The sequence below is a fragment of the Ruegeria sp. CH8 genome (assembly GCF_056536985.1).
On the sequence record NZ_JBQFQR010000004.1, the window covers coordinates 168,127 to 225,217 of the forward strand.

Consider the following 57,091-nt stretch of genomic DNA (forward strand, 5'->3'; position numbering starts at 1 on the left):
ACAGCACGATCCCGGCCATGCGCCCATAGGGCGGCACTCCGGCGGCCTGCCGCCCAGCAGCCTCGGCCTTCCAGAACCCTTCTTCGTCACCCGACAGGATGGCCCGGATCACCGGGTGTTCCGGCTGAAAGGTCTGTAACAGCGCTTGCCCCGGCTTGTCCGCCCGGCCCGCTCGGCCCGCGACCTGACGCATCAATTGAAACGTCCGCTCAGCAGCCCGCAGGTCGGCCCCGTGCAGGCTGAGATCGGCATCGATCACACCCACCAACGTCAGTTTGGGAAAGTTATGCCCTTTGGCCACCAGTTGCGTGCCGATGACAATATCCGCGTCACCCTCAGCTATCTCTTCGATCTTGGCCTTCAGTGCCCGCGCCGAGCCAAACAGATCGGAACTGAGCATCGCAATCTTCGCCTCGGGGAATGCCGCCTCGGCCTCCTCCGCCAGACGTTCGATCCCCGGCCCGACAGGCGCCAACTTGCCCTCGACCCCGCAAGACGGGCAGGCCTCGGGCATTGGCTTGGTCTCACCGCATTGGTGGCACATCAGGCGTTTCAGGAACCGGTGTTCAACCATCCGCGCATCGCAATGGTCACACGCGATCTGTTCACCACAGGCCCGGCACAAAGTCACCGGCGCATAGCCGCGGCGGTTGATGAACAAAAGCGATTGCTCGCTCCGTTCGATCCGCTGCCGCACAGCCTGCCGCAGTGACGGAGAAATCCACGTCCCCGGCTGCATCTGCTCGGCCCGCATGTCGATGGGCTTCATCTCGGGCAGAACCGCAGCGCCGAAGCGCGAGGTCAGGTCGAGGCGTTCATACTTGCCCGCCTCGGCATTAGCCCAGCTTTCCAGAGATGGCGTCGCGCTGGCCAGAACCACCCGCGCGCCGCAGATGGCCGAGCGCAGAACCGCCATGTCGCGGGCGCTGTAGTGCACGCCGTCTTCCTGTTTGTAGGAGGTATCGTGTTCCTCATCGACCACGACCAATCCCAGATCACGAAACGGCAAGAACAGCGCGGACCGCGCGCCCACGACCAACTGCGCATCCCCTTGCCCGACCATCCGCCAAACCCGACGGCGTTCGGTCATGGTCGCACCGGAATGCCACTCGGCGGGCCGCGCGCCGAACCGCGCCTCGACCCGGGTCAGGAATTCGGCGGTCAGGGCAATCTCGGGCAATAACACCAACGCCTGCCGCCCCATCCGCAGCGCCTCGGCTACAGCTTCCAGATAAACCTCGGTTTTGCCCGACCCGGTGACACCTTTCAACAACGTCGTTCCGTAATCACCCGTCCGCTGCCCGGCCTGCAACTTGGCAACTGCAGCCGCCTGATCCTCGGTCAGTTCTTTTCCCGGCAGGTCGGGGTCCAAATTCGGATAGGGCAGATCGCGAGGGCTGTCCTCTTCGCACACAGCGCCCTGTTTCACCAGCCCCTTCACAACCGACGAGGTCACGCCCGCCTGCTCGGCCAGTTCCTTCAACGTAAAGGCCAGCCCGCCATAGTCCCGCAATACCTCCAGCACACGGGTCCGCGCATCGGTCATCCGATCCGGCTCACCATCGCCAAGGCGGTAGATCTTACGCATCGACGGCGGATCGCCCAGCCCCGGCGCGCGCGTCGCCAGCCGCAGCATCGCGGGCATCGAGGTCAGCGTGTAATCGGCGACACGACCCAAAAACACCCGCATCTCCTCGCGCATCGGTGCGACCTCAAGCACGCGGATCACCGACCGCGCCTTGGCCAAGTCAAAGCCGCCCTGCCCCGGCCCCCACACCACACCCAAAACCTTGCGCGGCCCCAAAGGCACCTCGACAAACGCGCCCAGAAAACACCCGCCCTCGGGCGCCTTGTAATCCAGCGTCCGGTCCAGCGGCTGCGTGGTCAGCACCGCCACCAACTCACCGTGGTCGAAAAACTCCTGAGTGCTCACCGCATATCCTTGTCAGGGGGTTTCAGCATGGGTCTCTTTGAGGTAAAGGCATCCGCGACCAAGGCCAACCCATCAAAGGACTGCCCTCATGAAATTCTTCGTAGACACCGCCGAGATCGACGCCATCGCCGAACTGAACGATCTGGGCATGGTGGATGGCGTGACCACCAACCCGTCGCTGATCCTGAAATCGGGCCGCGACATTCTGGAAGTGACAAAAGAGATCTGTGATCTGGTCGACGGCCCCGTGTCCGCCGAGGTCGTCGCCACCGAGGCTGACGACATGATCGCCGAAGGCCGCAAGCTAGCCAAGATCGCACCGAACATCGCGGTCAAAGTGCCGCTGACGTGGGCCGGCCTGAAAACCTGCAAAACACTCAGTGACGAAGGTCAGATGGTCAACGTGACCCTGTGCTTCTCGGCCAATCAGGCGCTTTTGGCTGCCAAAGCGGGCGCGACCTTCATCTCACCCTTTATTGGCCGTCTGGACGACATCAACCTCGACGGCATGGACCTGATCGCGGATATCCGTCAGATCTACGACAACTACGGGTTCGAAACCGAAATCCTCGCCGCCTCAATCCGTACCGTGAACCACGTAACTGACAGCGCCCGCATCGGTGCCGATGTGATCACCGCGCCTCCGGGCGTGATCAAGAAACTGGCCGACCACCCGCTGACCGACAAAGGCCTTGAGACCTTCCTGGCCGACTGGGCCAAGACCGGTCAGAAAATCCTCTGATCTTATACGCGACCGCGCGGCGCCGTCAGGCGCCGCGCCCGGCCCAACTGCAAAACCTGATCTTGGATCAGGATGTTGCAGGCGGGAGCCTTTCCGACACATCCCCATAGGAAATCCACTTTTACCTGCATTTTTCCCAAGGCAATTGTCGCATTCCGTGTTATAAGCCCGCCAACAAAAAAAGACCGGACGGGACATGAGCAGCAACACCAAACTCAAGGATAATCTCCGCGCCGCGATTCTGGCCGAACCAGACGCAGTGCTGGATGACAAGGATCTGATGCAGGCGCTGGTGGCCGCCAACGAACACGCACGCGGTGACAATGTCATAGACTTGCGCGGCATCGCCATGCAACGGCTTGAGGCCCGGCTGGACCGGCTCGAGGATACGCACCGCTCTGTCATTGCAGCGGCGTATGAAAACCTCGCAGGCACCAATCAGGTGCACCGCGCGATACTTCGCCTGCTGGAACCCGTAGAATTCGAGGATTTCCTGCGCACACTGGGCGATGAAATTGCCGATATCCTGCGGGTGGACCACATCACCCTGGTTCTGGAAACCACTGTCCGTCAGGAAGACCCGGCCATCGAAAATCTGGGCGGTGTTCTCACCGTGGTCGAGCCTGGGGCCGTCGATGCCTATCTCAGTCAGGACCGTGGCGGTCCGGCCCGGCAAGTTGTCCTGCGCCCGATCGCACAGGCCAACCCTCGGATTTTCGGCGCCAAGGCCAACCAGTTCCGCTCTGAGGCCTGCCTGAGGCTGAATCTGGGTGAAGGCCGTCTGCCCGGCATGATCGTCATGGGCGCCAAGGACGCAAACCACTTCACCCCGCAACTGGGCACCGATCTGCTGTCCTTTTTCGCTGGCGTGTTCGAACGCTCGATGCGCCACTGGCTGTCTTGAGCCTGATCTCCCCAGCCTGCCGCGATGCCTTGCAGCATTGGTTGGACAGTTTAGGGGCGCTGGCCGGACGGTCCGAGAACACGAAAACCGCTTATCGCGGGGATGTGACAGACTTCCTGTCGTTTATGACCCTGCACCACAGCGAACGTCAGGGGCTGGCGGCGCTGGCCCGGATCACCGTGTCCGACATGCGTGCGTGGATGGCGGATCAGCGCGCCTCGGGCGTCGGCGCGCGATCGCTGGCGCGCAAACTCTCAGCCGTCAAAAGCTTCTACCGCTGGCTGGCCGAGCGTGAGGGGTTTGAACCCACCGCCGTCCTGTCGACCCGAGCGCCAAAATTCACCAAGAAGCTGCCCCGCCCACTGGCCGAAGACGCCGCCCGCGCCATGATCGAAACGGTCGAACTGCAATCGACCAACGATTGGGTCTCGGCCCGCGATGTGGCCGTGGTCACACTGCTCTACGGTTGCGGGTTGCGTATTTCCGAGGCGCTCTCTCTGACCGGCGCTGATGCCCCCCTGCCCGAGACCCTGCGAATCGTCGGCAAAGGCAACAAAGAACGGATCGTGCCAGTCCTGCCCGCCGCCCGCGCAGCTGTGGATTACTACCTTCAGCTATGCCCGCACCTGCAAGACAAGGACAAGGCGCTGTTCCGCGGCGTACGTGGCGGACCGCTGAACCCGCGAGCCATTCAGGGGGTGATGGCCAAGGCTCGGATGCAACTCGGCCTGCCCGCGACGGCCACGCCGCACGCCCTTAGGCACAGCTTTGCAACCCATCTATTGTCCGCCGGGGGCGACCTGCGCGCCATTCAGGAACTGCTGGGCCACGCGTCGCTCTCAACCACCCAAACCTACACGGCCGTCGATACGGCAAGGTTGATGGAAGTCTACAACCGCTCGCACCCCAAAGCGTGATGTCTTGGCATCGTGGCGTCAGCCATTCATCTTAACCCGGCTTTTGGTTTGCATCTGGCGAACGCATCGGTCATGACACCTGCATGACCCTTAGATTCAAAGCGCTTTTCGTCCATCTGTTCACCGCCACCGGCGCCGTTTTCGCAATGCTGGCCATGCTGGCTGCTGTCGAAGAGAAATGGAGCCTGATGTATCTGTGGCTGGTGGTCTCGTTCATCGTGGACGGTATCGACGGCCCTCTGGCCCGACACTACCACGTCAAGAAGAACGCGCCCGAATTTGATGGTGTGCTGCTGGATCTGATCATCGACTATCTGACTTATGTCTTCATCCCGGCCTATGCGTTGTTCAAATCCGGGTTGATGGACGGGTGGACCGGCTGGTTCGCGATCATCGTCATCACCTTTGCCAGCGCGATGTATTTCGCAGATACGCGCATGAAAACAAAGGACAACTCCTTTTCCGGCTTTCCCGGCTGCTGGAACATGTTCGTCATCGTGATCTTCGCGCTGGAGCCCAATTTTTGGGTCATCCTGCTGCTGGTGTCGCTGCTGTCACTGGCGATGTTCTTGCCGCTGAAGTTCATCCACCCGGTCCGAACCGAGCGCTGGCGTACCGTATCATTGCCCATGGCCTTTGCCTGGACCTTTTTTGCTGGCTGGGCCGCTTGGGTCGATTTCCATCCCGAAAGCTGGGCGCATTGGGGTCTGGTGATCACCAGCCTTTATCTGGTTTCGGCGGGGATTGCGCAGCAGATCATACCGCAGCGCAAAAGCGTCGATTACAGGACTTCCTGAACCTCGAACTCGGTGCCGTTATGGGTAAAGACGTCACCCTCTTGCAGGCCGACCATCGACAGGTAGATCGGGCTTTGGGTTGAGATCCCCATATAGGTCTTGCCGTCCACATCAAACCGCGTGGTCGAGACACAGACCACAAAGCGGCGATTGTTGAACTTGACCACCGCGCCGGGCTGCACCGTGTCGGTCACACTGAAATCAGTATTTTCGATCACGTCGATCTTGGCGTGATGGGCGTGCACGGGGGCATCAAAGGCAGCCGCCAAATCCGCGTTCTCGCGTGAGGCCGCGATGTCGTCCTTGTCGTGCCCTTCCCGGTCATCCAGCTGGGAATCCTTCAGAAAGGCATCATAATGCGCCTGGGCGGTTGCCAACTCCTGCTCCTCCAGTGACATCAATCTGTCAATAATAGCCTTTTTGCGGGTGGCCGTATCTGTTTGGGCGGTCATGCAATGCGGTCCTTTGAATTCTCTGTCTGATACAAGTTGGGCCTCAAACCGCCGGATTGCAACAGAATTCCGACCGTCAAATCAGCAGGCCTGCCGCTCGTTCGTGGCGCAACAGGGCCACCTTGGTCTCAACCCCTCCATCCCCGGAAAAACCGCCAAGACCGTTGGCCGCAAGCACCCGGTGACAGGGGATGATGACCGGGATCGGGTTTGCTCCGCAGGCTTGCCCCACGGGTTGTGGCGGCTGCCCAAGCTCTTTGGCGATATCACCATAGGTGCGGGTTTCGCCCAAAGGGATTGCGTACATCAGATCACAGACCTGCTGCTGAAACGTCGATCCTTGCACGCGGTAGGGCAGATCAAACCGCTCCAGCCGCCCCTGATCATAGGCCGTCAACTGCGCGGCAGCTTCCCGCAACAACGGCGTCTCAGGCCCTTCATTTTGGCCATTCCACACAAGGCGCGTGATAGTCCCATCAGTCTCTTCGACCCCGAGGCAACCAAACTGAGTTTCTACGGCAATCATAGGCATGGGCGCAGGGTTTCAGATCACTTCACCCGGCGCAACGAAAAACCCCCGGCGGTTGGGCCGGGGGTTTGATCTTAGCTCAGCGCCTCGTCGCAGCGTCCGCAGACACCTGCGTGGGCGTGACGGCCCACATCGGGCAGGATTTTCCAGCACCGCTGGCATTTCTCGCCCTCGGCCTTTTCGAACACCACTGCGACGCCTTCGATTTCTGGCACGCGGAACGCCTCGGCCGGGGCTGGGTCGCCCGTAACCGTCAAACCGGACGTGATGCACATGTCATCCACGTCGAAGGTTGCCAGCAGATCGCGTGTTTCCTGATCCTCGACGTGCACGATCGGCGCGGCCTCAAGGCTGGAACCGATCACCTTGTCCTGACGCTGGACCTCCAGCGCGGCAGTCACGGCGCGGCGCACGCGGCGCACCTTGGCCATGTAGGTTTCCATCACCTCGTTGCGCCAATCGGCGGGCGTGTCCGGAAAGTCCACCAGATGGACCGAGCTGTCATCGCCCGGGAACCGCTCCAGCCAGACCTCTTCCATGGTGAAAACCAGAACCGGAGCCAGCCATGTGGTCAGGCGGTGGAACAGGATGTCCAGAACGGTGCGGGCCGCGCGGCGGCGCAGGCTGTCGCCGTCGCAATACAGCGCATCTTTGCGGACGTCGAAATAGAAGGACGACAGATCGACCGTGGCAAAGGTGAACACAGCACTGAACACACCTTGGAAATCGAACGCGGCGTAACCTTTGCGCACCTGCTCATCCAGATCGGCCAGACGGCTCAGGACCCATCGTTCCAGGCGCGGCATCTCTTCGGGCGCGACACGGTCGGCTTCGGTGAAATCGGCCAGCGAGCCCAGCATGAACCGCATGGTGTTGCGCAAGCGGCGATAGCTGTCGGCGGTGCCTTTCAGAATCTCCGGCCCGATCCGCTGGTCAGCGGTATAGTCGGTCTGAGCCACCCACAGGCGCAGGATATCGGCGCCGTATTGTTTGACGACCTCTTCCGGCACGATGGTGTTGCCCAACGACTTGGACATCTTGTTGCCCTTGGCATCCAGCGTAAAGCCGTGGGTCACCACATTGCGATACGGTGCACGACCCTTGGTGCCACAGGCCTGCAGCATGGACGAATGGAACCAACCGCGATGCTGGTCGGTGCCTTCCATATAGACGTCGGCGATGCCGTCTTCGGTACCGTCCTCACGGTCACGCAGAACAAAGGCGTGGGTCGAGCCCGAGTCGAACCACACGTCCAGCACGTCGAACACCTGATCGTATTCGTCCGGGTTGGCGATGCCGTCCAGCACCTGCTCCTTGAACCCTTCAGTGTACCAGATATCCGCGCCGTCCTTCTCGAACGCCGCCTTGATGCGGGCGTTCAGGTCTTCGTTGCGCAGCAGGTAATCGGCGTCGGTCGGCAGAGCCCCCTTCTTGGTGAAGCAGGTCAGCGGCACGCCCCATGCACGCTGGCGCGACAGAACCCAGTCCGGGCGCGCTTCGATCATCGAATACAGGCGGTTGCGGCCGGTCTGCGGTGTCCACTTCACCAGTTCGTCGATCGAGCGCAGGGCGCGTTCACGGATGGTATCCCCCATCTCGCCCATGCCATCGTTCAGCTTGCGGTCAACGGATGCAAACCATTGCGGCGTGTTGCGATAGATGATCGGAGCTTTCGAACGCCACGAATGCGGATAGCTGTGTTTGATCTTGCCACGCGCCAGCAGACCGCCAACCTCGACCAGCTTGTCGATCACGGCCTTGTTCGCATCACCCTCGCCGCCCTTGCGGGACAGGATGTACTTGCCGCCAAAGAACGGCAGGTCGGCGCGGAAGCTGCCATCATCCATCACGTTATAGGTGATGACCTGTTCCAGCATACCCAGATCGCGGTACAGCTCGAATTCTTCCATACCGTGCGAGGGCGCACAGTGGACGAAACCGGTACCTTCGGTATCGGTAACGAAATCGGCAGCGCGGAAGTCGCGGATATCGTCCCATTCGCCATTGCCGCCCTCGGCCCCGGCCAGCGGGTGGGTCAGTTGCACACCTGCCAGTTCATCGGTGGTCACGTCACGGACGCGGGTCCACTGATCGTCGTTCAGACGGGCACGGCCAAGCACATCGGCGGCCAGATTGTCGGCCAGCAGGAACTTGTCGCCCACCGCAGCCCAGCATTCTTCCGGAGCGCCGGTGACTTCGTACAGACCGTAGGAGATGTCCTTGCCAAAAACGACCGCCTTGTTGGACGGCATGGTCCACGGGGTGGTCGTCCAGATCACAACAAATGCGTCATCCAAATCGCCCGCGTTCACGACCTTGAACTTCACCCAGATGGTGAAGCTTTCCTTGTCGTGATACTCGACTTCGGCCTCAGCCAAAGCGGTCTTTTCGATGGGCGACCACATCACGGGCTTCGAGCCCTGATAGAGCGTGCCGTTCATCAGGAACTTCATGAACTCGTCGGCGATCACGGCTTCGGCGTGATAGTCCATGGTGATATAGGGATCGGCCCAGTTACCAGTGATGCCAAGACGCTTGAACTCTTCACGCTGAATGTCGATCCAGCCCTCGGCGAACTTCCGGCATTCCTGACGGAAATCGACGACGTTCACTTCGTCCTTATTCTTACCCTTCTTGCGGTACTGCTCTTCGATCTTCCATTCGATTGGCAGACCGTGGCAGTCCCAGCCGGGCACATAGCGCGCATCGAAGCCCATCATCTGATGGCTGCGCACGATCATGTCCTTGATGGTCTTGTTTAACGCGTGACCAATATGCAGGTGGCCGTTCGCGTAGGGGGGGCCATCATGCAGCGTAAAGGGCGCGCGGCCCTCTTTTTCGCGCAGGCGGTCGTAGACGCCGATGGTTTCCCACCGTTCCAGCCATGCGGGTTCGCGCTTGGGCAGACCAGCGCGCATGGGGAATTCGGTTTTGGGCAGGTTCAGCGTGTCTTTGTAATCAGGTGTCTGGATCGTGTCGGCGCACATTGGGGGCGTCCTTTGGATGATCTGGTCGTACTAGGATCGAAGCGGTCGGTGCGAAGTCTCAAACACCTTTGCCCGGCGTCTCAGAGGGTCAGAGCGCCGGGGATATAATTCGGATAATGATGGCCAAACGGTCATACATGGCCGCGCTTATAAGACGCCCGCGCCTAATGGTCCAGAGGGTCCGCCCCCTGCGGCAAATGGCGCAGCTTGGCCCAGCGGTTGAGCCACGCGAGACCGGCCAGCGCAAGGCCCAGTGCCAGCAGCGAGAACACCCGGATCAACCCGCCAAGCCCGGCGATATCGATCAAGAATACCTTTGCTACGGCCAGTCCGATCACCGCCAGCCCCGCCTTGCGCATCAGGTCGGATCGGCGCGCCAGCGATTGGTAGAACAGCGCCGCCCCGATCGCCAGCAGGGCCATGGTATAGGTGTAAAGCTCGGGCTGGGTCACACCGTTGCCTTCATACATGCCACCAGCCCCTTGCCAAACGTGACGGATTATCAGGCCCAGCCAAACCGCCGCCAAAAGGCCGCTGAGCCCCCAACTGGCGCGCTTGAGCCAAAGCGGCGTCGCGTGGATGCGCCAAACCGAGAAACCAATGGCCAGAGCAGGCAGCAAATAGGCGACGGCCAACGTGTTCAACACCGGCGGCCCCAGAACCGGTGGCGCAACCGTACTGAGCAACGGGTTCGCTTCAGCCAACGCCTGAGCCATCCGAAAGAGGCCATGACCGGCAAAGAACGCAGCCAGCAGATAACGGGCATAGTTCAGCTTGCCGCCCAGTTCGAACCGCTGCACCTGTGCAAACGCCAACAGTAGCCAGATGATCGCGAGCAGGCCCAGCCCCCAATGGCTGTTGGTGGCGTTTCCTTCACCAAAGCTCTGCAACCAGCGCTCCAGAAGAAGCGACAACAGAATGCCCCCGGTCGCCCAAGCCGCGCTCTCCAAAAGCAGCGTTGCCACGGGGCGGTCCAATGGACGGATCAACAGCCACCCAATCAGGAACCCAAAGGTGGCCGCGGTGTAGACCAATGCCATCTCGGTCACTGGCGCCGTGCTGGCCCAGTCCAACCCCGGGTTCAGGACCAGCCGCACCGTGACGGTGAACACGCCGACCCAGATGAACCAACTCATCGGCGGCAGGGTGAATTTGCGATCCAGCGCGGCGGCCACGACAACCATTACGACCAGAGCTATGGTCAGCGCTGCCGAACTGAGGACGATGACACAGGCAAAGGTCAAACAGGACAGCGCCGAAAGCGTCGCCAAAGAGGCGCGCATCCGTTGGTCGCCGTCAACGCGCGCAAAGCGCTCGGCAAAGACAACCATCAGAACGCCCAAGGCGATGCCATGCAGTGCCCACGGATAGGCTCCGATGACGTTTGCAGGGTGCCAGCCGACCTCAAGCGCAATAGCCAAGGCAGGCGCGAAAACGTCAGCCGCGCCGGCCCAAACGGCGGCAAATCTGCGGGCCTGCATCGAACGCCACGCTGCGATGACGGAAATCACCGCGCCCAGAATGATCAGGATCGTGACCACCCAAGGGTAATCCGCCTCGGCAGTTTCGGCATAAGTTTCAGCAAATTGGCGCAGGACAACGCTATTGTCCCAGCCATGCACCAGAACAAACCAAATGAGGCCAATCGCGGGCAACGCAGTCGCGTCTTGCAAGGCCTCTGCCCTTCTGCCCCACAGCATCAATCCAAGCGTCAGCCCCGCCAGCAATGCAACCCCCAGCCAAAACTCTGCCGGGCTATCGGCCCAGTGCACCGACAATATCGCTGAACTCACGGCAACTGCGGCAAAGCCAATCCGGGTTGGAAATTCGGGCCACGCATCCCCCTTTTTGCGCCCTATGCTCTGGCTGATCATCGCGCCGCCATGATCGGGCCACAGGCGCCGAACCGGGATGGCAATCGCAATCACCGCCAGCGCCGCGACGCAGATCAGATAGGCTGGCTCGGTCATCGGTGAGGACAACACCAACAGCAGGCAAGCGGTGTACGCGCCGAACAACGTGAGGGCCGATATCCACGCCCAGCGCCGCACCGTATCGATCCCCAAACCCAACACGGCGATCACGAAGAAATAGGCATACAGCCAGCTTGGGTCCTCGGAGGTTCCGCCAACGACGAAGGGGGTTGAAAAGGCTCCGATCAAACCGACGGCGGCCAGCAAGGGGCCGTGGAACCAGCCCAAGACCAATCCCAGCACCGCGATCACAACCATCGCGGCCAACGCAGCCTCGGGGCCAATCAGGTCATAAAGCTGCCTTGCAGCCAAAATGCCTCCGAACAAGGTGACCAGACCAGCGCCGGAAAAGACCGAGGGCAAATACGCGGTGGCTGAGGTTTCGTCATCGCCATACCTGCGCCTGATCACCTCCCCCGCAACGATCATTGCCGCACCAAAAAGCAACGCGGCAATTACGCGGGCGGACGGAGGTAACAACCCGTTTTCGACGCCGTATTGCACCAGAAAAATTCCAGCCAGTGCCAGCGACAAGGCAGACACCGCATAAAACCAGTTCTCCCGCAACCAGACTGTAAGCGCAGACAGGCGGTCTTCGCGAAACACAACAGCGGCCGGTGGGGACTGCTCTGAGACAGGTTCGGACGTTTGAGGCTTGGACCATGGGGCGGGCTTCGGTGGCTTGTCCGGTTTTTCGGTCGGTTTACGCGGCTCTGACTGGGCGGAAACCGGGCGTGCCTCAGTTACATCTCCGCCCAGCGCGCGCAGTTGCTGTTCCAACCGCTCGACCCGACGGCGCAGGCGGGTGTGGCCGACAAGCAGAACAATGATGGCCACCGGTATGGCCAGCACGATCAATCCGACAAGAACAAGCAGGGATTCCAATGGGCTCTCCGGTTGGTTTCAAGGCCAAGCTACCCGAGGCGCGCTGCGGGCAACAGTCAGAAATCCCGCTGACTTGCCCGCAAGCCCACGGGCTAAACCCACCCAATCGTTGGGCGTGCGATCATCAGCCAGAGGATGATCAGCACCGCTGCAAAAGCCGGAAACCCGCAGGCGAACCAGATGCGGAACAGGCGGTGATAAGCTTGTGGCAGCGGCACTGCGCGATCAGCCGCCACCTGTGCCAGCCCTCGCATCCGCACCTGTATCCACACGACCGGCAACCAGAAAACCCCGGCCACGGCGTATAACACCAGCGAAGCCAGTATCCACCCCTCGGTCAGGGGCCAGCCCAGCCGCCAGGCCAGCAACCCTCCGGTTATGGGCTGGGCGATAACGGCTGTTGTTGTGAACAACAGATCGGCCAGAACCACGATCCCGGCGGTCTGCGCGATAAACCGGGCATCGCCCGATCGGTGCGCGATCAGCATGAAAAACGCGATCCCAGCGCCGGTGCCCAGCAGGACGCAAGCTCCGATGATGTGCAACCAGCGCAGGATCAGGTCCGGGTCCATCAGCGACTCTGCAACAGTGGCCAGGCGATCAGCGACAACGTCATCGCCGGCAATATCTTGATCAGCGGACCGAGTGGGTCGAGCCACAGGCCGGGGACGGTGAAACTGGCGACCAGCAGGTAAACCATGGCAACGGCAACCTGCACCAGACAGGCGCGCGCCGCCCACGGGCGCCACAGAACGGCAAGGCCCAGCGCGATATCGACAAAGGACCAGAACAGGACACTTGCAACAGCCATGGCCATGCTCCACCCGGCATCGGTCACAATGGCCGCGGCCTTTGGCAGGCTGATCAAGCCAAACAGACCGGACAGCAGCCAGAACAGGCTCAACACGGCAACAACCAGAGGCATCAGCATCGACATCCGCGCGGCCAACCGATGCTCGCGCGAACAAGTCAGGCCGGCGTAAATCTGCGGCAAGCTGGTCAGCGATTGGCCGGTGGCCGCACGGTAGGGCTCTGGGTCACCCACCACTCCGTCGGCCATCACCGTCATCGCATTGCTGCGCAAGGGCGAGCGCCACCCCAAATACCCCAGCCCGTCCGCACAGGCCGAGATCAGGTCGGTCAGCACCCCCGGCACTGCCGCCCTGAGCCGCGCAGCCGGGAACCCCATCCATTTGCGGGTTTCGTCAAGCACGTCGGACAAGCTCGAGGGTGAATCTTCGACCAGATCATAGGCCCCCTGCGGCAAGTCCTGCGCTACGGCCTGCACAACAACGCGGCACAGGTCCGGCATCCCGACGCATTGAACGGGGGTATCGGGAAATGCGATGGGCTGAACCAAAGGCACTGCCGCCAGCATCCGCAACAGCGCGGTGCCACCATAATCCGACTGCCCGATAACCAGCCCAGGCTTGACGATCCACAACGGAACACCGCAGGCTCGCAGCGCAGCGTCACCTGCCGCCTTGGTGCGCATGAAATCAGTGTCGGCATCGGGTTCGGCCCCGATGGCTGATATTTGGACAACGGCGATGGCTTTGTCGGCACATGCCCGGCCCAAAGCGGCAATGGCGGTATGGTGCACGGCCTCAAGATCATCGACCGGCCCATCCTGCAAAGCGCCCGCACAGTTCACGACGCAATCAATGCGATGCAGGTGACGGTCCCAATCCTCGGGCTGCAAACAGGCCCGCAAATCGCCCTGTATCTGCGGAACGTCGCCGAGAACCTGCGCGGCCGATTTCCCGCTGCGCACAAAGGCCGAAACACGCGCGCCCTCAGCCCGCAACGACCGCGTAACAGCAGCGCCGATAAAGCCATAAGCCCCTAAAACGAGCACGTTTTTATTCGCAAGCTGCACTGGGCCTCAAACACCTGAACTTGTTTGCAGCAGCCTAATCGCTGACCCGGGATCGACCAGCCATATGCGCCACCCTGCGACAATCTTGGCCGTCACGGGTGGAACAGCGATCCAACAAGATAGGCGATCAACGCGGCGGCCCCGCCGATCACAAAAGTCTCGAGCCCCGATCGCCACCACGGGGCAAGAGACCAGCGGCTCTTGAACGCGCCGATGGCGAAGAAAACCCCCATGGTCATGCAGGCCGAGATGACAAAAGCCTGATCAAGCCCCAGAAGGAACGGCAACAACGGCACCATACCGGCAACGAGGAACGCTATGAAGGTCGCCATCGCAGCCTTGAACGGATGGGGATCGACACTGCCCAGCCCGTATTCGCCCTCGACCATCAGGTCGATCCAGTTTTCGTGGTTGGCGGTGATTGCATCTGTCGCCTCGTTCAACACGCGACCGGACAGGCCCTTCTGCGCCAGAATCTCGCGCACTTCGCGGCGCTCACCATCGGGGTAGAGGTCGATGTGGCGTTCTTCAATGGCACGGATACGGCGGATGTTGTCCAACTCGGCCTTAGTGCCCGAGTAATTCCCGGCAGCCATGGAAAACCCATCCGCCAGCACATTCGCCAACCCCAATGCAACAATGATGAAGGGTGACAGCCCCGCCCCAGCTACCCCGGCCACGATGGCAAAGGTGGTCACCGAGCCATCAATGCCGCCATAGACAACATCGCGCAGAACACCTCGCCCCGGAGGCGCATTGATCCGTGCGACGATTTCTTGCTGGCTGTGTCCGTGATCGGTCATGGCTGGCTCCGGCTTTATTTTGCGCACCAGCAGACCGGATGACTTTGCGTCAGGTCAAGTTTTCGTAAACAACCCGCTGAGCGCCCGTTTGATCATCCCGCGCGTCGAAGGTTGGTGCCGGTCGGAGAACGGCAGCGGACGGCAGACCTCCATCGCAGCCACGCCGACCCGCGCGCTGAGGGCACCGTTCACCAGCCCCTCACCAAACCTGCGAGAGAGTTTGCTGAGAACCGATCCGCCCAGAACCGGCTCCAGCAGGTCGTCGCCCACGGCGACGGCCCCGGTCGCGACAAGATGCACAAAGACTGCCCGGGTCAGGCGCCAACTGCCCAGAAACCCTGCGCGACCGCCATAGATCTCGGCCACCCGACGGATCATCCGCAGCGACGCTGCTAGGGCCGTCACCACATCCGCCAGCGCCAGAGGCACCAGCGCGGTCACGGTCGCAACTTGTCGAGCCGCCGCTTCGACTTCGCGGCTGGCGGCAGCATCCAAGGGGGCCAGAAGTTCATCTTCGGCCAGAGTCAGCAGGGTTGAGGCGTCGAACTGCTCACCCATCCGCTCGGCCAGACGGTCGCGGCCCCACTGGGTTTCGTCACGCCCCTTGTAGAACGCAATCAGGCGGTCGGTGACTGCACGGGCTTGCACCAGATCACCCTCGGCCAATGCGACATCTGCGGCGTGGCGCATCCCGTCCACGCGGGACAATCGCCCGATGGCCGCCAATTCCCGAACCGCGATAATCAGGGCGACCAGTACAAACGCGACCATCAAGCCGGTCACGATCCAGCCCAAAATCGGTGCGCGCAGCAACAGCGAGTTAACGAAATCCCATGCAGCGACCGAGACCACCGTACCAATCACCGCTAGCGCCAAGCCCCAGAACCACCGCGACAGGGCCGAAGGTTTTCGCGCTGCCAGCCGAGCCGCCGTCTGCATCGCCTGCCCCTGCGGCGGCGCAATATCAGGCACCGGCGGGGCCTGCGCCACATCTGCTGCGGGTTCTTCCGCATCCAGATCGATCAGTACCGGACCTTTAGCCATCCGCCACTCCTTCCCTGCGCCAGACATATTTGATGTCCGGCAGGTTCTCATCATTGCCGGCGCCGTCGCTGCGGGCAACCTCGGCAAACCCATTGCGCTCATAGAACCGCTGCGCACCCAAATTGGCCTGAAACGCAAAAAGAGACAGCTGCGCCCGACGGGATTTGGCATGTTGCAACAGACGCCGCCCGATCCCCTGCCCGCGCGCCGCAGGTCTCAGGTACAGCGAGTGGATTTCATCCCTGTTCAACGCCAGGAACCCTATGACACCATCATCCGCCTCGGCCACCGTGACCCAGCCCTGATCGATCATCCAGCCACAAAACGCGATGGTTTCGGCGCGGGAATGCAGTTCGGGCATCCAGTCGTTTTCGCGGGCGAACCCGTGCAGGATCTCTCCGGTCGCACCGGCATCCGTGCTGCGAGCTGGACGGAGAGTGACAGTCACAGGCGGTCTCCGATCAGGAACTGTGCGGCGCGGTCCAGCCGGATATGCGGCGGACCATCGCCAGGGCGCAGGGTTAGATGCGCGGGTGCAAAGGCCATGAAGCCGTATTCCTCACCCAACCAGCTTTCGGCCCCGTTGCGAGCCGGACCCAACAGATGCGCCGGGTCTTCAGGCAGATCACCGGGGTAGAAGGCCGCCTGTTTTCCGTCCAGCAAAGTGCCGCGCACGCAGGGCAGTTCGACCCCATTATGAGTGCGAATTTCCTCGGTCGTCGCCCGCAGCGAAGCTAGCGACAGCGCCGCCGTTGCCGCCCCGGCAAAACTGGCCCGATCGCGGGCGTCGCGGGTCAGGGCCTCCATGATATGGGTCAGGCGGGGATGTTGCGTGTGATGCAAGTGATCGGCCTTGGTAGCTGCGAACAGGATGCGCTCAACCCGTTTACCCAACAGCAACTGACTGAGCCAAGCGTTACGCCCCGGTCGGAAGGCCGCAAGGATATCGGCCATCGCGCGGCGCATATCCTCGACCGCTTGAGGGCCTTTGTGGATCGCGCCCAGCGCGTCGACCAGAACCACCTGTCGGTCGATGCGAGAGAAGTGATCGCGGAAGAACGGCTTTACGACTTGTGCCTTATAGGCCTCGTAGCGCCGCGTCATCTCGCGGTGCAGGCTACGGCGCGGGGCGTGTCCTTCCACCGGCAGGGGCGCAAAGGTCAGCACCGGCGAACCCTCAAGATCGCCCGGCAACAGGAAACGACCCGGCGTGCAATCGTAGAACCCGGCCTCGCGCGCGGCGACCAAGTAAGCTGCAAATGCTTTCGACAGTGCCTGCGCCGTCGGTTCATCATGCGCTGCGGCCGGGTCGGCTGCTTTGGCCTGCGTAAGAAATGCCTCGGCCTCGGATCGACGCGCGATGCGCGCCAGTGTCTCTGCCGACCAGACCTCATAGGATTTGTCCAACAGGGCCAGATCCAGCAACCATTCGCCGGGATAGTCCACGATATCCAGATGGATGGTGCGCGGCCCTTGTAGGCCGGACAGCAAACCCGAAGGGCGAGCCTTGAACGACAGGCGCAGCTCGGACACGGCACGGGTGCTGTCGGGCCAGTGTGGTTGCGGGCCGGTCAGCGCGGTCAAGTGGTTTTCGTAGTCGAACCGGGGCACGGTATCGTCGGGCTGTGGTTGCAGATAGGCGGTATTAATCCGCCCCTCCTGCTGTGCGACCAATCCGGGCATCCGCCCCCGGTCCAGCAGGTTTGCAACCAGTGAAGTGATGAACACCGTCTTGCCCGACCGCGCCAAACCGGTGACGCCCAGACGTATGACTGGCTCGAACAATGTCTCGGACACACGGTCGCCCACGGTTTCGACACCGCGCACAAGACTGTCTGCCAGGGATGAGATGACCAAACTGTCGCCCCGCTTTTATCGTTTCGCTCAAGATAGGTAGAGGTTGTCGTACTTGCCAGAGCTTTCCCGCCCTTGCCCCTTTTCGCGCGGCACGTTACCAGCGGCCCATGCCCAGATACGCGCTGAAAATTGAATACCAAGGGGAACCGTTTGCCGGGTGGCAGCGGCAAAAGGAATTGCCGTCCGTTCAGGGGGCAATCGAACAGGCGCTGTCGCGCATTCAACCCGGAGAGCACACCATCGCCGCCGCCGGTCGCACCGATGCGGGTGTGCACGCGCTGGGTCAGGTGGCCCATTGCGATCTGATCAAGGACTGGGACCCGTTCCGCCTGTCCGAGGCGCTAAACTATCACCTCAAGCCGCAACCGGTGGCCATCGTCAAGGCCGCGAGGGTGGACGATGATTGGCACGCGAGGTTCTCGGCGCTGGAGCGGCAATACCTGTTCCGCATTCTGATGCGCCGTGCGCCTGCAACCCATGACGCTGGGCAGGTCTGGCGGATCAACCACCAACTGGACGTCGATGCGATGCAGGCCGGGGCGGATATGCTGATTGGGCGGCATGACTTCACCACCTTCCGGTCCTCGATCTGTCAGGCCGCCAGCCCGGTAAAAACGCTGGACGAGTTACGGGTCGAACAGGTACAGGGGTTCTCCGGCCCCGAGGTCCATTTCCATGTCCGTGCGCGCTCGTTCCTGCATAATCAGGTCCGCAGTTTCGTCGGAACGCTGGAGCGTGTCGGCGCGGGTGCATGGTCACCCGAGGATGTGCGCGAAGCATTGGAAGCTGCAGATCGTGCTGCCTGCGGGCCGGTCTGCCCGCCACAGGGCCTGTATCTGGCGCGGGTTGGCTATCCGGAACCTGTGTTCGACTAGATCGCGCGCATCAGCAAGCCGCTGGCGATCACCACGATTATCAGCCCCGCCACCAACTCGATCGTCGGCGCAAGTACCGAGGCAAACCGCGTGGCCGAGGCAGAGGCCAGCAAACCTCCGCGCAATCCGAACGAGGTCCACCCGACCAAAGTCGTCACCAACGCGGTGCCCAAAGCCATCGCAAAGGCACCCGCGATGCCGACCATTGCGATACCCATCTGCCATGTCAGGATCAGAACGAACAGAGCACCGGTACAGGGACGCGCCGCAATGCCCGCGATCAGCAGCAGGGCCTCGCGCAGACTGCCAACCTGAGCCACTTCTTCGGCCGTCGGGCCGTGACGATGACCACAATCAGAACAGACGCCATCATCGTGATCATGATGGTGGTGGTCGTGGTCATGATGGTGGTGATCATGGTCGTGATGATCATGCTGGTGATGCGCGGTTTGGGTGCGATGCCGCCGCGCAAAACTGCGAACAGACCGGACCACCAGCCAAAGACCAATCGCCGCAATGGCTGCATAGCTGATCGGGGCCATGACCTGCTCGGTCGTGCCCACAAGGCTTTCACGCGACATCTGAAAGACTAGGACCCCCGCGTAAACCAGCACAACCGCCGTCACCGCCTGCCCTAGGCTGGACAGCACACTGATCGCGGACAGGCGCCAGAAGGCGACGCGACGACCTAGCCCGTAGCCTCCGATCAGGACCTTGCCGTGACCCGGGCCAATCGCATGGAAGAAGCCATAGGCAAAACAGACCGTTAGCAGGGTTGCGACCGCCTCGGGCTGTTCGGCGCGGGCGGCGCGCAGGGCACGGGCAATCTGGTTCTGAAACTCGCGCTGCTCACCCGCGGCCCAGGCGGCCAAACTGTCAAAGCCGCCGCTGCCCCAGAACCAAAGCAGCAAGGCAATGGCGATGGCAACCGGAACAATCAGGTATTTGGACATGAAACGAAAATCTCGGTCGCAAAGCTTTCCCCGACCAGCGGGATATCGTTTTCCTCAAGATCGTAGTCGGCATCCAGCGTCAACAGAAAGGCCTGCATCTGCGCCAACTGGCCGTCAATGTCGGGATCAATTCGACTGATCTGGCACGACGCGGGACCTGTCACCGTCACCGGGCGAGTCACCTCGTAGGCAGTGTAGTAGGTTTCGTCATAGGCTTTTGCCGTCAGCGAAGAGGCTGGCACCGCACCACCTTCGACGGCGCGCAGATGGGAAGAAACGATGCGCCCGTCCTCGGTGGTGGCCTGCGGCTCCAGCGGGCCGGACAAGGTTACCGGAGCACCGTCCGCAAACACGACCAGATCGCCGTTATACCCCTCCACCCACTGCGCATCGAAACCAGCCAGAACGCCTTGCTCGTCGTCCGTAAGAATGCCGTCCGCATCCTGATCCAGTTTCATGTCTTCCAGAATCAGCAACGAGTAGAACTCATCATAGGCCCAGGTCACCCGCACATGCGTTAGTTGGCCGGCCTCGTCCACGATGAATTCCAACCCGGTGTCGATGAAGACATGCGGGTGCGCCATGGCCGAAATCGGCAGGCAACAGGTCAAAAGGGTCACAATCCAGCGCATAGGCGAAAGATAGGGGTTCGCCTCACGTCCGGCAATGCGAATCACGGGTGACGTGCAGAATCCGGCCAAAGGATCAGGATGGTGGGAACAGAATAATGGTTTGCAGGGCCGTGCCCACCGGCCCTTCGGTGTCATACAGCACCGATTGGGACATCCCGATCCCCGAGGGCTGCCAATGGCTGACCGATTCTGAGGCCAGCCAATCCGACACTGGCTCACGATGGATCTGGACGGTTAGGTCGGTGTTCATAAACCCCATTTCGCTTGTTGGCGCATTCCACGAGATGCCGTTACCGCAATCGGCCAGTGGGCACAGGGCCTGGATCGGCGACGGAACCTCTCCCTCTAACAGGGCTGGGACACGAATCCAGACCGTCTTGGGACCCGCCCCCTGATTGCCGCCTTTCGGATACAGCACGTCGGAATGATTGGCGAAGCCGGGCAGATCATGGCGCACCTCGCCGATCGGAAACGGGCCGGACACCGCGTTCTCCAACCGGGGCGCAGCAATCGACACATTCGGAACGGGCCCCAGATCGCGTCGTGCCAAGTGCATGGTCGTGGCGGTGGCGCAGAGTCTGTCGTCCAGATCATGCACCGTGACCCGTGTGGTCGCCAGCGTCTTGGTGTGGCGCGTGGTTTCCGCCGCCACCCGCAGACCTGCCAACGGTTGCGGCCGCAGCAGGTCAACCGTCAGGCGGGTCAGCATCTTCTCGGGACCGACCTCGGTTTCTGCCGCGCGCACGATCAGGCCGCTGACCGGCCCTGCGTGGCAGTGATCGGCAGACCACGGCCCGCGCGCCGGATCATTGCCGACAAACGCGCCGTCATGCCGCAAATGGAAATAGGCCGGACGGCTCTGCTCTGTTGTCCCGCTCATGAACTGCCTCAAACGTTTTCTGCGTACCCGGTGCCAATACTGGGCTTTACCTTCGGCCCGAGAATGACTTAGCTGCGGGGAAAATGTCCAGTTCGGTAACGGGGCATAGCGCAAATTGCAGCAGTGGGAGGTGCGACATGGCGTTGTTGATCGAAACCGGGTTGTCTGATTGGATTAGCGATAGCGATATCGCCCGCGATATCCGGCGGCAATACCCCGACGCGGATGTGCGGACGCCGGACAATTTGGGTGACCCCTCGGAAATCACGATGGTTGCCGTGGTCGGCTTGAAAAACGACCACCCCGAGCGCCTGCCCAACCTGCAACTGGTGCAAAAACTGGGCGCCGGGGTCGAAACCATCGTCAGCAACCCCAACCTGCCGGATCATGTACGCGTGGCACGGTTGAAACCGGATGCGCCCGCTCAGGAAATCGCCGAGTGGTTCGTGGCCTATGTCCTGCGCCATCAACGTCACATGACCTTTCACGAAGCTGCCCAGCGCCGCGCGGAATGGCTGCCCAAAGCCCCTCTTTATGCCCCCGAAACTGTGGTCGGAGTTCTCGGGTTGGGCCATATCGGCGCTCGCAGTGCCCGAATGCTGCGGGCTGTCGGGTTTCAGGTGATGGGCTGGAGCCGCTCCCCCAAACAGATCGACGGCGTGACCTGTCTGCACGGCGATGCCGCCCTGCCCGAACTACTGGGCCAGTGCGACCACGTTTGCGCAATCCTGCCTTCGACCCCTCAGACCGTCGGGCTGTTCGACGCCCGGATGCTGGCCGCCATGAAACCCGGCAGTCAGCTATTGAACGCGGGCCGAGGTGATTTGATTGATGAAACCGCGCTGATCGCTGCCCTGGACAGCGGCACGCCGGGCCATGCGGTGCTGGATGTGACCTCGAAAGAACCTCTGCCCTCTGACAACCCACTCTGGGCGCATCCGGGCGTCACCATCACGCCGCATGTCTCCGGCTGGCATCTGGGCGAGGCTCTGGCAGATGTGGGTGAAAATTTTCAAAGGCTGACCGCCGGGCAAGCCCTGCTGCACGAGGTCGACAGAGCGCGCGGCTACTGATCCCGGATCAGGGCGTCAGGATCCAGTTGCCGCCCGCATCGCGGCAGCGGCGGGTTCTGACCTCTCGGGCCTGATCCGATCCTTCGGGCTGGATAAAGTGTTGCAGATGAACGCAATTGTCACGGACATCCCGGACACGGATCGTCCCTTTTGATCCGGTCGCGTCGTTCGCCCAGTTGCGCTCCTCACCAACACGGGGGGTCGCACCCGCCAACATTGCATCGGCTGTCGCATTCACGACCTCAAAATCCGCAGGGGTCAGGCCCATTTCCGAGATGATTCGCGACAATGGCTTTGCCTGCGCGACGGTAACCGCGCCAAGAACAATAACCGCTGCCAGTGTAGAAGAAATCCAGGCTTTCATGATCGCCTCGCCTTGCTGAAAAAGATTTGCATTCAAGACTATACCGCCCGCGAACCGGGGCCAAGCCCTGTTGGGCGACCTTCAAATTATCCCGAACAAACCTATCGCAACTCTGCCGCTAGGACCGGTGAGGCAATCCCCGCATAGTTCCTAAACCACCAAGCAGAGGCACATGATGGCACATCCCACCTACTACGCGCCCACAGGCGGCCACCCCGGTCAGGACCAGCTTTTGACCGACCGCGCCATGTTCACCGAGGCCTATGCGGTCATCCCCAAAGGCACCATGCGCGACATCGTCACCAGTGCACTGCCGTTCTGGGACAAGACCCGGCTTTGGGTGCTGTCCCGTCCCCTCAGCGGATTTGCCGAGACCTTTTCGCAATACATCATGGAGGTTCAACCTGGCGGCGGCAGCGACCGCCCCGAGACCGACCCGCAGGCGCAGGGCGTGCTGTTCGTTGTCGAAGGCGCGGTGACGCTGACACTGGGCGGCGCGGTGCACCAATTGGACACAGGCGGATACGCGTATATTCCAGCCGGTTCCGAGTGGACCCTGCACAACAACACCGAAGAAACCGCCCGTTTCCACTGGGTCCGCAAGGCGTATGAAGCCGTCCCCGGCCTGCCCGCCCCCGATCCGATCATCACCAATGAACGCGACGTGACCCCTGTCGAGATGCCAGGCACCGAAGGTCGCTGGTCCACCACCCGTTTCGCCGATCCGCAGGACCTGCGCCACGATATGCATGTGAACATCGTCAATTTCGAACCCGGCGGCGTGATCCCCTTTGCCGAAACGCATGTGATGGAGCACGGCCTCTATGTGCTTGAAGGCAAGGCCGTCTACCGGCTCAATCAGGATTGGGTCGAGGTCGAGGCCGGCGATTACATGTGGCTGCGCGCCTTCTGCCCGCAGGCGTGTTACGCAGGCGGTCCGAGGCGATTTCGCTATCTGCTCTACAAGGACGTGAACCGGCACATGCCGCTGTCGTTGCCCAAACGCTGACGCCAAATCGGCTTTTTCCGGCACGGGGGTTCACAGAAGCGCTTTAATCTGGTGAAATAACACAGGTTTTTAGCACTGGAGATTGTTCAATGGTACTGCGCGGATCGATGCTGGCACTGGCAACTGTAGTTGGCCTGACGGCCCTAGAGGCGACCCCCGTTGCCGCCAAAGAGGAAACCAAATCGGTATTCGTCATGAGCCGCACATGGGCTGTAACGCAGGTTTCGGACGCTCCGGTCGTCTATCGCGCCACCCGCGACAACAACAATCTGAACCCGTTTGGCCCACCGCCGCGCTTGCGCACCATTCAAGCGATGGCGGCCATTCAGGCGGCAACCGGGTGCAAGGCGATTAGGACCAGCATGTATCAGAACATCTCAGGCCAGTTCTTCTCGCAGGTCAGCTGCAACTAACCTCAGGTCGAAACGGGCATTGAGGTCAACGCAACCCGCTGCCATAGCTTGCGCATGAAACTTGCGATCAACGGATTCGGCCGGATCGGCCGCACGATTCTTCGGCAGCTGCTGGCTTTGCCGCAGGACAGTGATGTGGAACTGGTGCTGGTCAACGATATCGCACCGCTCGAAACCTGTGCCTATCTGTTCAAATACGACAGCACTTTCGGCCCATATCCTGGCGCGGTCGAGGCCGGTGACGAGGCCCTCGTGGTGGACGGCCACACCATCCCGGTCACCCACAGCCCAGACCTGTCGCGCGTTGATCTGACCAGGGTCGATGTTCTGATGGATTGCACCGGAGTCGCACGCACTTCGGACGTGGCCGGTCAGGGGCTGACCGCAGGGGCAGGCAAAGTGCTGATCTCCGGCCCCTCGCCCGCCACCGAGGTGACCATCGTTCTGGGCGCGAATGAAGGGCAGTTGGGCAACGCCCGGATCGTGTCGAACGCATCCTGCACCACCAACGGGCTGGCTCCGCTGGTCAAAGTAGTGGACGGAATCGCAGGCATCGCCTCGGCCCATATGACAACGATCCACTGCTATACCAACAGCCAGCCAATGGTGGACGCGCCGCGCGGCGGTCTCGCCCGGTCCCGCGCAGGAGCGCTGTCCATGGTCCCCACGACGACCAGCGCCACGCATCTGATCGACGAGGTCATGCCCCACCTCGCAGGCCGCATCTCAGGCGCAGCTGTCCGCGTTCCAACCGCCAGCGTCTCCGCCGTTGATCTGGTCACGACCCTTGATCGCGGCATGTCCGCCGCCGAGTTTGAAACCGAACTGCGCAAAGCCGTCGCCCACTCTTCCGTTCTGGGCTGGACCGACCACCCGCTGGTGTCCTCAGATTTGCGGACCCGGCCGGAATCGCTGGTCATCGCGGGCCCCGAAACCCGAATGGTCGGAGATCGTCAGGTGCGTATCTTCGGCTGGTATGACAACGAATGGGGCTTTTCGGCACGAATGCTCGACGTCGCCCGCCTGATGGCACAACCCTGACCCCTGCGAGACCGCAGCGGGCGGGCTTGCCCGCGCGCTGCCCGGCCCAACGGGTCTCAAGCATCTTTGATGCGCCCGGGACCGGGCGGGAGAGCGCCTCTACGCAGACACCACCTCATAGTGTTCATCAAACCAGACCTCTTCCAAGTTTGCGCCCTCTCCAATCCGGTCGACAACGGCAAACAGACCCGGAGCGTGCAGCGGTGCCAGAACCCCATGCCAGGTGCCCCGATGATAATTCACCGCCTGTCCGGGCGCGGAGACGAAAGCCAAAGGCGCACCCGGATGCCCGTCCACATCCGGCGCGACGACGACCAGAAACGGATGCGGCGTCATCGGGATGAAGGCCTGACTGCCCTCGGGGTGCCGCTCGACCATGTCCAGTCGATAGGGCAAGCTGCGCGGATTGGCCTTGAACAGGCTGATCCCGGCACGCCCGTCGGAAAAATCCAACCGCGCGCGGTCATGGTACCGGCCACACTGCCCCTGATTGATGATCTTGTCCGGCTCGCCTGCAACGTCCAGCACATCCCCAAAGGGCGCAAAGGCTTCTGCGGTCAGCGGCGCGGAAACGATCCGGCGGCTCATGCGGGCAAAACGTCCTGCAAACGGAACTCTGCGATCCGTTCGACCTGACGACAGGCCTCGGCAAATTCCATATCCCGATCCTGTTCGATCCGCCGCTGAAACGCCTGCAGGATCGAGGCCTTATCGTGATCACGCACCGCAATGATAAACGGAAAACCGAACTTCTCGGTGTAACGCTGGTTCAAATTGGTGAAGGTCTCGCGTTCGTCATCCGTCAAAGCATCCAACCCCGCCGAGGCCTGCTCGGACGTGCTTTCCTGCGTCAGCCGCTTGGCCTGCACCAGCTTGCCCGCCAGATCCGGATGCGCTGTCAACACGCCCAGACGTTCCTCATCCGAGGCTGAGCGGAACATGCGCGACAGTGCGTTGTGCAATCCCCCCGCTGTGTCATGAGCCGGCCCAAGTTCCAGATCAAAGGCGCGCTCCGCGATCCAAGCGGAATGCTCGAAAATGCCCCCATAAGCCGCGACAAACGCATCCCGATTCATCTGCGATGGCTTCGGGTGCTGCACGGCAGGATGTTGCGCTGCCCAGTGTTCAGCAATCTGCAACCGCGTCGCAAACCATACATCCGAAAACCCGCGCGCATAGTCCAGAAACCGCTTCAACGCCATCAACCGCCCGGGTCGCCCGATCAGGCGACAATGCAAACCGATCGACAGCATTTTCGGCGCGCCCGTCTCACCCTCGGCGTAAAGCGCATCGAAACTGTCCTTCAAATAGGTGTAGAACTGATCGCCCGAGTTGAACCCCTGCGGCGTGGCAAAGCGCATATCGTTGCAGTCCAGTGTATACGGCACGATCAACTGATCCCGACCGCCGGTCTGCATCCAATAGGGAAGATCATCGGCATAGGTATCGGCGACATAGTCAAAGCCGCCCTCTTCAGCCACCAGCCGAACAGTGTTTTCGGAACAGCGCCCGGTATACCATCCGCGCGGGCGTTCACCTACGACTTCTGTATGCAGCCGGATGGCCTCGTCTATCTGCGCACGTTCCTCATCCTCGGGCATGTCCTTATGCTCGATCCATTTCAGACCATGGCTGGCGATCTCCCACTCCGCCGACTTCATCGCCGCCACCTGATCCGGCGACCGGGCCAAGGCCGTCGCCACGCCATAAACCGTGATTGGAACGTTCTGCATCAAACGATGTAGGCGCCAGAACCCCGCACGAGAACCGTATTCATAGATCGTTTCCATATTCCAGTGGCGCTGCCCGGGCCATGCCGCAGCACCCACGGTCTCTGACAGAAAGGCCTCGGACGCGGCATCACCGTGCAGAATGTTGTTCTCGCCGCCCTCTTCGTAATTCAGCACGATCTGTACAGCCAGCTTGGCACCACCCGGCCATTTGGCATCGGGTGGGTTGGCTCCGTATCCGATCATGTCACGAGGGTATCGAGGCGGCTGCATGGCATCTTCCGTTCTTGTGCTTTTCGTCAGCCTTAGCCCAGAAACGCGCGATTGATTATCAAGCTAATCCGAACGCAGTTTCCGGTTCTTTCGGCATTTCCACTGTTTCTAACTTTGCGCCACACTGCGACAAACCTAAAGGCAAATCAAAGGAGATCCCCGTGGCTGGCTATCTGACAACCCACGTTTTGGACACGGCACGCGGCTGCCCAGCCGAGGGGCTGCGGATTGCCCTGTTTGAGATCACCGGGGAAATCCGCCGCAAACTGGCGGAGTCTGAGACCAATTCCGACGGCCGCACCAACGGCCCGATCCTGCCGCAAGAAGCCTTCAAAACAGGCTCTTATGAGCTGGTTTTCTTTGCCGGAGACTATCTGCGTGCCACGGGCCAAACCGCCGAGGAACCACTGTTTCTGGATCAAGTGCCGATCCGCTTCGGCATGTCTGACGCAGATGCGCACTACCACGTACCCTTGTTGCTATCGCCTTACGGTTACTCGACTTATCGGGGTAGCTGAACACTCCGCATAAGGCTCCCGCCCGTCGGCTGCCCCTGACGGGCGCCTCCCGTTGGGCAAAGCGCCACGCCTTTCAGGCGCGTCGCGGTCCCAGTTTCACTATCCCGTATCGCATACTCAAGCGCGACCGCGCCGAAGTCACTGCGGGCGAAATTCGCAAATCACGGCCAGCAGCGGACATGCTGCCCAGATCGTAGACGCGAACAAAAGTGCGGATATTGTCGAGGCAGGGCATCTTATCGTTTTTTTTGATACGTTTTGACAATATACGGGAATACCGGAAAAGCCCGTTTGCCTAGTGTGGCGATAACTTACCGGAGAGACCTCTCATGTTCGATTTCGCCGCGTCCTGGGATTGAATGGCATTTGTCGTGCGCTGGCTGCACGTCATCACTGCGATCGCCTGGATCGGATCGTCCTTCTACTTCATCGCGCTGAACCTTGGCCTGAACCGCAACATCTCCGGCCCGGCGGATGGCGAGGAATGGCAGGTTCATGGCGGCGGTTTCTATCACATCCAAAAAAAAACCTGGTCCCGCCCGAGCGGATGCCGGACCACCTGACCTGCTTCGAATGGGAAAACTATGCGACGCGGCTCAGCGGTGCCGGGCTGCTGATGATCATCTATTGGGTCGGCGGAGAGTTGTATCTGATCGACACGGAAAAAGCCGACCTTGCGCTGTGGCAGGGGATTCTGATCTCGGCCGCTTCACTGACCGTGGGCTGGCTGATCTATGACTTCCTGTGCAAGTCCGGGCTGGGAGAGCGCCCCACCCTTCTTATGGTGCTGCTTTTCGTCCTGCTGGTGGCAATGGGCTGGGGTTATAATCAGATCTTCACTGGCCGCGGATGATGCTGCAACTGGGGGCGTTCACCGCAACGATCATGACGGCATACGTGTTCTTCATCATAATGCCGAACCAGCGCATCGTCGTGGATGACCTAAAAAACGGCCGCACGCCGGACCCGAAATGCGGCAAGATCGCCAAGCTGCGGTCGACCCATAACAACTATCTGACGTTGCCGGTCGTGTTCCTGGTGCTGTCGAACTACTACCCGCTGGCCTTTGCGACCGAATTCAATTGGATCATCGCCGCACTGGTCTTTCTGATGGGTGTCACCATTCGGCACTATTTCAACACCCGCCACGCCCGCGCAGGGAACCCGACCTGGGCCGTAACCGCGCTGCTGTTCATTGCCATCATGTGGCTGTCCACTGCGCCCATGTACAAACCGCTGGAAGAGGCCGAGGCGCAACCACTCACGCCTTATGAACAGAAATTCGCCGCTGCAGACGGATTTGAAGAAGCGCATGATGTCGTACTGGGTCGCGGCTCCATGTGTCATGCACGCGAACCGGTGTGGGAGGGTATTCAATGGGCCCCAAGGGGCGTTCTGCTGGAAACCGAAGGGGATATTGCCCGCAACGCCAAAAAAAATCTATCTGCAGGCGGGCGTCAGCCACGCCATGCCCCCCGCCAACGTGACATATATGGAACCCGAAGACCGCGAAGCGATCATTCGCTGGTTCCGTAATGCCGGGTCCTGACCACAACATATCCCGTTAAATCGGCAGACTCTTCGAAATATCTTTCCCTGTGTGGAAACTGATGCTCTAACATGAATGTAATCAACCGTTGCTTTGCATAAGACGGTGAAATTGATTTCGACTTGGGGCAGTTGGAGCCATTCGATGCGGGGAAAAAAGCCAAAGGGCTTTGTGAAATATTGCCTTATTGGTGCGATTGCCGCCCTGCCCTCTTCTTTGGCCGCGCTTGAAACCACGGTTTCCGCACCCGGCGCCCCGAAAGCTTTGATCGAACGCATCGAGGAGACGTCCTCGGTCGCCACCGCCGAAGACAGGGGACTGGACACGCCGCTCGAAATCCTGTCCGCCGCCTTGTCCGATTACCGCACCATTGTTCAGATTCTGTATGACGAAGGCTATTTCAGCCCGGTCGTCAGTATCAAGCTGGACGGGCAGGAAGCTGCTGACATGAGCTCGCTTACTGTGCCCAACGCAATCAACCGTGCCGTCATCACAGTGAACCCCGGCCCCACCTTCACCTTTGGCACCGCCATTGTTGACCCCGTCGCGCAGGGCACCGTTCTGCCCGAAGAGTTTGCCACCGGCAAGCTGGCCACGACCGGGGCTATTCAACAGGCGGCCTCGGCCGGGGTGCAGGGCTGGCGCGATACCGGCCACGCCAAGGCCGAGGTTGAAGGTCAAAAGGTTATCGCCCGCCACGCGCAGAGGCGTCTGGACGCCGAGATCGACCTTGCACCGGGTCCGCGTCTGACCTTTGGCAAGATGATCATCAAAGGCGACACGGATGTACGTCACCGGTCGATTGAAAAGATTGCCGGATTCCCCTCGGGCGAGGTTTTTTCACCGGCAAAGATTCAGAAGGTCGGCACGCGTTTGCGCCGCACCGGAACGTTTAGCGTCGTTTCGATCGAGGAACATGAGACGCCCAATCCGGACGGCACGCTGGATTTCGATGCCACGTTTGAAGACATGCCCAAACGCCGCCTGACCTTTGGGATCGAAGCAGCATCCAACGCCGGGCTGGACGTAACCGCGACGTGGACGCACCGCAACGTATTCCGCCGCGCCGAACGACTGAGGTTCGAAGCCGCGCTGCGAAACATCGGCGGAACCGAAGATCTGGATGGTCGTATAGGCCTGCGCTTGGATCAACCCGACCGTTTGGGTCCGGATGACAACACGTTTTGGAGCGCTTTGCTCGAGCGGCGCAACACCGAGAACTACAATGTGACCGTCGCTTCGCTGGCTTATGGTGCGCGGCGCACCTTTTCAGACCGCCTCTACGCCGAAGCCGCAGCCGGGTTCCAATGGTCTGACGCGGATGATGCATATGGCGATGGCCGCAAGTTCCGCTATTTCATCATCCCGTTCCGGTCGGAATGGGATGAACGTGACAGCAAAGTCAGCGCGACACGCGGGTTTTATCTGGATTCTCAAGCCATGCCATTTGCCGGACTGTCCGGCACACAGAATGGCATTCGGCTGTTCTTTGACGGGCGCGGCTATACCAGCCTGAATACAGGTGGGCGGCTGGTTCTAGCGGGTCGCGTCCAGCTGGGGTCTGTGATCGGCCCTTCTGCAAGCGGTGTGACGCCGGATTTCCTGTTCTTCTCGGGCGGTGCGGGAACCGTGCGCGGGCAACCTTACGAAAGCCTTGGCATCCCGGTCAACGGCGGTGTCGCGGGGGGTAAGTCCTTTCTGGGACTGTCCGGCGAAGTTCGCGGAAAAGTCACCGAGGCAATATCCCTTGTCGGGTTCTACGATTTCGGTACCGTGGATACATCGTCCTTTATCGGCAGCGATGCCGAGTATCATTCAGGTGCCGGGCTTGGCGTCAGGTATGATCTGGGCGGGTTCGGCCCGCTGCGTCTGGACCTGGCCTTGCCTGTTCAGGGCGATACTGGCGATGGGTTGCAATTCTATATCGGGATCGGACAGGCATTTTGATACGGCGTTATTCATATCCTGTTGTGACTACGGTGCTGATCCTGACGGCACCGCCTGTCATCGCGCGGGAGGATGATGGCGGCGGCAGCATGCTAGAGCGGTTCCTTCAGGATACGCTCTCGGGCGATGACCAGAACGTCACCGTCAAGGGCCTACAGGGGGCGCTGAGCGCACGGGCCACAATTCAGGAGATCACCGTCTCGGACGATGAAGGCGTCTGGCTGACCATCAAGGATGCCGAACTGGACTGGAACCGGCTGGCCCTGATCCGGGGACGGTTCTCGGTAAACGCCTTGACCGCGCAGGAAATAGACATTGCCCGCACTCCTGGCACGACTACGAAAGAAGAACTGCCCGCCTCGGCCGAAACGCAACCCTTTCAACTGCCTGAACTGCCTGTTTCCATTGAAATTGGTGAAATCCGGGTGGATGAGCTTTTGCTGGGTGAGCCTCTGATCGGAGTCTCAGCTGCCCTGTCCGTGACCGGGAACCTATCGCTGGCCGATGGAGCGCTGGACACCAATCTGGACATCACTCGACTGGACCGGGCAGGTGACAGGATAAAGCTTGCCGCCGGGTTCCAGAACTCATCGCGAGAAATCAATCTGGATTTAGATATGAATGAGGCCGAAGGCGGCCTGATTTCCACCGCATTAAAAATCCCTGACAGCCCACCGATTGGCTTTACGGCCAAAGGCGCCGGGCCGCTAACGGATTTCACCGCCGACATTGTGCTGAGCAGTGACAAGCAGCCGCGCGTAACCGGTCAGGTCCAACTGCGCGCGGCAGAAAGCGGCGCAGCAGACGGCATCGCCTTTACCGCCGATCTGGGTGGTGACCTGACGCCGTTCATGGCCGAGGATCTGGACCCATTCTTTGGCCCGAAAACGCGGCTTTTCGTGGACGGTCAGACCAAACCCGAAGGCGCGTTGGACATCCCTGATCTAGAGTTGACCACGCAGGCACTGGACCTGAAGGGTGAACTGCAACTGGCCGAAGGCGGCACCCTGCAGCTTGCGGCTTTGCAGGGCCGGATTACCCCGCCGGACGGGGATACCGTGGTGTTGCCGGTCGCGGGTGGAGATACCTCGATCGAGGCCGCACAGATTTCTGCCCTGTTCGATCAGAAAAACGGAAACCTGTGGGATCTGAGCCTGACGGCAGACGCGTTTCAGTCTCCGCAGGGGAAACTGGACAACGCCCGGATCACCGCTCAGGGCACATTGGAACAGGGTGAGGCGTTTTCAATCGCCGGTGATCTTCAGGCCATCGTTGACGGTATCGACCTGAACGATCAGGCATTGAACACCGCTTTGGGAGACCGCATCACGCTGGACGGTCAGTTCGACTATGGCAGCGATCAAGCCGTAAACCTCTCGGGATTCGAGTTGGTCGGGACCGACTATACATTGGCACTGGACGCGCTGATTGACGGGTTGGACAGCGGGTTGACGGTTGATGGATCAGCCACGCTCAGGGCGTCGGACCTGTCACGGTTTTCAGAGCTGGCGCAGATGGATCTGGGTGGTACAGCTACGGCGCGGGTCGAGGGCAAAGGCTCTCCTTTGGAGCGCAGCTTTGACGGCAAGGTAGTGGTCGAAGGCCGCGATCTGGTCACCGGGCGCGACGACATCGACCCTGTCATCAAGGGCGAGACGACGATCACGCTGGATGCCAGCCGCGGCAGCGACGGCATCGCCATCCGCGAGTTCGACCTGAACAGCGAAGCCGCGCAGGCGCAGGCCAGCGGTGAGGTTACGACACCCGACGGAAACGTGACCATTGACGGGCAAGCCAGCGTAAACGCACCTGACCTGTCGGTCTTCTCCGGTCTGGCCAAACGCAACCTCAGCGGTGCCCTGCAGGCTGAACTGGACGGCAAAGGCACGGTGCAGACGCTGGAATTCGACGGCACGGCCAACGTGACCGGGCAGGATATCAAGACCGGGATGGCCGATATTGATCCCCTGCTGACCGGCAAAACCGCTATCACTTGGGACGGTGCGCGCACGACCGAACGGATCGAAATTCGCGAGGCGACAGTAAATGGTACCGCCCTGACCGCCCAAGTCGCCGCGACAGTTGATGACCCAACTGGTGATTTGGCAGTGGATGGCAACGCACGCGTAAATGCCCCTGACCTTTCGTTGTTTTCAGGTCTGGCCAAACGCGATCTGGCTGGTTCGATTTCGGCAAACCTGCAAGGTAATGCTGCCCTTGCCAGCAAAGCCTTTGACATTCAGGGCGATGTGGATGCGGACGACATTCAAACCGGCATCGAAATGGTCGACAAACTGATCCGGGGTCGCACGACCCTGGATATCGATGCTGAAAAGGGCGAGGAAGGGGTGGATATTCGCACTTTCCGCCTGAAAGGCACAGCCCTTTCCGCCAGCGCGTCTGGCAAACTGGACCGTGAAGCCGGAGGGTTGGATTTCACTGCTCAGCTTGATGATCTGTCCCGTGTCCTGACCACAATGTCTGGCCCGCTGACATTGGATGGAAATGTCGCCCCAACCAGATCGGGGCTTGAGGGCACCATGCGGCTGAACGGGCCGGACAGCTCTTACGCCTCGCTGACCGGAACCGTCGATACCGATGGTTCGGCGGATGTGGATTTCGACGCCAAACTGAACAAGATCGAGCGTTTTGCACCCGAATTCCCGGGCACCATCGCGGCAACCGGAAACGCCAAGCGCAACAGCGGTGTTTGGACTATTGACGGCTCGGCCAATGGCCCCGCCGAAATCAGTAGTATTGTCAAAGGCACCTTTGATGAAAACAGCGGCGAAGCCGATCTGCAGGCGCAGGGCAGTGTAAACCTGGGTATTGCCAACCTGTTTATCTCGCCCAACAAGATCGACGGAACAGCCCGGCATAACTTGCGACTGAAAGGCAAGCCCGCACTGGAATCGCTCAGCGGCTCTATCACCACATCCGGCACGTCGTTTGCGATCCCCGATATCGGGCAAACAGTCACCGGTATCAGCGGATCGGTCGAGTTGGCACAAAGTCGGGCTACGATCTCGCTGAATGGTGGTATGCGCGCGGGCGGCAATTTTACTGTCTCGGGTCCCGTGGATTTGACGCCACCACTTAACGCGAACATCGTCACACGCCTCAACCAGCTCGTGCTCACCGACAAGCTGCTTTATGAAACCACGCTAGACGGTGAGATCGCCATGACCGGGGCGTTGGCGGGTAACAGCACCATTTCCGGGCAGATTACGTTCGAAGAGACCAACATAAACCTCGCAGCCGCGACCGGTGCAGTCGGAGCTGCTCCGATCCCCGAAATCCAGCATATCAACGAGAGTCAGGCAGGTTTTATCACCCGTGAAAGAGCACGGCTGGTTGTCGACGAGAATGCAACCCAAAGCGACTCACGCATCGCTTTGGACATCAGCTTGCTGGCCCCCAAAGCGGTTTTCGTGCGTGGACGCGGCGTGAATGCCGAACTGGGCGGGAGCTTGTTCATCCGTGGCACGACAACTTCGGTCGTACCATCCGGGCAGATTCAGCTGATCCGGGGTAATTTCGACATTCTGGGTCGCAGGCTGGGCCTGACCAAAGGAATCGTCACGCTGCAGGGCGATTTGAAACCGTATATCGAGTTCGCCTCGTCAACCAGCACCTCTGAAGGCACCGCCACAATCGAAATCGCTGGCCCGCTGGATGCGCCCGAAGTCGATGTCTATTCAGACCCCGAGCGCCCTGCCGAAGAGGCGCTGGCAATGCTGTTGTTCGGCAACCGTTTCTCGGAACTGTCGCCGTTCGTCGTCGCGCAAATGGCGGCTTCGCTTGCCCAGCTCAGCGGTGCCGGGGGAGATGCTACAAAAGGCGTCCGTGAAGCAACCGGCCTGGATACCATCGACGTCGGAACAGCAGAAGGAGGAGGCGGTGTATTAGGAGGTGGCGCTTACCTCAGCGACAACCTTTACACAGATTTCAGCGTCAACACTGAGGGCGACACCGAAGTGAACCTGAATCTGGACGTTACCGAAAGCTTCACCGTGCGCGGCACTGTGGACGGACGCGGTGAAACCGGGCTTGGTGTGTTTTTCCAGCGAGACTACTAACCACTCCGCCGGATACCTATTGGTTGCCCAACTTGCAGGGCGGCAGGCAGCCCGGTGTGATCCCCGACCATACGGTCCAGCCGGGCGACTGCCCATTCCGGGTAGGGCTCTGATCGTCCGGTAGTGTGGCTGACATTCATGAACAGCGCTTCCTGCGTGGCGCAGACCGCGTTGTCTTTTCCTGACAGCATCTGCGCAAAATAGTGGCCGCGCTTTTGGTCTGAATCCAGCATCCGAAAGTGAAAATAGAACGGCTCGTCCGGCTGAAGTTCACGCAGGAAATTCATGTGGGATTGCAGGACATACGGCCCCTGCCCCAGCGCTTTGACCTGCACCTCACCCAGCCCAAGGTGATCGACCATCAGCTTTTCCAGCGCCATATCGAAGGCCACGCCGTAAAAACCCACGTTCATGTGGCCGTTATAGTCGACCCAGTCTGGCAGAACCGAGAACCCCCGAATTTCAACCGGCGCGTCATAAGGGCCGTCATGCCCGCTGAGAGGTTTATTCATCGGTGTCCTCCTCAAAGATCGCGACAGCACGTACGAAGCCTGCAGACGCGCCTTTGATCTTGAAAGGGAAGCACGAGATTTCAAACCCGGTAGGCGGCAGGTCTTCGAGGTTGGTCAGCTTTTCGATATGGCAATAGCCGATCTCCATCGAGGCGCGATGGCCCTCCCAGATGATCGAGGCGTCCTTGGTCTCTGCATATTCCTGTGCGGTCAGGGGAAAAGGTGCGTCCCAGCTCCAAGCGTCCGTTCCGGTCACGCGCACGCCGCGTTCGGTCAGGTACAAGGTCGCCTCGCGCCCTATTCCGCAGCCCTTCATCAGATAGTCGGGTTGTCCATACCGGGTGCCGGCAGCGGTGTTCACGATCACGATATCCAGCGGCTGCAGGTCATGACCGATCCGTTTCAGCTCGGCCTCGACATCGGCCGCAGTCGCGACATAGCCATCGTCAAAATGGCGGAAATCCAGTTTCACGCCGGGGTTCATGCACCATTCCAGCGGCACCTCGTCGATGGTGATCGCCCGTTCGCCGTTATTCATGGTCGAATGATGGTGATACGGCGCATCCAGATGAGTGCCGTTATGGGTGGCAAGCTGCAGCCGCTCGATGGCCCAACCCTCGCCGCCCGGCAGGTCGTCTTTCTGCAGTCCCGGGAAAAACGCCATGACCTGTTCAGCGGTCTGATCGTGGGTCAGATACTCGATCTCGGGCAGCATGATCGGCGGGTCGGAGACAATTCCGGTTTCCAGCGGCACGGACAGATCGACAAAACGGCGAGCCATATGCTCCTCCATCACCAAGGTGATGACAGGTTTGGCCGCAAGCAACACTCTGTCAAGGAAAGAAAAAAGGCGACCCAAGGGGCCGCCTTTTCACATTTATAAATGGTGGTCTTATTCCGCCGCGATGGCGTCTTCGATCTTTTCGACCCGGATCGCCGAGAACTTGAACTCGGGGATTTTGCCATAAGGGTCGATGGCCGAGTTGGTCAGGATGTTCGCCGCCGCCTCGACATAAGCAAACGGGATGAACACCATATCCTCGGCAATCGCCCGATCGGCCCGCGCCATGATCTCGATCGAGCCACGACGGGTGGTCAGACGGATCATCTCGCCCGGCTCAATCCCCATCAGTTTCAGCGTACGGGGGTTCAGCGAACAGTTCGCCTCGGGCTCCACCGCATCCAGAACGTTGGACCGGCGGGTCATCGACCCGGTGTGCCAATGCTCCAACTGACGGCCGGTGGTGGCGATCATCGGATATTCCTCATCCGGAGCCTCATCCGGTGGGATGACGCTGGCCGGGGTGAACCGGGCCTTGCCGTCCGCACGCGGGAAGCCGTCGCCGAACACAATCGCCTGCCCCGGGTCTGTCTCGGACAGCGACGGATAGGTGATGGTCTCGGTCTCCAGCCGCTCCCACGTGATGTTGTTGAGCGAGTTCATCGTCAACTTCATCTCGGCAAAGACCTGTGACACATCGGTGTAATCCCAGTTCAGGCCGATGCGCTGCGCCAGTTCGACGGTGATCTTCCAATCCTCACGCGCCTCACCCGGAGGGGTCACAGCCGGACGCACACGCTGTACCTGACGGTTGGTGTTCGACACGGTGCCGTTCTTCTCATACAGCGCCGAGGCCGGCAGGATGATGTCGGCATAGTTCGCCGTCTCGGTCAGGAAGATGTCCTGCACGATCATCAGCTCCAGCTTGGCCAGCGCATCGCGGGCGTGGTTCACATCTGGGTCGGACATGGCCGGGTTTTCACCCATGATGTACATGCCCTTGATGTTGCCCTGATACGCCTGATCGATGATCTCGGTCACCGTCAGACCCTTCTCGTTCGAGAAGTCGTCCGAGTTCCAGACATCGTTAAACTTGGCGCGAATGCCATCGTCGGTCACGGTCTGGTAGTCTGGCAGGAACATCGGGATCAGACCGGCGTCCGAGGCACCCTGCACGTTGTTCTGACCGCGCAGCGGGTGCAGACCCGCGCCGGGTTTACCAACGTTGCCGGTCATCAGAGCCAGCGAAATCAGGCAGCGTGAGTTATCCGTGCCGTGGATGTGCTGGCTAACGCCCATCCCCCAGAAGATCAGACCAGCCTTGGCCTGCGCAAAGGTACGCGCGACACGGCGCAGCTGATCCGGTTCGATGCCGCAGATCGGCGACATCGCCTCGGGTGTGAACTGGCGCAGATGCTCTTTCTCGGCTTCCCAGTTCTCGGTCCAGCGGTGAATGTACTGGCTGTCATAGAGCTCTTCTTCGACGATCACGTTCATGATCGCGTTGAGCATCGAGACATCGGCACCCGGACGGAACTGCAGCATTTCGTCCGCGAACTTGCGCATGCCAACGCCGCGCGGATCCATCACAATCAGCTTGCCGCCGCGCTTGGCGAACTGCTTGAAGTAGGTCGCCGCAACCGGGTGGTTCTCGATCGGGTTCGAACCGATGATGATCGCAACATCCGCGTTTTCGATCTCGTTGAACGTCGCGGTCACTGCGCCGGAGCCCACGTTCTCGATCAGAGCAGCAACGGACGACGCGTGGCACAGACGGGTGCAGTGGTCGACGTTGTTGTGCTTAAAGCCCTGACGGATGAACTTCTGGAACAGATATGCTTCTTCGTTGGTGCACTTGGCCGAACCAAAGCCTGCAACGCTGCGCGGATCTTCTTCGCGCAGCGTTTTCAGCTTGGTGGCGGCCAGATCCATCGCCTCTTCCCACGTCGCTTCGCGGAAATGGGTCGACAGGTTGCCCGGATCAACGTTTAGACCTTTGGCTGGTGCGTCCTCACGACGGATCAGCGGTTTGGTCAAACGGTGTGGGTGGTGGATATAGTCAAAGCCGAAGCGACCTTTGACGCACAGACGGCCTTCGTTTGCGGGGCCGTTGATGCCCTCGACATATTTGACCTTACCGTCCTTGACCTTCAACGAGACTTTACAGCCCACACCGCAGAACGGGCAGACGCTTTCGGTCTCAGAATCGTAGTCCTTGCTGTCGCCTTTCTGCTGGTCGTCCAGCACAGTGGCGGGCATCAGGGCGCCGGTCGGACAGGCCTGAACGCATTCCCCACAGGCAACACAAGTCGAATCGCCCATCGGGTCGTTCTGGTCAAACACCACTTGCGCGGTGTGGCCACGACCGGCCATGCCGATCACGTCATTCACCTGCACTTCGCGGCAGGCACGGACGCAGAGGTTGCAGTTGATGCAGGCGTCCAGATTGACGCGCATCGCAACGTGGCTGTCATCCAGCAGTGGGATCTTCTCGACCTCTTTCGCAGGGAAACGGCTGCCGCTGACATCGTTCAGCTTGGCCATATCCCAGAAATGGCTGGAGGTGTCGTGCGCCTCTTCGGGCTGATCAGCAACCAACAATTCCATGACCATGGCGCGTGATTTCTCGGCACGGTCACTGTCGGTCTTGACGACCATACCGTCCGCCGCGGGACGAATGCACGAGGCGACCAGCGTGCGCTCGCCTTCCACCTCAACCATACAGGCGCGGCAGTTGCCGTCGGGGCGATAGCCCGGCTGTGGCTTGTGACACAGGTGCGGGATAGTGAACCCCTGCCCCTTGGCGGCTTCCCAGATGGTCCAGCCCTCGGGGACGGTGACATCTTCGCCGTTCAGGTTGAAGGTGACGGTCTTGTTTGGGCTTGCATCAAGCATGGCTCTGTCTCCCTCAGATTTCGTCAGCGAAATGTTTCATGACAAGACGGATCGGGTTCGGAGCAGCCTGCCCCAGACCGCAAATCGATGCATCGCCCATAACCTGACACAGGTCTTCCAGCAGGTCCTGATCCCATTTGTCGGCCTGCATCAGCTTCACCGCCTTTTCGCAGCCCGCCCGGCAGGGCGTACACTGGCCGCAGCTTTCGTCTTCAAAAAAGCGCAGCATGTTCAGCGCCGCATCGCGGGCGGTATCCTGATCGGACAGAACCACCACCGCAGCGGAGCCGATGAAGGTGCCATGCGGTTGCAAGGTGTCGAAGTCCAGCGGGATATCATCCATCGACGCGGGCAGCAGGCCCGAGGACGGGCCACCCGGTTGATAGGCCTTGAAGGTCTGGCCTTCGGCCATACCACTAGCGGCCTCAATCACATCCAGAATGGTCGAACCGGCGGGCAGCAGGTACACACCCGGCTTCTCAACCCGGCCCGAGACCGAATAGCTGCGCAGGCCTTTACGTCCGTTCTTTTCAGTGCTGTTGAGGCATTCAGGCCCCTCGCGGCAAACTTTAGTAACCCAATACAGCGTCTCGACATTGTGCACCAAGGTCGGACGGTTAAAGACCCCGACCTGCGCCACGAACGGAGGGCGGTGACGCGGCAGGCCTTTCTTGCCCTCAATCGACTCGATCATCGCGGATTCTTCACCGCAGATGTAAGCACCAGCACCCCGGCGCAGGTCGATATAGCCCGGCTCAACAATCCCGGCCTCTTCCAGCGCGGCGATCTCGCGGCGCAGAATTTCCAAAACCGCCGGGTATTCGTCGCGCATGTAGATAAAGCAGGTCTCGGCCTGGACAGCCCAGCCCGCGATCAACATGCCTTCGAGGAACACATGCGGCGTGCGCTCCAGATAGTAACGGTCTTTGAACGTGCCGGGTTCACCTTCATCCCCGTTCACGGCCAGATATCGCGGACCTTCGTTCATACGAACAAAACCCCATTTCTTGCCGGACGGGAAGCCAGCACCACCCAAACCGCGCAGGCCCGAGGACAGCACGTCTTCCTGAACCTTCTCCCAATCGCCACCCTCGCGCAGCTCTTTCAGCTTGGCGTAACCGCCATTTGCCTCATAAGCGGCAAAGGCTTCGTAGTCGGGCAGATGGGCGTGGGTGTCATTGGCAGCAATCGCGGCCTGCACCTTTTCAGGGGTCGCGTGGTCGATATGGTTGTGACCAATCTCAAGCACAGGAGCGGTGTCACAACGGCCCATGCAGGGCGCGCGGACAACACGTATCTCAGAGGCATCCAAACCATCTTCCAGCGCTTTTTGCAGCTGATGGGCACCGGCCATTTCACAGGACAGAGAATCACAAACCCGGATGGTCAACGCCGGAGGAGGCGTATCGCCTTCTTTCACCACATCGAAATGTGCGTAGAAGGTTGCGGTTTCGTAGATTTCGGCCTGACCGATCCGCATCTCGACCGCTAACGCGGCGATGTGGTCGGCACTGATATGACCGTGTTCGTCTTGAATCAAATGCAGGAATTCGATCAACAGGTCACGGCGGCGCGGGCGGTCGCCCAGCAGGCGATGAATCTCAGCCTGCGCTTCGTCCGTGAACTGACGGCCTTTGGGCGTGTGCCGCCCCTTGCCTTTACCTGACTTCCAGACGCCCTTTGGCGCGCCTGATGGCTTGGTGTCTAATGGTGCCATGATGCCCTCCGATTGAGGCTCCGTGTCTCATCAGAATAACATATCGTCAAATCGCTCATCGCAATCGCACGATAACGACACCTTATCACCGTAAAGACGTCACCACCGCCCGCAACGCCTCGACCGTGGGCAGTTCCGGATCACGGGACAGGGTCGCCAGACAAATCGGTTTGCTGACAACGGGATCGACCAGTGGCAGCACCTTTGTTCCCTTCAAATCACCCAGCGCGCGGACCAAAACACGCGGGACCACGGTGGCCGCCAGCCCCTCGCGCGCCATGACCATCGAGGCCGTGAAACCGCTGGTTTCTGCAACAACCTGCGGGTGCAGTCCTTGGTCTGCAAAAATTCGCTCCAGAATGCGTCGGTTTTGCATCTGTGGCTCCAACAGGCTGAGCGGGAATTCTGCCACTTGCGCCCAGGGGATCGGGCCGGTCTCATTGGTCATGTACGACGGGACCAGCAGCACATAGGTCTCTTCGTACAAAGGCTGCACCTGCCGCAAATCGGTGCCGATACTGTCGCCATAGGTGATACCCGCATCCAGACTGCCTTCGTCCAACCGGTGCTGGATCGCGGTGGCCGACATGGTTTCAATCCGTGTCACGATCCGAGGATGCGCTTGCCGAAGGCGTTTGGTCAGACGCCCGGTAAACGCAATCGCCGTTGGTATCACACCCAATATAAGCGTGCCGATGATCTCGCCCTTGATGGCCAGCACCTGTTGTTCCAACGCTTTGGTATCGTCAAGGATACGCCGCGCCCGCTGGACGATCATTTCACCCTCTTCTGTAAGACCTTGAAACCGATTGGCACGGCGGACAATGGAAACACCCAGCCGATCCTCGAGGTTGCGGATGCGCATAGAGAACGCAGGCTGCGAAATCCCGCATTCCTCAGCCGCCTTGGCAAAGTGCCGATGCCGCGCCAACGCGCTGAGCAGTTGAAGGTCGCGGATTTCGATCATTTGGGGCCTCGGGGCTGCGGATAAGACAGGATAACCTGCTCATCCCGCAGGAAAAGCCCCAAACAATCAGGTATTAAACAAGAAGTGCATCACATCGCCGTCTTTGACGATGTAGCCCTTGCCCTCGGCCCGCATCTTGCCTGCCTCTTTGGCACCCTGCTCGCCATTGGCGGAAACATAGTCGTCATAGGCGATGGTTTCGGCGCGGATGAAGCCTTTTTCGAAATCACCGTGGATCACGCCAGCCGCCTGCGGCGCGGCGGTACCTGTACGGATGGTCCAGGCGCGGGCCTCTTTCGGGCCGACGGTGAAGTAGGTCTCCAGTTTGAGCAGGTCATAACCGGCGCGGATCAGGCGGTCGAGGCCGGGTTCTTCCAGACCCATTTCCTCAAGGAACATCTGTGCCTCTTCGTCTTCGAGCAGGCTGATCTCTTCTTCGATCTTGGCGCTGATGATGACATGCGCATTGCCTTGCGCTGCGGCCATCTCGGCAACCTTGGCCGAATATTCGTTGCCCTCGGCGGCTTCTTCCTCGGACACGTTGCAGACATAGAGCACCGGCTTGGTGGTCAGCAGTTGCAGCATCTTCCAGGCTTTCGAATCCTCATCGGACACTTCAACCAAACGCGCGGGTTTGCCATTTTCCAGCATCGCTTGCGCTTCGGCCAGCAGGCGATCCTGCTGCTGGGCTTCCTTGTCGTTGCCCTTCAGCTTGCGCACCAGATTGGCGCGGCGCTTTTCGATGCTTTCCAGATCGGCCAGCATCAGTTCGGTTTCGATGGTGTCGGCATCGGCCACCGGATCGACACGGCCATCCACATGGGTCACGTCGCCATCTTCGAAACAGCGCAGCACATGGGCGATGGCGTCGGTCTCGCGGATGTTGGCCAGAAACTGGTTGCCCAGCCCCTCACCTTTCGAGGCCCCCTTCACCAGACCGGCGATATCCACGAAGGTCATCCGCGTCGGGATGATCTGTTTCGAGCTGGCAATTGCCGCCAGTTTGTCCAGACGATCATCAGGAACGGCAACATCGCCCACGTTGGGTTCAATCGTGCAGAACGGGAAATTCGCCGCCTGCGCGGCTGCGGTCTTGGTCAGCGCATTGAAGAGGGTCGACTTGCCCACGTTCGGCAAACCCACGATTCCCATTTTAAAGCCCATGACGGTCTCCTGATGTCATTCGAGGGGTGCTTCTATGCAGGTCCGGGTCAATGCGCAAGTCAGACCGCGTCAAGCCCGGCCAAGTCCAAATTGCAACATCACGGAAATGTTCACCCCTTGCCAGCTTGCCCGAATTCGAAACACCACTCTAAGATCGACAAATAGAACGATGCGAACAAACAATAAGTGAATAGTAGGTATGAAGAGTCTTATTACAGCACTTGCGCTGCTGCTGGCCACCCAGACCGCGCAAGCCCAATCTCTTGTATTTGGCGCCGGGTACTCAGATTTCTCCGACAGCGCAGCAGATGACGAAGCCGTATTCGCACTCGAATACCAGCACCGCCCGTTTTACGAAGCAACACGCTTTTCCGCCACGTGGGGCGGTGCCCTGACCGTGGATACGGCAAGCGACGTTCATATCGGCATCGGCTTGATCGGCTTCTACACCTTCGCCGATCGCTGGTTCGTCGAAGGTAGTGTCATGCCGGGATACTTTTCCGAAGGTGACGACCTGAACGATCTTGGCGGCGAATTCCAGATCCGGAGCCTTTTGGGTGTGGGGTACACTCTGGAAAGTGGTAACAAGATATCCTTTGCCATCACCCACAAGTCCAACGCCAGCACGCATGATGATAACCCCGGCGTCAACTCGGCCCTGCTGCGATACCACTACCAGTTTTGAGGCAATCTGACCCGGCGGGATTGATTTCCGGGCAAAGTTTCTGCACATCAGGTTCAACTCTGAATGCAAGGACTGCAGATGACCCGTATTGACGCCAAGTTCGCCGCCCTGACGGCCGAGGGGAAAAAGGCCTTTGTCGCATATATCATGGCAGGCGACCCCGATTTCGACACGTCGCTTGAGATTGTGAAAGGCCTGCCCGGAGCCGGAGTCGACGTGATCGAACTGGGTCTGCCCTTTACCGATCCCATGGCGGATGGCCCGACCATTCAGGCCGCGGGTCAACGGGCGCTGGACGGGGGCATGACCCTGCAGCGCACGCTGGATCTCGCGCGTGCGTTCCGCGAAACCGACGACACGACGCCCATTGTGCTGATGGGCTACTACAATCCAATCTACAGCCGGGGCGTGGACAAGTTTCTGGCTGATGCCCAAGCCGCGGGTATCGACGGCCTGATCGTCGTGGACCTGCCGCCGGAAGAAGACGAAGAGCTGTGCCTGCCCGCTCAGGCGGCCGGTCTGAACTTCATCCGTCTGGCGACCCCAACCACCGACGACAAACGCCTGCCGCGCGTGCTGCAGAACACTTCGGGCTTTGTGTATTATGTCTCGATCACCGGCATCACCGGCGCGGCGGAGGCGCAGGCCACGAATGTCGGCCCCGAAGTCGCCCGGATCAAGTCCGCAACCGACCTGCCCGTGATCGTGGGCTTTGGCATCAACACGCCCGAGAAGTCCAGGGCCATCGCCAGCGTCGCCGACGGTGCCGTGGTCGGCTCGGCCATTGTCAGCCAGATCGCGGAGGGCAAGCCCGTGGCCGAGGTTTTGGACTTTGTGAAAACACTGGCTGACGGCGCACATTCCGCCTGATCGTTCAGCGCTCTATCCATCCCAAAAAACCGTAGCAAGCGACTGGCCTGCTGCGGTTTTTTCTTGTTCGCAACCGATTGCGCCAACCCGATTGCCCCAGTAGAAATACCTGACCACTCAACCAAAGGCACGGCCCCATGCCCGTAATCACCACTATCGAAGACCTGCGACGCATCTATGAACGCCGGGTGCCGCGGATGTTCTACGACTATGCCGAAAGCGGCAGTTGGACCGAACAGACCTTCCGCGACAACAGCTCGGATTTCTCGGATATCCGCCTGCGGCAGCGTGTTGCGGTGGACATGGCCGGGCGCTCGACTGCTTCGCAGATGATCGGAGAGGACGTCGCGATGCCGGTCGCGTTGGCCCCGGTTGGGCTGACGGGCATGCAACACGCGGATGGAGAGATGAAGGCCGCCGAAGCTGCCGAAGAGTTTGGGGTGCCCTTTACCCTGTCGACCATGTCGATCAACTCGATCGAGGATGTGGCCGAGCACACGACGAAACCCTTCTGGTTTCAGCTTTATACGATGAAGGATCAGGACTATGTCAGCCGGCTGATCCAACGCGCCAAGGATGCAAAATGTTCGGCCCTCGTGATCACGCTGGACTTGCAAATCCTCGGCCAGCGCCACAAGGACCTGAAAAACGGCCTGTCCGCACCGCCAAAACTGACGGCGAAAACCATTGCGAACCTTGCGACTAAATGGTCGTGGGGCATTGAGATGTTGGGTGCAAAGCGCCGCGAATTCGGAAACATCGTTGGTCATGTCGAGGGCATCTCAGACGCTTCCTCTCTGGGCGCGTGGACGGCAGAGCAATTCGACCCCAGCCTCGACTGGGGCAAGGTCGAAAAGCTGATGGAACAATGGGGCGGCAAGGTCATCCTCAAAGGCATTCTGGATGCCGAAGACGCCAAGATGGCCGTAAAGCTAGGGGCTGATGCCATCGTCGTATCGAACCACGGCGGGCGACAGCTGGACGGCGCGCTTAGCTCGATCCGTATGCTGCCGCAGATCATGGACGCGGTCAGCGGAGATATCGAGGTCCATCTGGATAGCGGCATCCGGTCTGGTCAGGACGTTCTGAAAGCCGTCGCTCTCGGGGCCAAAGGCACCTATATCGGTCGCGCTTTTGTCTATGGGCTGGGTGCAATGGGGCAGAAAGGTGTCACAACGGCGCTGGACGTCATCCAGAAGGAACTGGACACCACGATGGCCCTGTGCGGCGAGCGCAACGTTGGCGATCTGGGACGGCACAATCTGCTGGTCCCCGCAGATTTCGGTGGCCGCTGGCAGGAGTGATTTGACCTTTGAAATAAAAGGTCAAAAAACCCTTTCCAAACCTAATGAATCAAGCTAAGGACGCGGCTTCACGCGGGCATACAGCCTTGGAGGATGCCCGCCCTAACATTTGGAGATATATCATGGCTGGTGAGATTCCTGATCTCGTAGCTCTGGAACGGACGGGGACAGGCAAGGGCGCCGCTCGTCAAGCACGCCGCGACGGCATGGTTCCGGGCATTGTTTTTGGTGGCGACAAAGATCCGCTGCCGATCCAGATCCCGTTCAATGTCCTGTTCAAGAGCCTGAAAGCAGGCCGGTTCAAGTCGACCCTTTGGAACCTGAAGGTCGAAGGCCACGAAGACGTTCGCGTCATCTGCCGCGACGTTCAGCGTGACGTCGTCAAAGACCTGCCGACCCACCTGGACCTGATGCGCCTGCGCCGGACCACCAAGATCGCACTGTACATCCCGGTTGAGTTCATCAACGAAGAAGAGGCACCCGGCATCAAGAAGGGCGGCGTTCTGACCGTTGTCCGCCCGGAAGTCGAACTGATGTGCACCGCCGGTGACATTCCTGAGAAGATCACCGTTGATCTGACCGGTCTGAACATCAACGACGTTGTGACCATCTCGTCCGTTGATCTGCCCGCAGGCACCAAACCGACCATCGACCGCGATTTCGTGATCGCGAACATCTCGGCACCGACCGGCCTGTCGTCCAGCGACGATGAGGAAGGTGAAGAAGTGGCCGCAGACGAGGTTGAAGTCGTCGGCCAGGAAGAAGCAGAAGAATAAGTCCGGACCCAACTATCCGGATTTTGAAACGGGGCCTCTAGCAGGCCCCGTTTTCTTTTGACACCTGGGCTGGAAAACGGGTGGCATTCCGTGCCATCAACCACGTGCATCGCACAAGGACGAGACTATGAAACTGTTTGTCGGATTGGGGAACCCGGGATCGAAATACGCCCGCAACCGGCACAATATCGGCTTCATGGCCGTGGACCGGATCGCTGAAGATCACGGTTTCGGCCCATGGAAATCCAAGTTTCAGTCCGAGATTGCCGAGGGGCGTCTGGGCCGCGAGAAGGTGTTGTTAATAAAACCCCAAACCTTCATGAACCGCTCTGGTCAGTCGGTGGGCGAGGCGATGCGGTTCTACAAACTGGATTCGACCGATGTTACCGTCTTTCATGACGAGTTGGACCTTGTCCCCGGCAAAGTGCGCGTCAAGGCGGGCGGTGGTCATGCTGGTCACAACGGGTTGCGTTCGATCCACGAGCATATCAGCCCCGCCTATGATCGAGTGCGGCTGGGTATCGGACATCCGGGACGGAAAGAACTAGTTTCGCCCTATGTCCTTAACGATTTTGCCAAGGCCGATGCCGACTGGCTTGATGATGTTCTACGCGGTGTGTCAGACGGCGCTGGATATCTGGCCGATGGGGAAAGCGGCAAGTTCATGAATGCGGTCGCCCTGCGCACCGCGCCGCCGCGATCTTCGAAATCTCCGGCCAAAGCAACGACACCCGCTGCCACTCCTGCACCGGAACCCGAGGTTGACGAACGTTCGGCCATGCAAAAGCTGCTGGACAAGTTCAAGTAAGGCTGCTGACCTTGCCGTAACGTCCCAATTGCGGAACCGCGTCGGGCGGGTTCCAATGTTGCAGGGATACGGGAGGCGATAGATGAAAGCTCTGTTGAAGTGGGTGCTGCGCATCCTGCTTATGTTGGTGCTGGCCGCAGTTGTCGTAGGTTTTTTGAAACGCGAAGAAATTCAACGGCTGATGGCTGTGAACTCTTTGTTTTCCGAAGAGAAGATCGTCCACAATTTCTCTCATATGGATGAGGCCTTCCTGACGGTCGACTTGCCTCGCGGCAACAGGCCAACATGGGAGTTGCCCTATGGCCCTGGCTTTGATTTGCCCGAAGGCACGGATCAATGGATCGAGGATCGGGCCGTAACCTCTCTGCTGGTAATGCAGGACGGACAAATCCGGTTCGAAGAGTACTATCTGGGCACCGCCCCCGAGGATCGCCGAATCTCATGGTCGGTTGCAAAAAGCTATCTCTCGGCCCTGTTCGGCATTCTGCTGGCCGAAGGTGCCATCGACTCGCTGGATGATCCGGTAGTGAAATACGCGCCCAAGCTGAAGGGCAGCGCCTATGACAGCGCGACAATCCGCAATGTGCTAAACATGGCCAGTGGCGTTACCTTTGACGAGGACTATTTCGACCCCAACTCAGACATTAATCGGATGGGCCGCGTGGTGGCATTGGGCGGAGAGTTGGATGACTTCGCGGCTTCGCTACAGGACATTTTCGCCACCCCGGGCGAGACCTGGCAATACGTCTCGATCGACACCCATGTCATCGGCATGGTGATCCGTGGCGCAACCGGGCGCAGTGTGACCGAGTTGCTAACCGAAAAGATCATTCAGCCGCTGGGTTTGGAGTATGATGGCTACTACGTGACCGATGGTGCCGGGGTTGCCTTTGTGCTGGGTGGGTTGAACTTCACAACCCGCGATTTCGCCCGCTTTGGTCAGATGATCCTGCAAAACGGAGAGATTGATGGCCAACAATTGGTGCCTGCAGACTGGATCACTGAATCCGTCCTGCCCAGCGCGCCGACCCAGACGGGTAAAATCGGGTACGGCTATCAATGGTGGATTCCGGTCGGAGCGCATGAGGGTGAGTTCCTCGCACGTGGCGTTTATGGTCAGTACATCTATTTCGACCAGCCGCGTGGGGTTCTGATCGTGACAACCGGGGCGGATCGGAAATTCCGCGATGACGGCGTGAACGAAGCAAACATAGAAATGTTCCGCAAGATCGCCCAAAGCCTGTAAGGTAGGCCTATGGAAAAACAGGACAGTATCAATGTGTTGGGCGGTGTGCTCGCCCCGTGTTCCCGCGATCCGCTGACCGGATTTTTTCGGGACGGCGCGTGCAACACCTGCCCCGAGGATCAAGGCAGCCATACAGTTTGCGCTGTGATGACAGCCGAATTTCTGGCCTTTTCGAAATATGTCGGAAACGATCTGAGCACCCCACGCCCCGAGTTCAACTTTCCCGGCCTGAAACCCGGTGACAGCTGGTGCCTGTGCGCCGGACGCTTTCTGCAGGCCCATGACGAAGGCTGTGCGCCCAAGGTGCATCTTGAGGCCACCCATCAGCGTGCGCTGGACGTGGTGCCGCTGCGCCTGCTGGCCGAACACGCGGCAACGGAATAAACAGGCCGGCCCGGGATACCCCGGACCGGCCCTTATTCGGGATCACTCCCGCAGTTTGACAAGGTCGGACATCAGACCTTCTGTCCCGTTGTGGACCGTCAGCCGCTCGACCTTTCCGGCGATGGTTTCCAGCGCCTCCAGCTCTTTCAGCCGCAGCATCACCGGGTTTTCCGCCATCACCTTCGCGGTGTTCAGCAGAGACCGCGTGGCGTTGGTTTCTTCCCGCCGCCGGATGACGTTGGCCTCGGCCTGTTTCTCGGCAGCGACCACGGCGGTCAGGATCTCCCGCATCTCCCCGGGCAGGATGACGTCTTTCAACGCGATCTCACCCACTTCGATACCGATCCCGGCCATCTGTGTCCGCACCCGATCCGCAGCCTCGGTGTCGACGGTCACCTTCTCGGCCAGCAGCCGGTCCAGTGTCATCGCCCCCAAGTTCTTCCGGAACGCCAGTTGCAGCGCCCGGTGCAGAGCCTGATCGAAGTCCTTGACCGCCCCCACCGCCGTGACCGGATCAACGACCCGGTAGTCGGCGCTGAGGTTGACCCTGATGGTCACCCGATCCTTGGTCAGGATCTCTTGCCCTGTCACCTCATGAGTGCGTTGCCGCAGGTCGATCTGCTTGACCTCGACGTTCCGCCCGACTTTCCAGAAGGCGTGCGCACCGGGGGTCAGTTGATCCACCAGCACACTGTCCACCGTGAGCAGCCCGGTATGCCCTTCGGCAACTTCGACCTGCGTCAGGTTTAACCGCAGCCCGGCCCGAACCAGCCGCTGCGCGACTGCTTTGGGAACGGCCATGGTTTCGGTCAGCGCGTGATGCTCAACCTTCCACGGACCCGCCGCTTTCCAGACCAGCGCCCGCGCTTCGGGGTTCAGGACCCGAACAGGCAGCCCATCCCGCAGCAGAACCAGAACTTCGTCAGGCTCGGCCCGGAACTCGGTCAGATGCTTTGCGGCCAGTTCAGGCCGGTTCTGCATCAGCGCCCGCTCGTAGGGCGACACGAAAAAGAGCTTCTCCAGATCGTGCATCTCGGTCAGCACATCCTTGCGCGGCAGCCGGTGTTTCCCGGGGCCGAGGATTGCATCGAACACCCCATTGCGCAGGACCAGCATCCGCTGGGTCTCGGTCAGGGTCAGCCGCCGGTGGCCGGTCAGCCGGTCAATCAGATCTTGGAACAGTGTCATATCATTTCTCCTTTTCGTCTCGCTCTATCGTCGTCGCAAATGCGAACTCCTTTTCATGTTTTCAGTGGGTTGCACCCCGAACGGGTGACAGTTGTTAAGCCTTCGGATAAAGGCAGGAAAGATCCGGACATCCCCCGCGCCATGCCCCTGCGCGGGAGGGTCAGAGAGAGGGGCGCGGGATCAATGCGCCGCCCTGCCCGATGGGCTCAGCGGGGCACCGATCCGGCGGCACCGTCATCTGCCCTCCAGCCCAAAGCCAGAGCAGCGAAGACCCTTGCCCCGCCCGGCCAAAGCCTGACGTTGCGCGGTGCCGCCCCTGCTGGGGAACACCCGGACCCATAAATTTTGGACCGTTTTCACGGGCCGGCGTTGAAGGCCGGTGCTGACTGAACAGCTTTGTCAAATGGCGGGAATCGAACCCACTACCCATCGATTCGCAGTCGATTGCTCTACCAGAATGAGCTACATTTGGTGCCTTGGAAGGAGTCGAACCTTCTCCTACAGATGGGAAACCTGCCGCTCTATCCAACTGAGCTACAAAGCATGTACCAATCCTCGGTTTCGGCCCTGGCATACGGTTTCGGCAGCGCCGTCCGCACCGGGAGAGTGATCACCTCTGCCCGCTAGGGTCCGGCCCGTTGTGACCGGTAGCGGCGGGTTTAGGCGAAGGTGCTGGATTCGCTCAATAATTTTCTGCAACCCTAAAATGCACCTGTGGCGAGCACGCAACAAAATTACCCAGTTGCGCAATATTCGAAAACGCCGCGCGACAAAAACAAAGCGGCGCACCCGTCAAAGGCGCGCCGCTCTTTTCAGAAATTTCAAAATTAACCGCTTGGTCAATCGGCCGTGCGGCCTTCGGTATCCGACATGTCGAAGTTCAGATATTTGGCCACGGTCTGCACGTCTTTGTCGCCGCGTCCGCACATGTTCATGCAGATCAGGTGATCCTTGGGCAGTTCGGGGGCGATTTTCATCACATGGGCCAGCGCGTGGGACGGTTCCAGAGCCGGGATGATGCCTTCGGTAGCGCAGCACAGCTGGAACGCCTCAAGCGCTTCTTTGTCGGTGATCGAGACATAGTTCGCGCGGCCAATGTCGTGCAGCCACGAATGCTCAGGCCCGATACCCGGGTAATCCAGACCGGCTGAGATCGAATAACCTTCGAGAATCTGGCCGTCATCGTCCTGCAGCAGGTAGGTGCGGTTTCCATGCAGTACGCCCGGACGACCACCCGTCAGCGAGGCACAATGCTCCATCTTTTCGTTCACGCCCTTACCACCAGCCTCAACGCCGATGATGTTAACGTCTTTGTCGTCGAGGAACGGGTAGAACAGGCCCATTGCGTTCGAGCCACCACCAATGGCCGCGATAAGCGTATCCGGCAGACGGCCTTCGGCCTTCATCATCTGCTCTTTGGCTTCCTTGCCGATGATCGACTGGAAGTCACGCACCATCGCAGGATACGGGTGCGGACCGGCAACGGTACCGATGCAGTAGAACGTGTCGCGCACATTGGTCACCCAGTCACGCAGCGCGTCGTTCATGGCGTCCTTCAGGGTGCCACGGCCCGAGGTCACCGGGATCACTTCGGCCCCTAGCAGGCGCATACGGAACACGTTCGGCGCCTGACGCTGCACATCATGCGCGCCCATATAAACCACGCATCTCAGGCCGAACTTTGCGCAAACGGTAGCGGTTGCCACGCCGTGCTGACCGGCTCCGGTCTCGGCGATGATCCGGGTCTTGCCCATGCGGCGCGCCAGAATGATCTGACCCAACACGTTGTTGATCTTGTGCGCGCCGGTGTGGTTCAGCTCATCGCGCTTCAGGTAAATCTTGGCACCGCCCAGATGCTCGGTCATGCGTTCCGCGTAATACAGCGGCGAGGGGCGACCCACATAGTTCGCCCACAGATCGTCCATCTCGGCCCAGAAGGTGGGATCGTCCTTGGCCTTTTCATATTCCTCTTCCAGCGACAGGATCAGGGGCATCAGCGTTTCGCTGACAAAGCGCCCACCGAAGATGCCAAAGCGGCCCTGTTCGTCGGGACCGGACATGAAGGAATTGAAAAGATCGTTGGCCATGGGTGTCTCCATCGTCGTACGCGACGTTCATAGGAGGTAGCGGCGGGATTTGCCATGGCAAAACGTATCATTCCGCCGCCTGAACGCGCTGAGCCCAAACCTGTAGCGCCTGATCTCTGCTGGGCACGGCAATACAGGGGAAGTGATGAAACTCGTTCACCTCGGCCAGACGCGTGGCCGCCTGAACAACGCGGCGGTGCGGTCCGGAATGGGCAAAGGTCAGCATCGCCTCGGCGTCGTGCCAGACACTCAGCGAGAAATAGAGCCCCTGATGCGGGAAGACCTCTACTTTCACGCACAGCGGGTCACCCCGCGCCTGCATCATTGCCTGACGGGCACGCCAGAAAAACTCCGGCCCATAGTACCACCGTTTCAATGAAACTCCGCCAATCGCTGCCAGCATTGCCGCGTCCTCCCCTATCGGAGATACGCAGGCACCCGGTGTTCAGATCACCGGGCGGCGTCAATAAAGGCGCGGATCAGGGCTGCGTCCTTCACGCCGGGCGCGCTTTCCACACCCGAAGACACATCGACCTGTCGCGCGCCGGTCATGCGCATGGCTTCGGCCACGTTGTCAGGCGTCAGCCCCCCGGCCAGCATCCACGGAAGGCGCCAGTACTTGCGTCCTGCCAGCAGACGCCAGTCAAAAGCCAAGCCGTTTCCGCCCGGCAGCTTGGCGTTGCGCGGCGGCTTGGCGTCGATCAGAAGTTGGTCCGCGACCTCGGAATACTGGTCGATTGCCGCAAGATCCTCGGCCTCGGCCACGCCGATGGCTTTCATCACGGGCAGACCAAACCGTTCGCGAACCTCGGCCACGCGATCCGGGCTTTCCTTTCCGTGCAGCTGCAACATGTCCAGCGGCACGCTGGCTACAATCCGGTCCAGTTCCTCATCCGACGCGTTGACAGTCAGCGCGACCTTGGCGATCCCGACGGGCACCAGATGCGCCAGTTCGGCAGCGGCCTCAATTTCCAGATGCCGCGGCGATTTCGGAAAGAACACAAACCCGACGTAGCGCGCGCCGGCCGCAGCAGCCACGCGCACGTGATCAGGGGCGGTCAGACCGCAGATTTTAACACTTGCATCTTGGGGCATTGGTTTGCCTCAGCTGGCTTCGTCCAGCAGGGCCAGAACTTCGTCCTGACCTTCGTTCTGCTTTTTCTTGAGCTTTTTGACTTCGCGCTCAAGCTTGCGCACTTCGCTTTTCTTAGCGGACGCATCCCGGCGGTGCTTATGTTCGCGAAGCCATTCCCAGAGGAAGCCGATGATCAGGCCCGCAACCACACCACCCAACACCACCACGAACAGTGGCAGCGACGTGCTGAAGTTAAAGCCTACAACCTCGGCAAAAGGCTCCGGCATCAGCGACAGTTCAACCGTCTCACGATTGGCAAGCGAAACGGAAATAAGCACGATCCCGAGGATCGCCAGAAAAGCATATCGAAGGTAACGCATCATAGCTTAGGCTTTACCGTTCAATCGATCCCTAAGCAACTTGCCAGTTTTGAAAAACGGCACACATTTTTCTTCGACTTGAACGGTCTCACCGGTGCGAGGATTGCGACCCACCCGCGCGTCACGCTGTTTCACCGAAAACGCACCGAAACCGCGTAACTCCACACGATCACCTCGTGCCATGGCATCCGTCACTTCTTCGAACACTGTATTCACGATCCGCTCGACGTCGCGTTGGTACAGATGCGGGTTCTCGTCGGCAATTTTCTGAATCAGTTCTGAACGGATCATGAGCGCTACCCTCCCAGGCGACCGGTTAACCATCTCTATTGTTCTGAACAGTATAGGAAAAAAGTCGGATCGGGGGAACGTAAACTCTTTGTGCAAAGCCTTAATTTTGCTGCTAAACCGCGCGATTTTTTGCTTGTTCACGCGAATTCCGCGCTTAAAGCGCAAACCACACCCGGAATAAGCCCGAAAATCGGAACATATTGATTCGCAACAAAAACGGCCCCGCGCGTCTGCGCGAGGCCGTAAATTCGGCTAAGGCTGAGGCCCGGGCTTAGTCGCCCGACTTCAGCGCTGCACCCAGGATATCGCCCAGCGATGCGCCCGAGTCGGAGGAACCGTACTGTTCCACGGCCTCTTTCTCTTCGGCGATTTCGCGTGCCTTGATCGACAGGCCCAGGCGGCGGGTCTTGCTGTCGACGTTGGTGACGCGGACGTCGACCTTGTCACCGACCGAGAAACGCTCGGGGCGCTGCTCAGCACGGTCACGCGACAGGTCCGAACGACGGATGAAGGACTTCATGCCTTCGTACTCGACCTCGATGCCGCCATCTTCGATCGCGGTAACTTCGACAGTGATGACCGAGCCACGCTTCACGCCGCCCACGGCTTCGGCGAACTTGTCACCGCCCAGGGCTTTGATCGACAGCGAGATACGCTCTTTCTCGACGTCAACTTCCGAGACAACGGCCGAAACCATGTCGCCTTTGCGGTAGTTCTGGATCGCATCCTCGCCACGCTCGTCCCAGGACAGGTCCGACAGGTGAACCATGCCGTCGATGTCGCCTTCGAGACCAATGAACAGACCGAATTCGGTGATGTTCTTGACTTCGCCTTCGACTTCGGTGCCCTCGGGGTGCGTTTCTGCAAACACTTCCCACGGGTTGCGCTGAGTCTGCTTCAGGCCCAGAGACACGCGACGCTTGGCGCCGTCGATTTCCAGAACCATGACGTCGACTTCCTGGCTGGTCGAAACGATCTTGCCGGGGTGGACGTTTTTCTTGGTCCAGGACATCTCGGACACGTGCACCAGACCTTCGACACCAGCTTCCAGCTCGACGAACGCGCCGTAGTCGGTGATGTTGGTGACACGACCCTGATGGACCGAGCCCAGCGGGTACTTGGCAGCAACCAGATCCCACGGATCTTCCTGCAGCTGCTTCATGCCCAGGCTGATGCGGTGGGTTTCTTTGTTGATCTTGATGACCTGAACCTTGATGGTTTCGCCGATCGTCAGGATCTCGGACGGGTGGTTCACACGACGCCATGCCATGTCGGTGACGTGCAGCAGGCCGTCAACGCCGCCCAGGTCAACAAATGCACCGTATTCGGTGATGTTCTTGACAACACCCTCAACGGTCTGACCTTCGGACAGGTTGCCGATGACTTCGGCACGCTGTTCGGCACGCGATTCTTCCAGGATTGCGCGACGCGAAACAACGATGTTGCCACGGCGGCGGTCCATTTTCAGGATCTGGAACGGCTGCTTCAGACCCATCAGCGGGCCAGCGTCGCGCACGGGGCGAACATCAACCTGCGAGCCGGGCAGGAACGCAACTGCGCCACCCAGATCGACGGTGAAGCCACCTTTGACGCGACCAAAGATTGCACCTTCGACGCGCTGGTCGTCGGCATATGCTTTTTCCAGACGGTCCCATGCTTCTTCACGGCGGGCCATCTCGCGCGAGATGACGGCTTCGCCACGGGCGTTTTCTGCGGCGCGCAGGTATACTTCGACCTCGTCGCCTACAGCGATTTCAGGGGCTTCGCCGGGATTTGCGAATTCTTTCAGATCAACGCGGCCTTCCATTTTGTAGCCTACGTCGATGATGGCTTGGCCGGCTTCGATCGCCAGAACCTTACCTTTGACAACAGAACCCTCTTCGGGTGTGTCCATTTCGAAGCTTTCGTTCAGGAGGGCTTCGAATTCCTCCATGGATGCGTTAGCCATGTGGCGTTGTTTTCCTTTACAGTACGTTTTTGCTGGCCGAGCGGTTGTCTCCGCCGGTCTTGTTTCGTGATGCCTGATCGCGTGACCCGGGGCGCATCTGATTACACAAACACAAAGGGCCGAGGTGACCCGGCCCTGCTCAGATACGTCATCCAGACGTTAACCGCCCTTGTTCAGACAGCGCGCGTATAGGCGGATTCCCCATGATGTGCAAGTAGAAAGCCAATTTTCGCGCTGTCAGGCAGAATTCTCGCCCGCCCGCGCCGCCATGGGATGCCCGTCCCAGATTTCCGCATCCCGACGCAACATAGCCTGCTCGACTTCTTCCAGCCGGCCCAGTGCAGCCGAAGGATCTGTGCCACCACCCGCACCCCGCCAAATCCGAAAGGCCGAGTCCGGGCTCCACGGCAGGCATGCGTTTGCCAACCATTGCCGCAATTGCGGGGGCAGCGCGTCATAAGCTTGCATGGACGGCCTTTGACGCCTACGGCGCTTGAGGCCGCTACGCAGGTTTCTCCCTGTACGGCGCTTTGCCATCAGGCCCACCAAATCCAGACAAACTGGGTTGAAATATTGAACAGCAGAAAGTGGGGCATACGATCCTCTAATTGAGATGTTATTACATCTTTATTAGATGGACCGCAACGCGGTTTTGCCCAATGGGTTGTAGGTTAAACCAGTCTAGATTTCCTCACCTTTCTTCAACAACTCTTCAATCAGTTCCCGCTGAAGGTTGCCGCTGTCGCCCCCGCCGAACTGCTGCGCCCCACCGGAATAGAGCGAGCCGTAAGTCTTGGCGATGTTCACCGTCTGCGCCAACCCCGAGATCAGTTGGTCCTTTTCCAGCGGCGAAAGCGGATGAATAAACGCCGCCCAAAGCATCCCGTTTGCAATCGCATAGCGCGCGTCCAGAGCGCTGTCGAAATTGGCTTGCATCATGCGCTGCATGTCCTCAGCGGTCAGTCCTTCGGCGCT

The 57,091-nt window shown here is 60.1% G+C and carries 51 protein-coding genes, 2 tRNA genes and 2 pseudogenes (2 of these 55 running past the window's edge); 20 read left to right on the forward strand and 35 right to left on the reverse strand.

Going from position 1 to position 57,091, the window contains the following annotated elements; genetic code table 11:
- Positions 1–1,933 carry the 5' portion of a primosomal protein N' gene (locus tag ACR0ER_RS06180; protein WP_480768153.1) on the reverse strand. The gene continues 263 nt to the left of window position 1, outside the view, so 1,933 of the gene's 2,196 nt are visible here — the first part of the coding sequence; the start codon lies at positions 1,931–1,933; its stop codon lies off the left edge, out of view.
- A gap of 88 nt (positions 1,934–2,021) precedes the next feature.
- Between ACR0ER_RS06180 and fsa the strand changes: the two genes are divergently transcribed.
- The 4 genes from fsa (at position 2,022) to ACR0ER_RS06200 (ending at position 5,293) form a co-directional block, all read left to right on the forward strand.
- The gene (gene fsa / locus ACR0ER_RS06185) at positions 2,022–2,675 is read left to right on the forward strand and encodes a fructose-6-phosphate aldolase (protein ID WP_170332816.1); all 654 of its coding nucleotides are present in this window, start codon (positions 2,022–2,024) and stop codon (positions 2,673–2,675) included.
- A 196-nt stretch (positions 2,676–2,871) separates the two neighbouring features.
- Positions 2,872–3,579, forward strand: coding sequence for a DUF484 family protein (locus ACR0ER_RS06190; protein WP_480768154.1), 708 nt, complete (start codon positions 2,872–2,874; stop codon positions 3,577–3,579).
- Positions 3,576–4,496, forward strand: coding sequence for a tyrosine recombinase XerC (locus ACR0ER_RS06195; RefSeq protein ID WP_480768155.1), 921 nt, complete (start codon positions 3,576–3,578; stop codon positions 4,494–4,496). The genes ACR0ER_RS06190 and ACR0ER_RS06195 overlap by 4 nt, the downstream gene beginning before the upstream one ends.
- A gap of 83 nt (positions 4,497–4,579) precedes the next feature.
- A complete protein-coding gene (locus ACR0ER_RS06200; protein WP_480768156.1) occupies positions 4,580–5,293 on the forward strand; it encodes a CDP-alcohol phosphatidyltransferase family protein in 714 nt (237 codons plus the stop codon).
- On the opposite strand, the gene ACR0ER_RS06205 is transcribed toward ACR0ER_RS06200, so the two are convergent.
- The 10 genes from ACR0ER_RS06205 to ACR0ER_RS06250 form a co-directional block, all read right to left on the reverse strand.
- Positions 5,278–5,745, reverse strand: coding sequence for a hypothetical protein (locus ACR0ER_RS06205; RefSeq protein ID WP_170332825.1), 468 nt, complete (start codon positions 5,743–5,745; stop codon positions 5,278–5,280). The two genes, ACR0ER_RS06200 and ACR0ER_RS06205, sit on opposite strands and share 16 nt — an antisense overlap.
- Positions 5,746–5,821: 76 nt before the next feature.
- Positions 5,822–6,277 carry a methylated-DNA--[protein]-cysteine S-methyltransferase gene (locus tag ACR0ER_RS06210; protein WP_480768157.1) on the reverse strand — a complete coding sequence of 152 codons (456 nt, stop codon included), beginning with the start codon at positions 6,275–6,277 and terminating at the stop codon, positions 5,822–5,824.
- 71 nt (positions 6,278–6,348) lie between these two features.
- Positions 6,349–9,261 (reverse strand): isoleucine--tRNA ligase, encoded by a 2,913-nt coding sequence (gene ileS, locus ACR0ER_RS06215; protein WP_480768158.1) that lies wholly within the window; start codon positions 9,259–9,261, stop codon positions 6,349–6,351.
- Positions 9,262–9,425: 164 nt separating this feature from the next.
- Positions 9,426–12,119, reverse strand: coding sequence for a DUF2339 domain-containing protein (locus ACR0ER_RS06220; protein WP_480768159.1), 2,694 nt, complete (start codon positions 12,117–12,119; stop codon positions 9,426–9,428).
- A 92-nt stretch (positions 12,120–12,211) separates the two neighbouring features.
- Complete coding sequence (locus ACR0ER_RS06225; RefSeq protein ID WP_480768160.1) at positions 12,212–12,691, reverse strand: DUF2269 family protein; 480 nt, start codon at positions 12,689–12,691, stop codon at positions 12,212–12,214.
- Positions 12,691–13,998: an SDR family oxidoreductase gene (locus ACR0ER_RS06230; RefSeq protein ID WP_480768161.1), complete on the reverse strand. Its 1,308-nt coding sequence runs from the start codon at positions 13,996–13,998 to the stop codon at positions 12,691–12,693. Before ACR0ER_RS06230 ends, ACR0ER_RS06225 begins: the two co-directional genes overlap by 1 nt.
- Positions 13,999–14,090: 92 nt before the next feature.
- Positions 14,091–14,801, reverse strand: a complete 711-nt coding sequence (locus ACR0ER_RS06235; protein WP_480768162.1) for a VIT1/CCC1 transporter family protein — start codon at positions 14,799–14,801, stop codon at positions 14,091–14,093.
- Positions 14,802–14,855: 54 nt separating this feature from the next.
- On the reverse strand, positions 14,856–15,845 hold the full coding sequence (locus tag ACR0ER_RS06240) for a YcjF family protein (protein WP_480768163.1): 990 nt from the start codon (positions 15,843–15,845) through the stop codon (positions 14,856–14,858).
- Complete coding sequence (locus tag ACR0ER_RS06245; protein ID WP_480768164.1) at positions 15,838–16,293, reverse strand: N-acetyltransferase family protein; 456 nt, start codon at positions 16,291–16,293, stop codon at positions 15,838–15,840. Before ACR0ER_RS06245 ends, ACR0ER_RS06240 begins: the two co-directional genes overlap by 8 nt.
- The gene (locus tag ACR0ER_RS06250; protein ID WP_480768165.1) at positions 16,290–17,702 is read right to left on the reverse strand and encodes a YcjX family GTP-binding protein; all 1,413 of its coding nucleotides are present in this window, start codon (positions 17,700–17,702) and stop codon (positions 16,290–16,292) included. The genes ACR0ER_RS06245 and ACR0ER_RS06250 overlap by 4 nt, the downstream gene beginning before the upstream one ends.
- A gap of 107 nt (positions 17,703–17,809) precedes the next feature.
- Between ACR0ER_RS06250 and truA the strand changes: the two genes are divergently transcribed.
- Positions 17,810–18,577 (forward strand): tRNA pseudouridine(38-40) synthase TruA, encoded by a 768-nt coding sequence (gene truA / locus ACR0ER_RS06255; protein ID WP_480768166.1) that lies wholly within the window; start codon positions 17,810–17,812, stop codon positions 18,575–18,577.
- On the opposite strand, the gene ACR0ER_RS06260 is transcribed toward truA, so the two are convergent.
- Genes ACR0ER_RS06260 through ACR0ER_RS06270 form a run of 3 tightly spaced genes read right to left on the reverse strand, consistent with a single transcriptional unit; the run spans position 18,574 to position 21,042 of the window.
- Positions 18,574–19,530 (reverse strand): nickel/cobalt transporter, encoded by a 957-nt coding sequence (locus tag ACR0ER_RS06260; RefSeq protein ID WP_480768167.1) that lies wholly within the window; start codon positions 19,528–19,530, stop codon positions 18,574–18,576. The two genes, truA and ACR0ER_RS06260, sit on opposite strands and share 4 nt — an antisense overlap.
- Positions 19,515–20,207, reverse strand: a complete 693-nt coding sequence (locus tag ACR0ER_RS06265; protein ID WP_480768168.1) for a DUF1007 family protein — start codon at positions 20,205–20,207, stop codon at positions 19,515–19,517. Before ACR0ER_RS06265 ends, ACR0ER_RS06260 begins: the two co-directional genes overlap by 16 nt.
- Before the next feature lie 28 nt (positions 20,208–20,235).
- On the reverse strand, positions 20,236–21,042 hold the full coding sequence (locus ACR0ER_RS06270) for a thioesterase family protein (protein WP_480768169.1): 807 nt from the start codon (positions 21,040–21,042) through the stop codon (positions 20,236–20,238).
- 137 nt (positions 21,043–21,179) lie between these two features.
- On the opposite strand from ACR0ER_RS06270, the gene ACR0ER_RS06275 reads away from it, so the two are divergent.
- Positions 21,180–22,115, forward strand: coding sequence for a 2-hydroxyacid dehydrogenase (locus ACR0ER_RS06275; RefSeq protein WP_480768170.1), 936 nt, complete (start codon positions 21,180–21,182; stop codon positions 22,113–22,115).
- A gap of 7 nt (positions 22,116–22,122) precedes the next feature.
- On the opposite strand, the gene ACR0ER_RS06280 is transcribed toward ACR0ER_RS06275, so the two are convergent.
- The gene (locus tag ACR0ER_RS06280; protein ID WP_480768171.1) at positions 22,123–22,479 is read right to left on the reverse strand and encodes a hypothetical protein; all 357 of its coding nucleotides are present in this window, start codon (positions 22,477–22,479) and stop codon (positions 22,123–22,125) included.
- Between the two features lie 175 nt (positions 22,480–22,654).
- Here ACR0ER_RS06280 and ACR0ER_RS06285 point away from each other — a divergent pair, with 175 nt between their 5' ends.
- The 3 genes from ACR0ER_RS06285 (at position 22,655) to ACR0ER_RS06295 (ending at position 24,942) form a co-directional block, all read left to right on the forward strand.
- Entirely contained in the window at positions 22,655–23,488 is an 834-nt protein-coding gene (locus tag ACR0ER_RS06285) for a bifunctional allantoicase/(S)-ureidoglycine aminohydrolase (RefSeq protein WP_480768172.1), read from the forward strand.
- A gap of 89 nt (positions 23,489–23,577) precedes the next feature.
- On the forward strand, positions 23,578–23,901 hold the full coding sequence (locus tag ACR0ER_RS06290) for a hypothetical protein (RefSeq protein ID WP_170332857.1): 324 nt from the start codon (positions 23,578–23,580) through the stop codon (positions 23,899–23,901).
- A gap of 54 nt (positions 23,902–23,955) precedes the next feature.
- Positions 23,956–24,942 (forward strand): type I glyceraldehyde-3-phosphate dehydrogenase, encoded by a 987-nt coding sequence (locus ACR0ER_RS06295; RefSeq protein WP_480768173.1) that lies wholly within the window; start codon positions 23,956–23,958, stop codon positions 24,940–24,942.
- A gap of 99 nt (positions 24,943–25,041) precedes the next feature.
- On the opposite strand, the gene ACR0ER_RS06300 is transcribed toward ACR0ER_RS06295, so the two are convergent.
- Together ACR0ER_RS06300 and puuE are read right to left on the reverse strand one after the other, a co-directional pair.
- Positions 25,042–25,530, reverse strand: coding sequence for an ureidoglycolate lyase (locus tag ACR0ER_RS06300; protein WP_480768174.1), 489 nt, complete (start codon positions 25,528–25,530; stop codon positions 25,042–25,044).
- Positions 25,527–26,945, reverse strand: coding sequence for an allantoinase PuuE (puuE, locus tag ACR0ER_RS06305; protein WP_480768175.1), 1,419 nt, complete (start codon positions 26,943–26,945; stop codon positions 25,527–25,529). The genes ACR0ER_RS06300 and puuE overlap by 4 nt, the downstream gene beginning before the upstream one ends.
- Before the next feature lie 161 nt (positions 26,946–27,106).
- Here puuE and uraH point away from each other — a divergent pair, with 161 nt between their 5' ends.
- Positions 27,107–27,463, forward strand: coding sequence for a hydroxyisourate hydrolase (uraH, locus tag ACR0ER_RS06310; protein WP_480768176.1), 357 nt, complete (start codon positions 27,107–27,109; stop codon positions 27,461–27,463).
- A 100-nt stretch (positions 27,464–27,563) separates the two neighbouring features.
- Here the strand turns inward: uraH and ACR0ER_RS06315 are convergent.
- Positions 27,564–27,698, reverse strand: a pseudogene (locus ACR0ER_RS06315) (helix-turn-helix domain-containing protein); the annotation flags it as partial.
- 124 nt (positions 27,699–27,822) lie between these two features.
- Between ACR0ER_RS06315 and ACR0ER_RS06320 the strand changes: the two are divergent.
- From ACR0ER_RS06320 to ACR0ER_RS06330, 3 genes and pseudogenes are all read left to right on the forward strand, one after another.
- Positions 27,823–29,012 (forward strand): annotated as a pseudogene (locus ACR0ER_RS06320) (urate hydroxylase PuuD).
- Positions 29,013–29,156: 144 nt separating this feature from the next.
- A complete protein-coding gene (locus ACR0ER_RS06325; RefSeq protein ID WP_480768177.1) occupies positions 29,157–30,959 on the forward strand; it encodes an autotransporter assembly complex protein TamA in 1,803 nt (600 codons plus the stop codon).
- Positions 30,956–35,038, forward strand: a complete 4,083-nt coding sequence (locus tag ACR0ER_RS06330) for a translocation/assembly module TamB domain-containing protein (protein WP_480768178.1) — start codon at positions 30,956–30,958, stop codon at positions 35,036–35,038. The genes ACR0ER_RS06325 and ACR0ER_RS06330 overlap by 4 nt, the downstream gene beginning before the upstream one ends.
- Here the strand turns inward: ACR0ER_RS06330 and ACR0ER_RS06335 are convergent.
- From ACR0ER_RS06335 to ychF, 6 genes are all read right to left on the reverse strand, one after another.
- The gene (locus ACR0ER_RS06335; RefSeq protein ID WP_480768179.1) at positions 35,035–35,550 is read right to left on the reverse strand and encodes a thioesterase family protein; all 516 of its coding nucleotides are present in this window, start codon (positions 35,548–35,550) and stop codon (positions 35,035–35,037) included. The two genes, ACR0ER_RS06330 and ACR0ER_RS06335, sit on opposite strands and share 4 nt — an antisense overlap.
- The gene (locus ACR0ER_RS06340) at positions 35,543–36,331 is read right to left on the reverse strand and encodes a cyclase family protein (RefSeq protein WP_480768180.1); all 789 of its coding nucleotides are present in this window, start codon (positions 36,329–36,331) and stop codon (positions 35,543–35,545) included. Before ACR0ER_RS06340 ends, ACR0ER_RS06335 begins: the two co-directional genes overlap by 8 nt.
- A gap of 111 nt (positions 36,332–36,442) precedes the next feature.
- Positions 36,443–39,226 (reverse strand): formate dehydrogenase subunit alpha, encoded by a 2,784-nt coding sequence (gene fdhF, locus ACR0ER_RS06345; protein WP_480768181.1) that lies wholly within the window; start codon positions 39,224–39,226, stop codon positions 36,443–36,445.
- A gap of 13 nt (positions 39,227–39,239) precedes the next feature.
- Complete coding sequence (locus ACR0ER_RS06350) at positions 39,240–40,943, reverse strand: NAD(P)H-dependent oxidoreductase subunit E (protein WP_480768182.1); 1,704 nt, start codon at positions 40,941–40,943, stop codon at positions 39,240–39,242.
- 85 nt (positions 40,944–41,028) lie between these two features.
- The gene (locus ACR0ER_RS06355) at positions 41,029–41,910 is read right to left on the reverse strand and encodes a LysR family transcriptional regulator (protein WP_480768183.1); all 882 of its coding nucleotides are present in this window, start codon (positions 41,908–41,910) and stop codon (positions 41,029–41,031) included.
- 66 nt (positions 41,911–41,976) lie between these two features.
- Positions 41,977–43,074: a redox-regulated ATPase YchF gene (ychF, locus tag ACR0ER_RS06360; RefSeq protein WP_480768184.1), complete on the reverse strand. Its 1,098-nt coding sequence runs from the start codon at positions 43,072–43,074 to the stop codon at positions 41,977–41,979.
- Positions 43,075–43,273: 199 nt separating this feature from the next.
- Here ychF and ACR0ER_RS06365 point away from each other — a divergent pair, with 199 nt between their 5' ends.
- From ACR0ER_RS06365 to ACR0ER_RS06395, 7 genes are all read left to right on the forward strand, one after another.
- Positions 43,274–43,759: an acyloxyacyl hydrolase gene (locus tag ACR0ER_RS06365; protein WP_480768185.1), complete on the forward strand. Its 486-nt coding sequence runs from the start codon at positions 43,274–43,276 to the stop codon at positions 43,757–43,759.
- A 78-nt stretch (positions 43,760–43,837) separates the two neighbouring features.
- Positions 43,838–44,629 carry a tryptophan synthase subunit alpha gene (trpA, locus tag ACR0ER_RS06370; protein WP_480768186.1) on the forward strand — a complete coding sequence of 264 codons (792 nt, stop codon included), beginning with the start codon at positions 43,838–43,840 and terminating at the stop codon, positions 44,627–44,629.
- Positions 44,630–44,766: 137 nt separating this feature from the next.
- Positions 44,767–45,933, forward strand: a complete 1,167-nt coding sequence (locus ACR0ER_RS06375) for an alpha-hydroxy acid oxidase (protein ID WP_480768187.1) — start codon at positions 44,767–44,769, stop codon at positions 45,931–45,933.
- A gap of 122 nt (positions 45,934–46,055) precedes the next feature.
- Positions 46,056–46,709, forward strand: a complete 654-nt coding sequence (locus tag ACR0ER_RS06380; protein ID WP_480768188.1) for a 50S ribosomal protein L25/general stress protein Ctc — start codon at positions 46,056–46,058, stop codon at positions 46,707–46,709.
- Positions 46,710–46,836: 127 nt separating this feature from the next.
- Complete coding sequence (gene pth, locus ACR0ER_RS06385; RefSeq protein WP_480768189.1) at positions 46,837–47,517, forward strand: aminoacyl-tRNA hydrolase; 681 nt, start codon at positions 46,837–46,839, stop codon at positions 47,515–47,517.
- An 82-nt stretch (positions 47,518–47,599) separates the two neighbouring features.
- Entirely contained in the window at positions 47,600–48,763 is a 1,164-nt protein-coding gene (locus ACR0ER_RS06390; RefSeq protein ID WP_480768190.1) for a serine hydrolase domain-containing protein, read from the forward strand.
- Positions 48,764–48,772: 9 nt separating this feature from the next.
- Complete coding sequence (locus ACR0ER_RS06395; RefSeq protein WP_170332892.1) at positions 48,773–49,147, forward strand: DUF2237 family protein; 375 nt, start codon at positions 48,773–48,775, stop codon at positions 49,145–49,147.
- Positions 49,148–49,189: 42 nt separating this feature from the next.
- Here the strand turns inward: ACR0ER_RS06395 and ACR0ER_RS06400 are convergent, their stop codons facing one another.
- From ACR0ER_RS06400 to ACR0ER_RS06450, 11 genes are all read right to left on the reverse strand, one after another.
- On the reverse strand, positions 49,190–50,335 hold the full coding sequence (locus ACR0ER_RS06400) for a slipin family protein (RefSeq protein ID WP_480768191.1): 1,146 nt from the start codon (positions 50,333–50,335) through the stop codon (positions 49,190–49,192).
- A gap of 398 nt (positions 50,336–50,733) precedes the next feature.
- Positions 50,734–50,807, reverse strand: a tRNA-Arg gene (locus ACR0ER_RS06405).
- Positions 50,807–50,879, reverse strand: a tRNA-Gly gene (locus tag ACR0ER_RS06410). Before ACR0ER_RS06410 ends, ACR0ER_RS06405 begins: the two co-directional genes overlap by 1 nt.
- A gap of 295 nt (positions 50,880–51,174) precedes the next feature.
- Entirely contained in the window at positions 51,175–52,422 is a 1,248-nt protein-coding gene (gene trpB / locus ACR0ER_RS06415; RefSeq protein WP_480768192.1) for a tryptophan synthase subunit beta, read from the reverse strand.
- A gap of 67 nt (positions 52,423–52,489) precedes the next feature.
- Positions 52,490–52,825 carry a hypothetical protein gene (locus tag ACR0ER_RS06420; protein ID WP_480768193.1) on the reverse strand — a complete coding sequence of 112 codons (336 nt, stop codon included), beginning with the start codon at positions 52,823–52,825 and terminating at the stop codon, positions 52,490–52,492.
- A gap of 47 nt (positions 52,826–52,872) precedes the next feature.
- Positions 52,873–53,517, reverse strand: a complete 645-nt coding sequence (locus ACR0ER_RS06425) for a phosphoribosylanthranilate isomerase (RefSeq protein WP_480768194.1) — start codon at positions 53,515–53,517, stop codon at positions 52,873–52,875.
- Positions 53,518–53,526: 9 nt separating this feature from the next.
- Positions 53,527–53,877 (reverse strand): lipopolysaccharide assembly protein LapA domain-containing protein, encoded by a 351-nt coding sequence (locus tag ACR0ER_RS06430; protein ID WP_170332902.1) that lies wholly within the window; start codon positions 53,875–53,877, stop codon positions 53,527–53,529.
- Between the two features lie 6 nt (positions 53,878–53,883).
- The gene (ihfB, locus tag ACR0ER_RS06435) at positions 53,884–54,168 is read right to left on the reverse strand and encodes an integration host factor subunit beta (protein WP_037310872.1); all 285 of its coding nucleotides are present in this window, start codon (positions 54,166–54,168) and stop codon (positions 53,884–53,886) included.
- A 271-nt stretch (positions 54,169–54,439) separates the two neighbouring features.
- Complete coding sequence (gene rpsA, locus ACR0ER_RS06440; protein WP_039532111.1) at positions 54,440–56,116, reverse strand: 30S ribosomal protein S1; 1,677 nt, start codon at positions 56,114–56,116, stop codon at positions 54,440–54,442.
- A gap of 237 nt (positions 56,117–56,353) precedes the next feature.
- Positions 56,354–56,653: a DUF6525 family protein gene (locus ACR0ER_RS06445; protein WP_480768195.1), complete on the reverse strand. Its 300-nt coding sequence runs from the start codon at positions 56,651–56,653 to the stop codon at positions 56,354–56,356.
- Positions 56,654–56,797: 144 nt separating this feature from the next.
- Positions 56,798–57,091, reverse strand: the 3' portion of a protein-coding gene (locus ACR0ER_RS06450; RefSeq protein WP_480768196.1) for a hypothetical protein. It continues 222 nt past the right edge of the window; only the last 294 of its 516 coding nucleotides appear in the window; its start codon lies beyond the right edge, outside the window — the gene reads right to left on this strand; the stop codon is at positions 56,798–56,800.

What these genes read in the sequence shown, in the direction of transcription:
- fsa (WP_170332816.1), top strand. Translation starts at nt 2,022, where the DNA reads ATGAAATTCTTCGTAGACACCGCCGAGATCGACGCCATCGCCGAACTG.
- ACR0ER_RS06190 (WP_480768154.1), top strand. Translation starts at nt 2,872, where the DNA reads ATGAGCAGCAACACCAAACTCAAGGATAATCTCCGCGCCGCGATTCTG.
- ACR0ER_RS06200 (WP_480768156.1), top strand. Translation starts at nt 4,580, where the DNA reads ATGACCCTTAGATTCAAAGCGCTTTTCGTCCATCTGTTCACCGCCACC.
- ACR0ER_RS06205 (WP_170332825.1), bottom strand. Translation starts at nt 5,745, where the DNA reads ATGACCGCCCAAACAGATACGGCCACCCGCAAAAAGGCTATTATTGAC.
- ACR0ER_RS06210 (WP_480768157.1), bottom strand. Translation starts at nt 6,277, where the DNA reads ATGCCTATGATTGCCGTAGAAACTCAGTTTGGTTGCCTCGGGGTCGAA.
- ileS (WP_480768158.1), bottom strand. Translation starts at nt 9,261, where the DNA reads ATGTGCGCCGACACGATCCAGACACCTGATTACAAAGACACGCTGAAC.
- ACR0ER_RS06225 (WP_480768160.1), bottom strand. Translation starts at nt 12,691, where the DNA reads ATGGACCCGGACCTGATCCTGCGCTGGTTGCACATCATCGGAGCTTGC.
- ACR0ER_RS06235 (WP_480768162.1), bottom strand. Translation starts at nt 14,801, where the DNA reads ATGACCGATCACGGACACAGCCAGCAAGAAATCGTCGCACGGATCAAT.
- ACR0ER_RS06240 (WP_480768163.1), bottom strand. Translation starts at nt 15,845, where the DNA reads ATGGCTAAAGGTCCGGTACTGATCGATCTGGATGCGGAAGAACCCGCA.
- truA (WP_480768166.1), top strand. Translation starts at nt 17,810, where the DNA reads ATGCCCAGATACGCGCTGAAAATTGAATACCAAGGGGAACCGTTTGCC.
- ACR0ER_RS06260 (WP_480768167.1), bottom strand. Translation starts at nt 19,530, where the DNA reads ATGTCCAAATACCTGATTGTTCCGGTTGCCATCGCCATTGCCTTGCTG.
- ACR0ER_RS06270 (WP_480768169.1), bottom strand. Translation starts at nt 21,042, where the DNA reads ATGAGCGGGACAACAGAGCAGAGCCGTCCGGCCTATTTCCATTTGCGG.
- ACR0ER_RS06275 (WP_480768170.1), top strand. Translation starts at nt 21,180, where the DNA reads ATGGCGTTGTTGATCGAAACCGGGTTGTCTGATTGGATTAGCGATAGC.
- ACR0ER_RS06280 (WP_480768171.1), bottom strand. Translation starts at nt 22,479, where the DNA reads ATGAAAGCCTGGATTTCTTCTACACTGGCAGCGGTTATTGTTCTTGGC.
- ACR0ER_RS06285 (WP_480768172.1), top strand. Translation starts at nt 22,655, where the DNA reads ATGGCACATCCCACCTACTACGCGCCCACAGGCGGCCACCCCGGTCAG.
- ACR0ER_RS06290 (WP_170332857.1), top strand. Translation starts at nt 23,578, where the DNA reads ATGGTACTGCGCGGATCGATGCTGGCACTGGCAACTGTAGTTGGCCTG.
- ACR0ER_RS06295 (WP_480768173.1), top strand. Translation starts at nt 23,956, where the DNA reads ATGAAACTTGCGATCAACGGATTCGGCCGGATCGGCCGCACGATTCTT.
- ACR0ER_RS06300 (WP_480768174.1), bottom strand. Translation starts at nt 25,530, where the DNA reads ATGAGCCGCCGGATCGTTTCCGCGCCGCTGACCGCAGAAGCCTTTGCG.
- puuE (WP_480768175.1), bottom strand. Translation starts at nt 26,945, where the DNA reads ATGCAGCCGCCTCGATACCCTCGTGACATGATCGGATACGGAGCCAAC.
- ACR0ER_RS06325 (WP_480768177.1), top strand. Translation starts at nt 29,157, where the DNA reads ATGCGGGGAAAAAAGCCAAAGGGCTTTGTGAAATATTGCCTTATTGGT.
- ACR0ER_RS06335 (WP_480768179.1), bottom strand. Translation starts at nt 35,550, where the DNA reads ATGAATAAACCTCTCAGCGGGCATGACGGCCCTTATGACGCGCCGGTT.
- ACR0ER_RS06340 (WP_480768180.1), bottom strand. Translation starts at nt 36,331, where the DNA reads ATGGCTCGCCGTTTTGTCGATCTGTCCGTGCCGCTGGAAACCGGAATT.
- fdhF (WP_480768181.1), bottom strand. Translation starts at nt 39,226, where the DNA reads ATGCTTGATGCAAGCCCAAACAAGACCGTCACCTTCAACCTGAACGGC.
- ACR0ER_RS06350 (WP_480768182.1), bottom strand. Translation starts at nt 40,943, where the DNA reads ATGGCACCATTAGACACCAAGCCATCAGGCGCGCCAAAGGGCGTCTGG.
- ACR0ER_RS06355 (WP_480768183.1), bottom strand. Translation starts at nt 41,910, where the DNA reads ATGATCGAAATCCGCGACCTTCAACTGCTCAGCGCGTTGGCGCGGCAT.
- ychF (WP_480768184.1), bottom strand. Translation starts at nt 43,074, where the DNA reads ATGGGCTTTAAAATGGGAATCGTGGGTTTGCCGAACGTGGGCAAGTCG.
- ACR0ER_RS06365 (WP_480768185.1), top strand. Translation starts at nt 43,274, where the DNA reads ATGAAGAGTCTTATTACAGCACTTGCGCTGCTGCTGGCCACCCAGACC.
- trpA (WP_480768186.1), top strand. Translation starts at nt 43,838, where the DNA reads ATGACCCGTATTGACGCCAAGTTCGCCGCCCTGACGGCCGAGGGGAAA.
- ACR0ER_RS06375 (WP_480768187.1), top strand. Translation starts at nt 44,767, where the DNA reads ATGCCCGTAATCACCACTATCGAAGACCTGCGACGCATCTATGAACGC.
- ACR0ER_RS06380 (WP_480768188.1), top strand. Translation starts at nt 46,056, where the DNA reads ATGGCTGGTGAGATTCCTGATCTCGTAGCTCTGGAACGGACGGGGACA.
- pth (WP_480768189.1), top strand. Translation starts at nt 46,837, where the DNA reads ATGAAACTGTTTGTCGGATTGGGGAACCCGGGATCGAAATACGCCCGC.
- ACR0ER_RS06390 (WP_480768190.1), top strand. Translation starts at nt 47,600, where the DNA reads ATGAAAGCTCTGTTGAAGTGGGTGCTGCGCATCCTGCTTATGTTGGTG.
- ACR0ER_RS06395 (WP_170332892.1), top strand. Translation starts at nt 48,773, where the DNA reads ATGGAAAAACAGGACAGTATCAATGTGTTGGGCGGTGTGCTCGCCCCG.
- ACR0ER_RS06400 (WP_480768191.1), bottom strand. Translation starts at nt 50,335, where the DNA reads ATGACACTGTTCCAAGATCTGATTGACCGGCTGACCGGCCACCGGCGG.
- trpB (WP_480768192.1), bottom strand. Translation starts at nt 52,422, where the DNA reads ATGGCCAACGATCTTTTCAATTCCTTCATGTCCGGTCCCGACGAACAG.
- ACR0ER_RS06420 (WP_480768193.1), bottom strand. Translation starts at nt 52,825, where the DNA reads ATGCTGGCAGCGATTGGCGGAGTTTCATTGAAACGGTGGTACTATGGG.
- ACR0ER_RS06425 (WP_480768194.1), bottom strand. Translation starts at nt 53,517, where the DNA reads ATGCCCCAAGATGCAAGTGTTAAAATCTGCGGTCTGACCGCCCCTGAT.
- ACR0ER_RS06430 (WP_170332902.1), bottom strand. Translation starts at nt 53,877, where the DNA reads ATGCGTTACCTTCGATATGCTTTTCTGGCGATCCTCGGGATCGTGCTT.
- ihfB (WP_037310872.1), bottom strand. Translation starts at nt 54,168, where the DNA reads ATGATCCGTTCAGAACTGATTCAGAAAATTGCCGACGAGAACCCGCAT.
- rpsA (WP_039532111.1), bottom strand. Translation starts at nt 56,116, where the DNA reads ATGGCTAACGCATCCATGGAGGAATTCGAAGCCCTCCTGAACGAAAGC.
- ACR0ER_RS06445 (WP_480768195.1), bottom strand. Translation starts at nt 56,653, where the DNA reads ATGGCAAAGCGCCGTACAGGGAGAAACCTGCGTAGCGGCCTCAAGCGC.